The organism is Streptomyces abyssomicinicus, from assembly GCF_008974245.1.
GTDB lineage: Bacteria > Actinomycetota > Actinomycetes > Streptomycetales > Streptomycetaceae > Streptomyces > Streptomyces abyssomicinicus.
In genome coordinates this window covers 173014-230684 of sequence record NZ_BBZI01000014.1, presented here as the reverse complement: position 1 = coordinate 230684, position 57671 = coordinate 173014, and the positions used below count along the sequence as shown (strand labels likewise).

General features: G+C 73.8%; 47 protein-coding genes and 1 riboswitch (2 of these 48 only partly in view). Of the genes, 9 read left to right on the top strand and 38 right to left on the bottom strand.

Annotated features, from left to right (window positions below; genetic code table 11):
- The 9 genes from paaE to GBN72_RS31455 form a co-directional block, all read right to left on the bottom strand.
- On the bottom strand, positions 1–1104 hold the 5' portion of the coding sequence (gene paaE, locus GBN72_RS31495; protein ID WP_174887237.1) for a 1,2-phenylacetyl-CoA epoxidase subunit PaaE. The gene continues 15 nt to the left of window position 1, outside the view; 1104 of the gene's 1119 nt are visible here — the first part of the coding sequence; the start codon lies at positions 1102–1104; its stop codon lies off the left edge, out of view.
- Complete coding sequence (paaD, locus tag GBN72_RS31490) at positions 1104–1625, bottom strand: 1,2-phenylacetyl-CoA epoxidase subunit PaaD (RefSeq protein WP_151775377.1); 522 nt, start codon at positions 1623–1625, stop codon at positions 1104–1106. The genes paaE and paaD overlap by 1 nt, the downstream gene beginning before the upstream one ends.
- Entirely contained in the window at positions 1619–2449 is an 831-nt protein-coding gene (paaC, locus tag GBN72_RS31485; protein ID WP_151775376.1) for a 1,2-phenylacetyl-CoA epoxidase subunit PaaC, read from the bottom strand. The genes paaD and paaC overlap by 7 nt, the downstream gene beginning before the upstream one ends.
- A gap of 10 nt (positions 2450–2459) precedes the next feature.
- Complete coding sequence (gene paaB / locus GBN72_RS31480) at positions 2460–2753, bottom strand: 1,2-phenylacetyl-CoA epoxidase subunit PaaB (RefSeq protein ID WP_151775375.1); 294 nt, start codon at positions 2751–2753, stop codon at positions 2460–2462.
- Positions 2750–3736, bottom strand: a complete 987-nt coding sequence (gene paaA, locus GBN72_RS31475; RefSeq protein ID WP_151775374.1) for a 1,2-phenylacetyl-CoA epoxidase subunit PaaA — start codon at positions 3734–3736, stop codon at positions 2750–2752. The genes paaB and paaA overlap by 4 nt, the downstream gene beginning before the upstream one ends.
- 851 nt (positions 3737–4587) lie before the next feature.
- Positions 4588–5526 (bottom strand): 3-carboxyethylcatechol 2,3-dioxygenase, encoded by a 939-nt coding sequence (locus GBN72_RS31470; RefSeq protein ID WP_151775373.1) that lies wholly within the window; start codon positions 5524–5526, stop codon positions 4588–4590.
- Positions 5523–7232, bottom strand: coding sequence for a bifunctional 3-(3-hydroxy-phenyl)propionate/3-hydroxycinnamic acid hydroxylase MhpA (gene mhpA / locus GBN72_RS31465; RefSeq protein ID WP_151775372.1), 1710 nt, complete (start codon positions 7230–7232; stop codon positions 5523–5525). The genes GBN72_RS31470 and mhpA overlap by 4 nt, the downstream gene beginning before the upstream one ends.
- Before the next feature lie 11 nt (positions 7233–7243).
- Positions 7244–8107: an alpha/beta fold hydrolase gene (locus GBN72_RS31460; protein ID WP_151775371.1), complete on the bottom strand. Its 864-nt coding sequence runs from the start codon at positions 8105–8107 to the stop codon at positions 7244–7246.
- Between the two features lie 99 nt (positions 8108–8206).
- Complete coding sequence (locus tag GBN72_RS31455) at positions 8207–8887, bottom strand: IclR family transcriptional regulator (protein ID WP_151775370.1); 681 nt, start codon at positions 8885–8887, stop codon at positions 8207–8209.
- Positions 8888–8995: 108 nt separating this feature from the next.
- Here GBN72_RS31455 and GBN72_RS31450 point away from each other — a divergent pair, with 108 nt between their 5' ends.
- Entirely contained in the window at positions 8996–10411 is a 1416-nt protein-coding gene (locus GBN72_RS31450; protein ID WP_151775369.1) for an MFS transporter, read from the top strand.
- 73 nt (positions 10412–10484) lie between these two features.
- On the opposite strand, the gene GBN72_RS31445 is transcribed toward GBN72_RS31450, so the two are convergent.
- The 8 genes from GBN72_RS31445 to GBN72_RS31410 form a co-directional block, all read right to left on the bottom strand.
- Positions 10485–11153, bottom strand: coding sequence for a potassium-transporting ATPase subunit C (locus tag GBN72_RS31445; protein ID WP_151775368.1), 669 nt, complete (start codon positions 11151–11153; stop codon positions 10485–10487).
- Positions 11154–11191: 38 nt separating this feature from the next.
- Positions 11192–13297: a potassium-transporting ATPase subunit KdpB gene (kdpB, locus tag GBN72_RS31440; protein WP_151775411.1), complete on the bottom strand. Its 2106-nt coding sequence runs from the start codon at positions 13295–13297 to the stop codon at positions 11192–11194.
- A 29-nt stretch (positions 13298–13326) separates the two neighbouring features.
- A complete protein-coding gene (gene kdpA / locus GBN72_RS31435; RefSeq protein ID WP_151775367.1) occupies positions 13327–14991 on the bottom strand; it encodes a potassium-transporting ATPase subunit KdpA in 1665 nt (554 codons plus the stop codon).
- An 8-nt stretch (positions 14992–14999) separates the two neighbouring features.
- Positions 15000–15089 (bottom strand): K(+)-transporting ATPase subunit F, encoded by a 90-nt coding sequence (gene kdpF / locus GBN72_RS31430; protein WP_151775366.1) that lies wholly within the window; start codon positions 15087–15089, stop codon positions 15000–15002.
- Between the two features lie 319 nt (positions 15090–15408).
- Complete coding sequence (locus GBN72_RS31425) at positions 15409–17922, bottom strand: ATP-binding protein (protein ID WP_151775365.1); 2514 nt, start codon at positions 17920–17922, stop codon at positions 15409–15411.
- A gap of 47 nt (positions 17923–17969) precedes the next feature.
- Complete coding sequence (locus GBN72_RS31420) at positions 17970–18653, bottom strand: response regulator (protein WP_151775364.1); 684 nt, start codon at positions 18651–18653, stop codon at positions 17970–17972.
- 352 nt (positions 18654–19005) lie between these two features.
- Positions 19006–20340 (bottom strand): diaminopimelate decarboxylase, encoded by a 1335-nt coding sequence (gene lysA, locus GBN72_RS31415; protein WP_151775363.1) that lies wholly within the window; start codon positions 20338–20340, stop codon positions 19006–19008.
- A complete protein-coding gene (locus tag GBN72_RS31410; RefSeq protein ID WP_246213026.1) occupies positions 20337–20777 on the bottom strand; it encodes an SAV_915 family protein in 441 nt (146 codons plus the stop codon). Before GBN72_RS31410 ends, lysA begins: the two co-directional genes overlap by 4 nt.
- Positions 20778–21101: 324 nt before the next feature.
- Here GBN72_RS31410 and GBN72_RS31405 point away from each other — a divergent pair, with 324 nt between their 5' ends.
- Positions 21102–21671 carry a universal stress protein gene (locus tag GBN72_RS31405; RefSeq protein WP_151775362.1) on the top strand — a complete coding sequence of 190 codons (570 nt, stop codon included), beginning with the start codon at positions 21102–21104 and terminating at the stop codon, positions 21669–21671.
- A gap of 32 nt (positions 21672–21703) precedes the next feature.
- On the opposite strand, the gene GBN72_RS31400 is transcribed toward GBN72_RS31405, so the two are convergent.
- From GBN72_RS31400 to GBN72_RS31385, 4 genes are all read right to left on the bottom strand, one after another.
- The gene (locus GBN72_RS31400; RefSeq protein ID WP_151775361.1) at positions 21704–22498 is read right to left on the bottom strand and encodes an ABC transporter ATP-binding protein; all 795 of its coding nucleotides are present in this window, start codon (positions 22496–22498) and stop codon (positions 21704–21706) included.
- Complete coding sequence (locus GBN72_RS31395) at positions 22495–23514, bottom strand: FecCD family ABC transporter permease (protein ID WP_151775360.1); 1020 nt, start codon at positions 23512–23514, stop codon at positions 22495–22497. The genes GBN72_RS31400 and GBN72_RS31395 overlap by 4 nt, the downstream gene beginning before the upstream one ends.
- The gene (locus tag GBN72_RS31390; protein ID WP_151775359.1) at positions 23511–24575 is read right to left on the bottom strand and encodes an ABC transporter substrate-binding protein; all 1065 of its coding nucleotides are present in this window, start codon (positions 24573–24575) and stop codon (positions 23511–23513) included. Before GBN72_RS31390 ends, GBN72_RS31395 begins: the two co-directional genes overlap by 4 nt.
- Positions 24576–24635: 60 nt before the next feature.
- Positions 24636–24811, bottom strand: a riboswitch (cobalamin riboswitch).
- Positions 24812–24867: 56 nt separating this feature from the next.
- A complete protein-coding gene (locus tag GBN72_RS31385; protein WP_151775358.1) occupies positions 24868–25860 on the bottom strand; it encodes an Acg family FMN-binding oxidoreductase in 993 nt (330 codons plus the stop codon).
- Between the two features lie 271 nt (positions 25861–26131).
- On the opposite strand from GBN72_RS31385, the gene GBN72_RS31380 reads away from it, so the two are divergent.
- Positions 26132–26995 (top strand): universal stress protein, encoded by an 864-nt coding sequence (locus GBN72_RS31380; protein WP_151775357.1) that lies wholly within the window; start codon positions 26132–26134, stop codon positions 26993–26995.
- A 19-nt stretch (positions 26996–27014) separates the two neighbouring features.
- On the opposite strand, the gene GBN72_RS35695 is transcribed toward GBN72_RS31380, so the two are convergent.
- Together GBN72_RS35695 and GBN72_RS31365 are read right to left on the bottom strand one after the other, a co-directional pair.
- Complete coding sequence (locus tag GBN72_RS35695) at positions 27015–38894, bottom strand: non-ribosomal peptide synthetase/type I polyketide synthase (RefSeq protein ID WP_246213025.1); 11880 nt, start codon at positions 38892–38894, stop codon at positions 27015–27017.
- Complete coding sequence (locus GBN72_RS31365; protein ID WP_151775356.1) at positions 38833–40224, bottom strand: MFS transporter; 1392 nt, start codon at positions 40222–40224, stop codon at positions 38833–38835. The genes GBN72_RS35695 and GBN72_RS31365 overlap by 62 nt, the downstream gene beginning before the upstream one ends.
- 375 nt (positions 40225–40599) lie before the next feature.
- Here GBN72_RS31365 and GBN72_RS31360 point away from each other — a divergent pair, with 375 nt between their 5' ends.
- Together GBN72_RS31360 and GBN72_RS31355 are read left to right on the top strand one after the other, a co-directional pair.
- On the top strand, positions 40600–41181 hold the full coding sequence (locus GBN72_RS31360) for a sugar O-acetyltransferase (protein ID WP_151775355.1): 582 nt from the start codon (positions 40600–40602) through the stop codon (positions 41179–41181).
- Between the two features lie 10 nt (positions 41182–41191).
- On the top strand, positions 41192–41749 hold the full coding sequence (locus tag GBN72_RS31355) for a TetR/AcrR family transcriptional regulator (RefSeq protein WP_151775354.1): 558 nt from the start codon (positions 41192–41194) through the stop codon (positions 41747–41749).
- Positions 41750–41762: 13 nt separating this feature from the next.
- Here GBN72_RS31355 and GBN72_RS31350 read toward each other — a convergent pair whose 3' ends face one another.
- The 6 genes from GBN72_RS31350 to GBN72_RS31320 form a co-directional block, all read right to left on the bottom strand.
- Positions 41763–42746 (bottom strand): ABC transporter substrate-binding protein, encoded by a 984-nt coding sequence (locus GBN72_RS31350; RefSeq protein ID WP_151775353.1) that lies wholly within the window; start codon positions 42744–42746, stop codon positions 41763–41765.
- Positions 42747–42777: 31 nt separating this feature from the next.
- A complete protein-coding gene (locus tag GBN72_RS31345) occupies positions 42778–43551 on the bottom strand; it encodes an ABC transporter ATP-binding protein (RefSeq protein WP_151775352.1) in 774 nt (257 codons plus the stop codon).
- A gap of 1 nt (position 43552) precedes the next feature.
- Positions 43553–44545 carry a FecCD family ABC transporter permease gene (locus GBN72_RS31340; RefSeq protein WP_439959841.1) on the bottom strand — a complete coding sequence of 331 codons (993 nt, stop codon included), beginning with the start codon at positions 44543–44545 and terminating at the stop codon, positions 43553–43555.
- Positions 44546–44829: 284 nt separating this feature from the next.
- Positions 44830–46101 carry an MFS transporter gene (locus GBN72_RS31330; RefSeq protein ID WP_246213024.1) on the bottom strand — a complete coding sequence of 424 codons (1272 nt, stop codon included), beginning with the start codon at positions 46099–46101 and terminating at the stop codon, positions 44830–44832.
- Entirely contained in the window at positions 46098–46943 is an 846-nt protein-coding gene (locus GBN72_RS31325; protein ID WP_151775351.1) for a Rossmann-like domain-containing protein, read from the bottom strand. Before GBN72_RS31325 ends, GBN72_RS31330 begins: the two co-directional genes overlap by 4 nt.
- A gap of 73 nt (positions 46944–47016) precedes the next feature.
- Positions 47017–48018 (bottom strand): pyridoxal-phosphate dependent enzyme, encoded by a 1002-nt coding sequence (locus GBN72_RS31320; protein WP_151775350.1) that lies wholly within the window; start codon positions 48016–48018, stop codon positions 47017–47019.
- 228 nt (positions 48019–48246) lie between these two features.
- Here GBN72_RS31320 and GBN72_RS31315 point away from each other — a divergent pair, with 228 nt between their 5' ends.
- Positions 48247–49167, top strand: coding sequence for a GHMP family kinase ATP-binding protein (locus tag GBN72_RS31315; RefSeq protein WP_151775349.1), 921 nt, complete (start codon positions 48247–48249; stop codon positions 49165–49167).
- A gap of 125 nt (positions 49168–49292) precedes the next feature.
- Here GBN72_RS31315 and GBN72_RS31310 read toward each other — a convergent pair whose 3' ends face one another.
- Positions 49293–49721, bottom strand: a complete 429-nt coding sequence (locus GBN72_RS31310) for an SSI family serine proteinase inhibitor (RefSeq protein WP_151775348.1) — start codon at positions 49719–49721, stop codon at positions 49293–49295.
- A gap of 103 nt (positions 49722–49824) precedes the next feature.
- Between GBN72_RS31310 and GBN72_RS31305 the strand changes: the two genes are divergently transcribed.
- Positions 49825–50019 carry a hypothetical protein gene (locus GBN72_RS31305; RefSeq protein WP_151775347.1) on the top strand — a complete coding sequence of 65 codons (195 nt, stop codon included), beginning with the start codon at positions 49825–49827 and terminating at the stop codon, positions 50017–50019.
- A 65-nt stretch (positions 50020–50084) separates the two neighbouring features.
- On the top strand, positions 50085–50522 hold the full coding sequence (locus GBN72_RS31300; RefSeq protein WP_151775346.1) for a cytidine deaminase: 438 nt from the start codon (positions 50085–50087) through the stop codon (positions 50520–50522).
- A 125-nt stretch (positions 50523–50647) separates the two neighbouring features.
- Here GBN72_RS31300 and GBN72_RS31295 read toward each other — a convergent pair whose 3' ends face one another.
- Genes GBN72_RS31295 through GBN72_RS31275 form a run of 5 tightly spaced genes read right to left on the bottom strand, consistent with a single transcriptional unit; the run spans position 50648 to position 54519 of the window.
- Positions 50648–51472 (bottom strand): siderophore-interacting protein, encoded by an 825-nt coding sequence (locus tag GBN72_RS31295; RefSeq protein WP_151775345.1) that lies wholly within the window; start codon positions 51470–51472, stop codon positions 50648–50650.
- Positions 51473–51483: 11 nt separating this feature from the next.
- A complete protein-coding gene (locus GBN72_RS31290) occupies positions 51484–52290 on the bottom strand; it encodes an HpcH/HpaI aldolase family protein (protein ID WP_151775344.1) in 807 nt (268 codons plus the stop codon).
- A complete protein-coding gene (hpaH, locus tag GBN72_RS31285; RefSeq protein WP_151775343.1) occupies positions 52275–53060 on the bottom strand; it encodes a 2-oxo-hept-4-ene-1,7-dioate hydratase in 786 nt (261 codons plus the stop codon). The genes GBN72_RS31290 and hpaH overlap by 16 nt, the downstream gene beginning before the upstream one ends.
- Positions 53061–53062: 2 nt before the next feature.
- Complete coding sequence (locus GBN72_RS31280; protein ID WP_151775342.1) at positions 53063–53782, bottom strand: GntR family transcriptional regulator; 720 nt, start codon at positions 53780–53782, stop codon at positions 53063–53065.
- Positions 53779–54519 (bottom strand): RraA family protein, encoded by a 741-nt coding sequence (locus tag GBN72_RS31275; RefSeq protein WP_151775341.1) that lies wholly within the window; start codon positions 54517–54519, stop codon positions 53779–53781. The genes GBN72_RS31280 and GBN72_RS31275 overlap by 4 nt, the downstream gene beginning before the upstream one ends.
- A 50-nt stretch (positions 54520–54569) precedes the next feature.
- Here GBN72_RS31275 and GBN72_RS31270 point away from each other — a divergent pair, with 50 nt between their 5' ends.
- Positions 54570–55229 (top strand): GntR family transcriptional regulator, encoded by a 660-nt coding sequence (locus GBN72_RS31270; protein WP_151775340.1) that lies wholly within the window; start codon positions 54570–54572, stop codon positions 55227–55229.
- A 12-nt stretch (positions 55230–55241) separates the two neighbouring features.
- Here GBN72_RS31270 and GBN72_RS31265 read toward each other — a convergent pair whose 3' ends face one another.
- The 3 genes in view from GBN72_RS31265 to GBN72_RS31255 are tightly spaced (at most 23 nt apart) and all read right to left on the bottom strand, a layout consistent with a single transcriptional unit that may run on beyond the window.
- Positions 55242–56582, bottom strand: coding sequence for a DUF3500 domain-containing protein (locus GBN72_RS31265; RefSeq protein WP_151775339.1), 1341 nt, complete (start codon positions 56580–56582; stop codon positions 55242–55244).
- Positions 56583–56605: 23 nt separating this feature from the next.
- Complete coding sequence (locus GBN72_RS31260) at positions 56606–57652, bottom strand: amidohydrolase family protein (protein WP_151775338.1); 1047 nt, start codon at positions 57650–57652, stop codon at positions 56606–56608.
- A protein-coding gene (locus GBN72_RS31255) for a sugar ABC transporter ATP-binding protein (protein WP_246213023.1) crosses the window boundary here: on the bottom strand, positions 57649–57671 show its 3' end. It continues 1594 nt past the right edge of the window; 23 of the gene's 1617 nt are visible here — the last part of the coding sequence; its start codon lies beyond the right edge, outside the window; its stop codon occupies positions 57649–57651. Before GBN72_RS31255 ends, GBN72_RS31260 begins: the two co-directional genes overlap by 4 nt.

The following is a 57671-nucleotide window of genomic DNA, read 5'->3' as shown; positions in this document are numbered from 1 at the left end:
GACCGTCAGCGCCTCGGAGACCGGGTAGGTCTGACAGGTCAGCACGTATCCGGCCTCGATCTCCGCCGTCTCGAGCGCGTAGTTGCGCCGCATGTCCGCCTCGCCGGCCGAGCACAGCGCACGGCAGGTGCCGCAGACCCCGCCCTTGCAGGCGAAGGGCAGGTCGGGGCGCACGCGTGACGCCGCGTCGAGCAGGGTCTGCGCGCGGGACAGCGGGGAGGTGGTGGTGCGGCCGTCAAGGACGACCGTGACCTGGCTGACCGGCCCGTCGGGGTGCGCCTCCTCCCGGTGGACCGGGGGCGCCGGCTCGTCGCCGGCGAAGAACAGCTCCTGGTGGACCCGGTCGCCGGGCACGCCCAGACCGGCCAGCACCCGCTGGGCGTCACGGACCATGCCGTGCGGGCCGCACAGCCACCAGTGGTCGGCCCCGGACACGTCGACCAGGCCGTCGACGAGCGCCGCCAGCCGGCCTGCGTCCAGCCGTCCGGTCAGCAGTTCCGCCTCGCGGGGCTCACGGGAGAGCACGTGGGCGAGCTGGAAGCGGTCGGGGTGGAGGTCCTTCAGGTCGGCCAGCTCGTCGGCGAACATCACCGATCCGGTCCGGCGGTTGCCGTAGAACAGGGTGACGCGGGAGCGGTCGTCGGCGGCGAGGACCGACTCCGCGATGGACAGCATCGGGGTGATGCCGGAGCCGGCCGCGATCAGGACGTGGTGGCCGGGCGCGGACAGGTCCGGCGTGAAGTGGCCGGTGGGGGCCATGACCTCGACGACGTCGCCGGGCCGGACCTCCTCGACCAGCCAGGAGGAGAAGAGCCCGCCGGGCACCGTCCGCACACCGATCCGGGGCGCCGCGCCCACCGGGGAGCAGATCGAGTAGGAGCGCCGCTCGTCGCGTCCGTCCACCTGGCGGCGGAGGGTGAGCGACTGGCCGGGAGCGAAGGCGAACTCCTCGGCCAGCTCGTCGGGGACGTCGAAGCTCACCGCGGCCGCGTCCTCGCAGAGCCGGTCCACGGCGGTCACCCGCAGGGAGTGGAAGGCCGGGCGCCGCCGTACGCGCCGCCCGGGGGCGGGGGCCGCGCCGACCGGGGCCATCAGGTCTGCCATCAGATCTCCTTGAGGTACTCGAACGGCTCGCGGCAGGCGAGGCAGCGCCACAGCGCCTTGCAGGACGTGGCGCCGAACCGGGAGCTCTCCTCGGTGTCCGCCGAGCCGCAGCGGGGGCATGCCACCCGGTGCCGGGTCGGCGACAGGCTGAGCGGCACCGGTCCGGGCGCCCGGCGCGGGGCCGGGCCGGGCGGGGCGATGCCGTGCTCGGCCAGCTTGCGGCGCCCCTCGGGGGTGATCCAGTCGGTGGTCCACGGCGGGTCCAGCACCGTGCGGACCTCGACCCGCGCGAAGCCGGCGTCCTTCAGCCGGGCGGCCACGCCGGCCCGCATCTCGGCCATCGCCGGGCAGCCGGAGTAGGTGGGGGTGAGGTCGGCGACGACGGTTCCGTCGTCGCCGACCTCGACCCCGCGCAGCACGCCGAGGTCGGCCAGGGTCAGCATGGGCAGTTCCGGGTCGGGCACCTGCTCGGCGACGCGCCGGGCCCGCCGGGTCTCCGGCGCCACGGCGCCGGTCACCACGTCGCCTCCGGGTGGGCGCGCGCCACCGACTGCAGTTCCTGCAGCAGCGGGGCGAGGTGTTCGGTGTGCCGGCCCTCGCGGCCCGGCCCGGCGGCGGCCGGGGCGGTCGCCGGGAGTTCCAGACCCGCCGCGTCGAGGACCTGCCGCAGGTCGGCGAGGACCTCCGCGCGGGCGTCGAACGCGCCGAAGAGCTCCTCCAGGTACGGCGCCACCTGCTCGATCCCGGCCCGCATCCGGCGGTGCGACTCCTCGGTGCCGTCGCCCAGCCTGACGACCCACTCGGCCGCGTACCGGCGGTGGTACGTCAGCTCCTTGACGCCCTTGGCTGCGACGGCCCGCAGCACCGGGTCGGGCGACGCGGTGAGGCCGTCGAGGTGGTGCAGCCGCCAGCTGGAGAGCACCAGCAGCCTCGCCATGCTGAACGCGAAGTCCCCGTTGGGCAGTTCGGCCAGGGTGACGTTGCGGAACTCGCCGGGGTCGCGGAAGTACGCGTAGGCGTCCTCGCCGCGCCCCGTGCCGTCGGTCCGGCCGCAGCGCGCGTACAGCAGACGGGCCTGCCCGAGCAGGTCGAGGCCGATGTTGGCGAGCGCCACCTCCTCCTCCAGTTCGGGGGCGCGGGTCGTCCACTCGGCCAGGCGCTGCGCGCCCACCAGCGCGTCGTCGCCGAGCGCGGCGCACAGCGCGGCGAGTTCGGCGGCGTCGACGTCCTCGGGGACCGTGGTGTCCACGCCGTGCAGCGGGTCCTCGAAGCCGGTGCCGTAGGCCCACCGGGTGTCGTCCTCGTGCCCCTCGGCGAGGGTCATGTAGAGGTGGTCGTCACTCATGACCCTGCTCCTAGATGTGCGGGACGTCGTCGGGGATGTCGTAGAAGGTGGGGTGCCGGTACACCTTGTCCGCGCTGGGCGCGAAGAAGGGGTCCTTCTCGTCGCGGGTGGAGGCGGCGATGTGCTCGGAGCGCACCACCCATATCGACACCCCCTCGTTGCGCCGCGTGTACAGGTCACGGGCGTGGGTGAGGGCCATCCGGTCGTCCGCCGCGTGCAGCGAGCCGACGTGGACGTGGTTCAGTCCGCGCTTGCCGCGCACGAACACCTCGTACAGGGGCCACCCCTGCTGCTTGCCGGTCATGCCGCCGTTCCCTTCTCCGTGCGGGCCGCCTGCCTGGCCGCGTGTGCGGCGGCCGCTTCCCTGACCCAGGCGCCCTCCTCGTGGGCGGTGCGCCGCCTTTCCACCCGTTGCGCGTTGCAGGGGCCGTCGCCCTTGATGACGCGCATCAGCTCCGACCAGTCGGGGGTGCCGAAGTCGTGACGGCCGCTCTCCTCGTTCCGGCGCAGCTCGGGGTCGGGGAGGGTGACGCCGAGCTTCTCGGCCTGCGGGACGGTCATGTCCACGAAGCGCCGGCGCAGTTCGTCGTTGCTGTGGCGTTTGATCTTCCACGCCATGGAGGCGGCCGAGTTGGGCGAGTTGTCGTCCGGCGGGCCGAACATCATCAGCGACGGCCACCACCAGCGGTTCACCGCGTCCTGGACCATCTCCCGCTGGGCGTCGGTGCCGCTCATCATCGTCATCAGGAGTTCGTAGCCCTGCCGCTGGTGGAAGGACTCCTCCTTGCAGATCCGCACCATGGCCCGCGCGTAGGGCCCGTAACTGCTGCGGCACAGCGGCACCTGGTTGCAGATCGCCGCGCCGTCGACGAACCAGCCGATGACGCCGACGTCGGCGAAGGTCGGCGTGGGGTAGTTGAAGATCGACGAGTACTTCTGGCGCCCCTCGATCAGCCGCTCGGTCAGGTCGGCGCGGTCGGCGCCGAGGGTCTCGGCCGCCGAGTACAGGTACAGGCCGTGACCGGCCTCGTCCTGGACCTTCGCGAACAGGATGGCCTTGCGGCGCAGCGACGGGGCGCGGGTGATCCACTCGCCCTCCGGCTGCATGCCGATGATCTCCGAGTGGGCGTGCTGGGCGATCTGCCGGATCAGCGTGGACCGGTAGCCGTCCGGCATCCAGTCCCGCGGCTCGATCCGCTGGTCGCGCGCGATCGTCGCGTCGAAGTGCTCCTGCAGCGGGGGAAGAGCGCCGGGCGCGGCCGACGCGGTGGCCTGTTGTGCCGTCATCCGTTTCACCAATCCCAACCGACCGTTCGTTCGGCCCATGATATGACGGGCTTCCGGGGCAGGGGCAAGTGTGCGATCCGGTCAATTTCGGCGGAGCGCGTACGACGGCGGGGCCGGCTCTGCGGGGAGCCGCCGAGGGGAGCCGCTGCCCGGACCGGCGGCTGGAGCGGGTGTACGGCGTGCGCACAGGGCCACAGCAGCGGATCGCCCGCTCGCCGGCCTGCCGGCCGGGCGCCCTGCCGCACCGGCCGGGGCCCCTCACCCGCGGCCACCCCACGGGGTGCTCGCGTCCCGGGCCCCTCACGCGGTCGGCCCGCACCGGGCGACGCCCGGTGCGGGCCCGAGGGGCCGGGGCCGGGGCGCGCGGCCACCGCACGTCCTCGGCCGCGCCGAGGCCCGGCGTCACTCGGGGGCCTGGACGCGACGCGCGGCCGACGGCCCTCGACCCGGCCCGGCGCCGGACCGGGCGGTGCCGGCACACCCACCGCCGGAACCCTGGCGGCGGGCGGGGCGACGGCGGGCGGTCCGGCAGGGCGACCTGCCGCACCGGCCGGGAACCGGTCGCCGACGGCGGACCCGTCGGGCGCCCGCCCGCCCCGAGCGCCCCGCACGGGCGCCGGCCGGGCACGGCGCCGGACCGGGCGGTGCCGTGGCCCCCGGGTCAGGCGGGCCGGTCGGCCGCGGTAGCGCCACGGGGGCCCCGGGCGCCTCATGCGCGGGGGGCCACACCCACCGTGGCGGGTGTGGCCCCGGGCGCCTCGTGCGCGCGACGGCGCGACGGGGCCGGGCGGGGAGATGCCGACCGCCCGCCTCCGGGACCCCGGTGGCGGGCGGTGGGTGACGGGCGGTGGTCAGAGGGTCTTCGCGGTCATCACTCCGAACCCGGCGATGTACTCCCGGATCGGCCGGTAGTACCGCGTGCCGACCTCGTACGGGCCGGCCGCGCCGAGCGCGCCGAACGCCGCCACCCAGGTGCGGACCTCGTGCGCGGAGTTCCCGGCGGCCTCCGCCATCTCCGCGGGGACCATCGCGTCGACGGGGCCGAGGTCTCCGGAGGCGAGGGTCTCCATGAGCGCCCGGTCCCACTCGGGGTTGAGGTCGCGGATCGGGGAGGTGCCGGCCGCGAACGCCTTGCCCGCGTCGATGACGCGCTGCTGGCGCGCGTCGCGGGCCGCGGCGGTGGGGTGGCGCCCGTCGAGCAGCAGCTTGCGCGCCTGCTCGTCGGCGGTGGCCCACTGCGGTACCGGCGGGTCGTGGGAGAGGCCGCCGGAGCCGATCACCAGGACGCGTTCGTCGAGGGTCGCCAGGAACGATCCGACCGCCTCACCCAGCAGGCGGACCCGGCGCATCGAGGTGAACGGCTTCGCCACGCCGTTGACGAAGACCGGGATGGTGGGCACGGTGGCGATGCCGCCGAAGAGGATCTCCAGCGGCTGGACCGCTCCGTGGTCGAGCTCCATCCGGCGGGAGATCGCCACGTCGACGTCGTGGTCGATCACGTGCTGGGCGAGCCGCTCGGACAGCTCGGTCGGGACGTCGAGCGGCCCTTCGGCGGTGCCGTAGTCGCCGACGCCGAGGGCTTCGTAGCCGATGCAGAACGGCGGCATCAGGTCGTAGAAGAAGCCGTTGTAGTGGTCGGGGGCGAACGCGACCACCAGGGTCGGGTCGTAGTCCCGGACGAAGGAACGGGCCTGCTCGAAGGCGGCGTCGACCTCGGCCTTGACCTCCGCCGGCGGATCGTTGAACTCCAGCAGGGGCGAGTGGGACATGGTGACGAGGGCGAGGCTCATGCGGGAACTCCTTCGGCGAGCGCGCCGGCCCGCTTGAGGGCGGCGAGCGCCGTGGACGTCTGCTGGGTCAGGCACGCGGCGGCCACGAAGCGGTCGGGACGCAGGACGACGGTGCCGCAGGCGCGCACGTCGAACCAGTTCTTGAGCGCGCCGGACGGGTCGCCGACCACGGTGACCGGCGCCGGCGAGCCGGCGAACCGCTTCCGCGCCCACTCCCGCTGGGTCTCCGGCACGAACGAGACCAGTCGGATCCGGTGCCGCCGGACGAAATCGAGGTCCGCGGCGGTGAGGTGGGCCGTGGGGTCGCCGCCCCAGGACGCGAGGGTCCACCAGTCGCCGGTGACCTCGTCCAGCAGGACGTCCCGGGCCTCGTCGGTCGTGACGCGGGGCTGGATGAACTGGAGCCCCACGGGCGAGGCCGAGCCGGCCGAGTCGACGAACGGGAAGAGCTTCCCGTCCTTGAAGCTCGCCCGGGCCGTGCCGGGCGTCAGCGTCACCTGGTCGACGACCACGCCGGCGGCGTAGCGGGGCATCGGCTTGAAGCGCAGCTCGGTGAAGTAGGACTTCCACGTCGGCACGAGGTTGAGCGCCGAGGCCGTGCGGTCGCGCAGCCAGCCGCCGAGGGGCCGCATCTTCATCACGGTGCCGGCGGTCATGTTGACGTCGATCATGTCGGCGGCGTGCTTGCGGCGCTCCGTCGTGTACGTGTCGAGCAGGGCGTCGCCGGCGTCGCCGTTCAGGACCGCGGTGAGCTTCCAGGCGAGGTTGGTGGCGTCACGCACACCGGAGTTCCAGCCCTGGCCGAGCCACACCGGCATGAGGTGCGCGGCGTCCCCGGCCAGGAAGACGCGGCCCTTGCGGAAGGTGGCGGCGACCCGCCCGTGGTGGGTGAAGGTGCGCTGGTTGATGATCTTCAGCGCGGACGGGTCCGGGACGTGGCGCCTGAGCAGCGAGTCCATGAAGGCCCGGTCGTCGACCAGGTCCGTGGGCTCGTCGTCGTGGAGCATGAACTCCCAGCGGCGCACGCCCTGCGGCAGGCCGATGGACACGTAGGGGCGGCGGGGGTCCGCGCCCAGGTAGACCGACGGCGTGCCGATCGGGTCGTCGGCGACGTCCACCACGACCCACCGGGTCGACGGGGACTTGCCCTCGAACTCCACGCCCATCCACTTGCGGGTGAAGGAGCTGCCGCCCTCGCAGCCGACGGCGTACCGGCCCGTGACGGTGACGGTCTCCAGGACCGCGCCGTCGGCGTCGAGGCGCTCGGCGGTGACGGCGACGTGGTCGCCGCGGTCCTCCAGGCCGGTGACCCGGTGGCCGAAGCGCAGCTCGTGCCCGGCGAAGCGCCCGAGTCCGGCCGCCAGCTCCTTGTCGACGAGCGGCTGGATGAACCCGTGCTTGCGCGGGTGGCCGAACTCCTCGGTCGTGGGGTCGTTGGTGGCGAGCACCTGGCCGGTGCCGTTGACGAGCCGCACGACGTGGTGCGGGACGGTGAAGGGCTGGACCTGCTCCCACAGCCCGGCGGTGGTGAGGGTGCGGATGGCCTCGTCGTCGAGGCCGACGCCGCGCGGGTAGTCGATCAGCTCCTGCCGCGCCTCCAGGACGACGGCGCGGTGGCCGCGCACGCCGATGAGGTTGGCGAGGGTGAGCCCGACGGGTCCGGCTCCGATGACGACGACGTCGGTGTCAAGAGTGGGGGTGGACATGTGCGGCGGCCTCAGTTGTGCGAGAGGAAGTCCACGACGAGACGGTTGAACTCGTCGGCGTGCTCGATCATCGCCCAGTGCCCGCAGCGGTTGAGGAGCACGAGGCGGGAGTCGGGGATGTTGGCGGTCAGCCACAGGCTGACCTCGAAGTGCAGGACCCGGTCGTCCTTGCCGTGGATGATCAGGGCCGGCACCTGGATCTCCGGGATGCGGTCGCGGTCGACCCTGACCGGGATCGGCGCGCCGTGGGCGAGGCCCTCGACGTAGTTCGTCAGGTGCTCGGGGTGGGCCAGGGCGGCCCGCGAGCGGGCCTGGGTGAGCTCGGGCGTGGCGAACCGGGCCTTGTCGAAGGTCATGATCTCGACCAGCGCCGTCATGTTCTCCGGGCTGGGGTCGCGGTAGGCGCGGGCGATGACCTTCAGGCCCTCGCTGGGGCCGTCCCCGGCGGAGAACAGGTTCTTCACCGGACCGCGGCCCAGCGAGGCGCCCATGGTGACCAGGTGGCTGATGCGCTCGGGGTGCAGGGTGGCGAACCGGACCGCGGTGTGGGCGCCCATCGAGTTGCCGACCAGCGCCGCCTTCTCGATGCCGAGGGCGTCGAGGAAGGCGATCAGGTCGCTGTCGTGGTCCATGTCGACGGTCCTGACGGCGTCCGACTCGCCCCAGCCGGGCATGTCGGGGGCGAGGACGCGGAATCCGCCCCGGGCGACGGCCTCGATGTTCCCGGAGAAGTTCGACCAGCCGGTCGCCCCCGGCCCGGAGCCGTGCAGGAGCACGACCGGCGGCGCCGAGGCGTCACCGGCCTCGTAGTACCTCAGGTGCGTGCCCGACGGGAGGGTGATGTCGCGGGCCGCGGATTCCTGGGTCAGAGTCACAACGCCTCCTGTGCTCAATGTGCACGCCTTCACGCGTTATTTGCACGTCCTGGTGCGGCCATAGCACCACCGTCGGACCCGGAAGTCAATTTCCGGAGCTCAGGCGAGGCGTTCGGCCAGACGTGCCGATGCGGCGATCAGGGAGGCGGGCGCCTTCTGCGCGATCTCGGAGCGGTAGGTGATGAGATTCAGGCAGGCAGCGGGCAGTCCCGGCACCTCGACGGGCACGGCGACCCCGTGGGCGCCGGGCTCGACCTCCCCGAAGGTGGCGGCGTAGCCGCGCTCCCGCGCCCGGACGACGTCGGCCGCGTCCCCGGGAGCCGGCGGGCGGGCCGCCAGCAGGGCGACGCCCGCGGATCCCCGGCCGAGCGGGTGCCGGCTGCCGGTGCGGAAGGACAGCACCCAGCTCGCGGCCGGGGGCTCCATCACCAGGAGCGCCACGGCGTCGGCCCCCTCGGTCACCAGCAGCGAGATCGTGGCGCCCAGCTCGTCCGCGAGGTCGCGCATGACCGGCTCGGCCTCCGCCCGGAGGGTCGCGTGGATGCCACCGGCGAGCGCGGCCAGGCCGACGCCCGCCCGGTAACGGCCGTCGCCGCCACGCACCGCGAGGCGGAAGTCGGCCAGGGTGCTCAGCAGGCGGGAGGCGATCGAGCGGTGGACGTCGAGCCGCTCGGCGACCTCCTGGACCGTGAGCCCGTCACGTGCTGCGGTCACCAGCTCGAGCGCACGGAGGCCTCGGGCGAGGGTCTGGGCGCCGGCGGCGCGGGAGGTCTCAGCCATGCCCAGAGCCTAGAGGGCCCGCGGTCAACCCTTGACAGCGCGGCGGGGAAACACCAACCTTCCCTAAATGCACGAGGGAGTGCGTTATTTGCAAGCACGGGAGAGCTGATGGACCTCAGAGACGCGATCAGGAACAACGCCATGTCCCGCTACCAGTGGGTGGTCGTCTCGATCTGCATCCTGCTGACGATGGTCGACGGGTACGAGATCCTCATCACCTCGTACACGCTTCCGGCCCTGACCGAGCACTGGTCGCTGAGCACGGGGCAGCAGGGCCTGGTCGCCTCCCTCGGAACGCTCGGCATGGGTGTCGGCGCGGCGCTGCTGAGCCCGATCGCCGACCGGATCGGCCGCAGACGGCACATCGTCGGCTCGCTCGCGCTGATCGTGCTGGGCATGGTGCTCAGCGGCCTGGCGCCGTCCTTCGAGCTGTTCCTCGCCTTCCGCTTCTTCGCCGGGCTCTTCCTCGGCGCGATCGTGCCGAGTGTCAGCGTGCTGTGCGCGGAGTTCTCCAGCCGGCGCCGCCGTGGCGTCGTCATGGGCGTCTACGGCATCGGCCTGCCGCTCGGCGCGGCCGTCGGCGGTTTCCTCTCGGTGTGGCTGATCGACTCCTTCGGCTGGCGTGGCCCGTACTTCTTCGCCGCCGTGGTCACCACGCTGCTCCTCGCGCTCGCGGCCGCGGCACTGCCCGAGTCGGTCGGCCACCTGGTCGAGAAGCGCCCGGCCGGCGCGCTGCGTGACTACAACCGCATCGCCGCGAAGATCGGCGTCCCGGCCGCCGACGCGCTCCCCGCCGTCTCCGCGGCCGCCCGCAGGACGACGTTCGCGAGCGGCATGTGGCAGGGCGTCATGCTGCCGCGCACCCTCCTGCTGTGGGTGTCCTACGCCCTGGTGATCGGCGCCTTCTACTTCGCCAACGGCCTGACCGCGAAGCTGGTCACCCAGACCACCGGGGACCCCGACTTCGGCATCCGCGCCCAGGCGCTGGTCGCCGCCGGCGGCGTCGTCGGCGCCCTGCTCTTCGCCGCGGTCTCCCGCAAGATCCATCCGCGTCTGGTGACGGCTCTCATCGGTGTCGTCGGATTCGTGGTCTTCTTCGTCTTCGCCGCCTACTTCGACGACAGGACCGCGGTCCTCGTCCTCGCGGTCCTGATCGGTCTGGCGGTCAACGGCGGTGTCGCCGCGTACTACGCGATCAGCCCGTCGATCTACCCGCTCGCGATCCGCACCGCGGCCGTCGGCCTGATGATGGGCGTCGGCCGGATCGTCGCCTTCTTCGCGCCCAACATCGCGACCTACCTGGAGCAGCACGGCTTCACGCCCGAGGAGCTGTACCGCCTCTACGGCGTCGTCATGGTCGTCTCCGCCGTCACCGTCACGGCCCTGCACCTGACCTACCGGGGGCGCAACCGGGACGACGCCATGGACGCCGAGGACACCCAGGCCGGCGAGAACGCCGGGGACACCCGTGGCGAGGCGGTCACGGAGGCCGGTCCCGAGCGTCCCGCGGCACACGTCGGCTGACTCCCGCGCACCGCACCACGAGGGCCCGCGCCGATGTGCGCGGGCCCTCGTGGTGCGGTCACGGGTCAGTCGCTCACCGCTGCGCCGACAGCTCGCGCAGCGCGACGTTGAGTGCGAGGACGTTGACCCGCGGCTCGCCGAGGAACCCGAGGGTCCGTCCCTCGGTGTGGTCCTCGACCAGCCGCTCGACCCGGGCGACCGGCAGGCCGTTGCGCACGGCGACACGGCGGGTCTGGAGTTCCGCGTACGCCGGTGAGATGTGCGGGTCCAGGCCGGAGCCGGAGGAGGTGACCGCGTCCGCGGGCACGTCGGAGGGGTCGACCGCGTGGCCGGGTACGGAGTTGTCCTTCACCACCGCGGCCTTGGCGTCCTCCACCTGCCGCACCAGGTCCTCGTTCCCGGCCGACAGGTTGGTGGCGCCGGACAGCAGCAGCCGGTACTCGGTGTTGAGGGTGTTGGTTCCCAGGCCGTTGGCAGGGCGGCCCTGGAACCACCTGAGGTCGGGCTCGGGCGTCTCCTGGCCCTCCTCCGGCGGCAGCGTGTACGCCTGCCCGATCAGGGACGAGCCGACGACCCTGCCGTCCGCCTCGGTCTCGGAGCCGTTCGCCCGGCCGGGGAACAGTCCCTGGGCGACGCCGGTGACGGCCAGCGGGTAGACCACACCGGTCACCAGGGTGAGCGCCAGCAGGGCGCGCAGGCCCGCGCCGAACAGGCGGGCGCCGGTGGTCACGGAGTTCTTCATGGTGATCAGCACACTTTTCTAGGAGTCGCGGCCGGTGTTCAGAGCCCGGGGACGAGGGAGACGACCATGTCGATGATCTTGATGCCGACGAACGGCGCGATCAGGCCGCCCAGCCCGTAGACCCCGAGGTTGCGCCGCAGCAGCCGGTCGGCGCTCAGCGGCCGGTACCGCACGCCCTTGAGCGCGAGCGGCACCAGCGCGACGATGACCAGCGCGTTGAAGATCACGGCCGACAGGATCGCGGAGTCCGGCGAGGACAGCCGCATGATGTTGAGCGTGTCCAGCCCGGGATACACGGCGGCGAACAGGGCGGGGATGATGGCGAAGTACTTGGCGACGTCGTTGGCGACGGAGAACGTGGTCAGGGCTCCCCGGGTGATCAGGAGCTGCTTGCCGATCTCGACGATCTCGATGAGCTTGGTCGGGTCGGAGTCGAGGTCGACCATGTTGCCGGCCTCCTTGGCGGCCGACGTGCCGGTGTTCATGGCGACACCGACGTCGGCCTGGGCGAGGGCGGGGGCGTCGTTGGTGCCGTCGCCGGTCATCGCCACCAGCTTGCCGTCGGCCTGCTCCCGCTTGATGAGGGCCATCTTGTCCTCGGGGGTGGCCTCGGCGAGGTAGTCGTCGACGCCCGCCTCCTCCGCGATGGCCTTGGCGGTCAGCGGGTTGTCGCCCGTGATCATGACGGTGCGGATGCCCATGCGGCGCAGTTCCGCGAACCGCTCCCGCATGCCCTCCTTGACCACGTCCTTGAGGTGGATCACGCCCAGGACGCGGGCGCCCTCCTCGTCCTCCACCGCGACCAGCAGCGGGGTGCCGCCGGACCGGGCGATCAGGTCGGCGATCCGCTCGGCCTCGTCGGCGACCTCCACCCGGCCGCCCTGTTCGCGCACCCAGTCGAGCACCGCACCGGTGGCGCCCTTGCGGATCCGGCGCCCGTCCACGTCGACGCCGGACATCCGGGTCTGCGCGGTGAACCCGACCCACTCGGCCCCCGTCAGCTCGCCCCGGCTCCGCTCTCGCAGCCCGTACCTCTCCTTGGCCAGCACGACCACGGACCGCCCCTCGGGCGTCTCGTCGGCCAGCGAGGACAGCTGGGCGGCGTCCGCGAGGTCGTTCTCGGTGACGCCGCGCACCGGCACGAACTCGGCGGCCCGGCGGTTGCCGAGCGTGATGGTGCCGGTCTTGTCCAGCAGCAGGGTGGAGACGTCGCCGGCCGCCTCGACCGCCCGGCCGGACATGGCCAGGACGTTGCGCTGCACGAGCCGGTCCATGCCCGCGATGCCGATCGCGGAGAGCAGCGCCCCGATCGTGGTGGGGATGAGGCAGACCAGCAGGGCGACCAGGACCACCAGGGTCAGGCGCGTGCCCGCGTACTCCGCGAAGGGCGGCAGGGTGGCGCAGGCCAGCAGGAAGACGATGCTCAGCGACGCCAGCAGGATGTTCAGCGCGATCTCGTTGGGCGTCTTCTGCCGTGCGGCGCCCTCCACCAGTGCGATCATCCGGTCGATGAAGGTCTCGCCCGGTTTGGTGGTGATCCGCACGACGATCCGGTCGGAGAGCACCTTGGTGCCGCCGGTTACCGCCGAGCGGTCGCCGCCGGACTCGCGGATGACCGGGGCCGACTCACCGGTGATCGCCGACTCGTCGACGCTCGCCACGCCCTCGACGACGTCGCCGTCACCGGGGATGACGTCACCGGCCTCGCAGACGACGAGGTCGCCGATGCGCAGCGCCGTGCCCGGCACGCGCTCCTCCTCGCCGCCGGCGGCCACCCTGCGGGCCACCGTGTCGCTCTTCGCCTTGCGCAGGGTGTCGGCCTGGGCCTTGCCGCGGCCCTCGGCGACCGCCTCGGCCAGATTGGCGAAGATCACGGTCAGCCACAGCCAGGCGCTGATGGTCCAGCCGAACCAGTCACCCGGGTCGGTGAAGGAGAAGACGGTGGTGAGGACCGAGCCGGCCCACACCACGAACATCACGGGGGACTTGACCATCACCCGCGGATCGAGCTTGCGCAGGGCCTGCGGGAAGGACCTGACCATCAGCCGGGGGTCGAAGAGTCCCGCCGCGACACGGCCGTCGGCGGGCTTGTGCCCGGTGGGAAGGTCGCCGTGCGGCGCCCGGGTCCGGGTGCCTGTGGACATGGTGTCCTCTGATTCGTCGGTACGGAACGTCATCGCGCCAGCCCCTCGGCGAGCGGTCCCAGCGCCAGGGCCGGGAAGTAGGTGAGACCGGTGATGATCAGCGTGGCGCCCACCAGCAGGCCGCTGAAGAGCGGCTTGTCGGTGCGCAGGGTGCCGGCGGTGACCGGGACGGGCCGCTGCGCGGCGAGCGAGCCGGCCAGCGCGAGGACGAAGACCATCGGCAGGAACCGGCCGAGCAGCATCGCGATTCCGGTCGTGGTGTTGAACCAGTCGGTGTTGGCGTTCAGGCCCGCGAAGGCCGATCCGTTGTTGTTCGCCGCGGACGTGAAGGCGTAGAGGACCTCCGAGAAGCCGTGCGCGCCGGGGTTGAGCATCGAGTGCGGCGGCGTCGGCAGTGCCAGGGAGGCCGCGGTGAGGACGAGGACCAGGGCCGGCGTGACGAGGATGTAGCAGGCGGCGAGTTTCATCTCCCGCGCGCCGATCTTCTTGCGCAGGTACTCGGGCGTGCGGCCGACCATCAGACCGGCCAGGAAGACCGCGATGACCGCCATCACGAGCATGCCGTACAGGCCGGAGCCCACACCGCCGGGGGCGATCTCGCCCAGCATCATGCCGAGCAGGGTGATGCCGCCGCCCAGCCCGGTGTAGGAGGAGTGGAAGGAGTTCACCGCGCCGGTCGAGGTGAAGGTGGTCGCCACCGCGAAGACGGACGAGCCGCCGATGCCGAAGCGGACCTCCTTGCCCTCCATCGCCCCGCCCGCGGCCTGCAGCGCCGGGCCGTGGTGGGCGAACTCGGTCCACATCATCAGGGCGGTGAAGCCCAGCCAGATGACGGCCATGGTGGCGAGGATCGCGTAGCCCTGCCTGACCGATCCGGTCAGGACGCCGAAGGTGCGGGTCATCGCGAAGGGGATCAGCAGGATCAGGAAGACCTCGAAGAGGTTGGTGAGCGGCGTCGGGTTCTCGAAGGGGTGGGCGGCGTTGGCGTTGAAGTAGCCGCCTCCGTTGGTGCCCAGCTCCTTGATGGCCTCCTGCGAGGCGACCGCGCCGCCGTTCCACTGCTGCGGGGCGCCGGTGAACTGGCCGACCTCGTGGATGCCGGAGAAGTTCTGGATCACGCCGCAGGCGACCAGGACCACCGCGGCGACGGCCGCGACCGGCACCAGGATCCGGACGGTGCCGCGCACCAGGTCGGCCCAGAAGTTCCCCAGGTCACCGGTGCGGGACCTGGCGAAGCCGCGGACGAGCGCGACCGCGACGGCCATGCCCACGGCCGCCGAGACGAAGTTCTGCACGGCCAGGCCCGCGGTCTGCACCACGTGCCCCATGGTCTGCTCGCCGTAGTACGACTGCCAGTTGGTGTTGGTCACGAAGGACACGGCCGTGTTGAAGGACTGCGCGGGGGTGACCGAGGAGAAGCCGAGCGAACCGGGCAGGACGCCCTGCAGCCGCTGGAGGAGGTAGAGGAACAGGACGCCGGCCACCGAGAAGGCGAGGATGCCGCGCAGGTACGCGGACCAGGTCATCCCCGCGTCCGGATCGGCGCCGACCGCCTTGTAGATCCATCGCTCGGCCCGCAGGTGCGTCTTCGAGGAGTAGACCCGGGCCATGTGGTTGCCGAGCGGGACGTAGGCGAGCGCCAGCGCGCCGACGAGGGCGAGCAGCTGGAGCACGCCGGACAGGACAGGACTCATGGCTGGGCTCAGAACCTCTCGGGGAAGACGAGGGCGAGGACGAGGTAGCCCAGCAGGGCGACGGCCACGACCAGGCCGACTGCGTGCTCGACGGTCACAGCTTCGTCACCCCCTTGGCGACGAGGATCACGAGCGCGAACGCCGCGACGGTGGTGACGACGAAGGCCAGGTCGGCCATCGTGAGCTCCCGATGATGAGGTGCTGCGGAAAGGGACTGTCAGATCAGAACTCACTTCCGACCGCACCGGATCACCCTTTGACGCCCCCCATACGGAGATCACCCCGTTTTTGACGGCTCTCTAACAGTTTGTGACCTGGCCCACGCGTCCCGACGCACGTGTCCCGACGCACGTGTCCCGACGCACGTGTCGCGGTCCGCGTGTCGCGGCCCGCGTGTCGCGGCCCACGTGTCCCGGGCTACGCCGTCCCGTGCGCGGAGGCCTTCGGGAGGCTGAGGACCATGGTGAGACCGCCGCCCGGGGTGTCCTCGGCCCGCAGGGTGCCGTCCATGGCCTCGGTGAAGCCGCGGGCGACCGCCAGGCCCAGCCCGACGCCGTTGCCGCGGGGGGCGTCGCCGTGGCGTTGGAAGGGCTCGAAGATGCCTTCCTTGTCCTCCTCGGGGACGCCCGGCCCCCGGTCTACGACCCGGACCTCGACCCGGTCGCCCAGGACGCTCGCGCCGACCAGCACGGGGACGCCCGGCGGGCCGTACTTCACGGCGTTCTCCACGATGTTGGCGACCACGCGCTCCAGCAGCCCCTTGTCGACGAGCACCATCGGCAGCGACTCGGGGACGTCCAGTTCCACCTCGGCGTCCGGCACGCCGGCCAGCGCCATGGGGACAACCTCGTCCAGGTCGATGTCGCGGATCAGCGGCGTGACGGTGCCGGTCTGCAGGCGGGACATGTCCAGGAGGTTGCCGATGAGCTGGTCGAGACGGTCCGCGCCGTTCTCGATGCCGGCCAGCAGCTCCTCCTGGTCCTCCTGCGACCAGACCACGTCCGCCGAGCGCAGCGAGGTCACCGCCGCCTTGATGCCCGCGATCGGGGTCCGCAGGTCGTGGCTGACCGCGGCGAGCAGGGCGGTGCGGATCCGGTTGCCCTCGGCCAGGACCTTGGCCCGGTCCGCCTCCTCCCGCAGGCGGCGGCGGTCCAGGACCACGGCCGCCTGGGCCGCGAAGGCGGCCAGCACCCGGCGGTCCTCGGCGGGGAGCACCCGCCCGGTCAGGACGAGGGCCATGCGGTCGCCGACGGGCACGTCGACGTCCGCGTCCTCCGGTTCGACCGGCACGTCGGGTCCCACGCTGCCGGCCGGGACCCACGGGGCGTTCTCGTCCTCGCGTTCCAGGATGGCCGCCGACTGCATCCCGAAGGTCTCGCGGACCCGTTCCAGCAGGGCGTCCAGGCCGGTCTCCCCGCGCAGGACGCTGCCCGCGAGGAAGGACAGTATCTCCGCCTCCGCCCGCAGCCGGGCCGCCTGATGGGTGCGCCGGGCGGCCAGGTCGACGACGGAGGCCACCGAGACGGCCACCACGACGAACACCGCCAGGGCGAGGATGTTCGTCGGGTCGGCGATCGTCAGGCGGCTGACGGGTGGCGTGAAGTACCAGTTGAGCAGGAACGAACCGACGACGGCGGAGGCGAGGGCGGGCAGCAGGCCGCCGAGCAGCGCGGCGGCCACCGTGAGCGTCAGGTAGAGGAGCATGTCGTTGGCCAGGCCGAGCGAGACGTCGATGCCGGTCAGCAGGAACGTCAGGAGCAGCGGGCCGCCGATGCCCGCCAGCCAGCCCAGGACGATGCGGGTGCGGCCCAGCCGCGCGCCGCGCGCCACGGGCAGTCCGCGCCCCTTGCCCGCCTCGGCGTGGGTGATCAGGTGCACGTCCAGGTCGGGGCCGGACTCCCGGGCCACCGTCGCGCCGACCCCGGGGCCGAGGACGTACTGCCAGGTCTTGCGGCGGGAGACGCCGAGGAGGATCTGCGTCGCGTTCACCCCGCGGGCGAAGGCGAGCAGCGCGGCGGGGATGTCGTCGCCCACGACCTGGTGGAACGTGCCGCCCAGGTCCTCGACGAGCTTGCGCTGCACCGCCAGTTCCTTGGGCGAGGCGGAGGTCAGGCCGTCGCCGCGCAGCACGTACACCGCCAGCACCTCGCCGCCGGCGCCCTTCTCCGCGAGGCGTACCGCGCGGCGGATCAGGGTGGCGCCCTCGGGGCCGCCGGTGACGCCGACCACGATCCGCTCGCGGGAGCCCCAGATGGCCGAGACCTCGTGCTCGCTGCGGTAGGCGTTCAGGTACTCGTCGACCCGGTCGGCCACCCACAGCAGCGCCAGTTCGCGCAGGGCGGTCAGGTTGCCGGGCCGGAAGTAGTTCGACAGGGCCGCGTCGACCTTGTCGGGCTGGTAGACGTTGCCGTGCGCCATGCGGCGGCGCAGGGCCTGGGGGGACATGTCCACCAGCTCGATCTGGTCCGCCCGGCGGACCACCTCGTCGGGGACGGTCTCCTGCTGCCGTATCCCGGTGATCGACTCCACGACGTCGCCGAGCGACTCCAGGTGCTGGATGTTGACCGTCGAGACGACGTCGATGCCGGCCGCGAGCAGTTCCTCGATGTCCTGCCAGCGCTTGTCGTTGCGCGAGCCCGGCACGTTGGTGTGGGCGAGCTCGTCCACCAGGGCGACCTTGGGCCGGCGGGCGAGCACGGCGTCGAGGTCCATCTCGGTGAACCCGGCGCCGCGGTAGACGACGGTCCGGCGCTCGATCCGCTCCAGGCCGTGCAGCATCACCTGGGTGCGCGGACGGTCGTGGTGCTCCACCAGGGCCACCACGCAGTCGGTGCCGCGCTCCACGCGCCGGTGCGCCTCGGAGAGCATCGCGTAGGTCTTGCCCACGCCCGGCGCGGCGCCGAGGTAGATCCGGAGCTTGCCTCGTGCCATCGCGTGTCGTCTTCCGTCGTCCACGGGGGTTCCCGGGGTGCTGGTGTTCACGGTTCGAAGCGGTAACCCATGCCGGGCTCGGTGATCAGGTGCCGGGGCCGGGAGGGGTCCGCCTCCAGCTTGCGGCGCAGCTGGGCCATGTAGACCCTCAGGTAGTTGGTCCGGCTGCCGTGGTAGGCGCCCCACACCTCGTGGAGCAGCTGCTTCTGGGTGACGAGCCGGCCCGGGTTGGTGACCAGGATCTCCAGCAGGTGCCACTCGGTGGGGGTGAGCCGGATGTCCTGGCCGCCCCGGGTGGCCTTCTTGGCCAGCAGGTCGACGGTGAAGGCGTCGGTCTCCACGACCGCCGTCTCCGACGCCAGGGGCGCGGCCTCCTTGCGGCGGACGGCGGCGCGCAGCCGGGCCAGGAGCTCGTCCATGCTGAAGGGCTTGGTGATGTAGTCGTCCGCCCCGGCGTCCAGGGCGGCGACCTTCTCGCCCGACGCGTCGCGCGCCGACAGGACGAGGATCGGCACCCGGGTCCAGCCGCGCAGCGCCTCGATGACCTCCACGCCGTCCATGTCGGGCAGACCGAGGTCCAAGACGACCACGTCCGGCCACCGTGCGACGGCCAGCCGGATGCCGCTGGCCCCGTCCGCCGCCGCGTCCACCCGGTACTGGCGGGCCTGCAGATTGAGCACCAGGGCCCGTACGAGCTGCGGGTCGTCCTCGACCACCAGTACGCGGGTCATGTGTGGGAGCCTCCCCTGTCGTTCGGCGTGGCCGGACGGCTCCCGAGGGCGGGCGGGTACCGAACCGGACGACGAACAGCAAACGCCTGTAACCACCCCGATTCGACTCCTCTTGACACATCCCATACGACCTCGGTGGTGATCTTTACGCGTTGTTGGCGCCGCACCGGGGCGGCACGTCGGAGGGGCCGCGGCCGGGACGGCCGGTGACCGGCCGTGGGCCGGTCCGTCACCGGCCGGGTTCCCGTTGCCGGGCCGCCGAAAGCGGCACCCGCCGAAGGGCATGCCGGACGCCCGCCCCGGGCGTCGGGGGCGGGCGTCCGGCGTCCGGGGCGGGCGTCCTCCGGGCCCGCTACAGGCCCACGTCCCGGGCGCGGAGGTCCTCCATGGACTCACGGCGGACCAGCAGGCGGGCGCGCCCGTCCCGTACGGCGGCCACCGGGGGCCGGCCGACCAGGTTGTAGCCGGAGGACATGGAGAGGTGGTAGGCGCCCGCCACCGGGACGGCGAGCAGGTCGCCGGGGCGGACGTCGGCGGGCAGTTCGGCGTCGGCGGCCAGGACGTCGCCCGCCTCGCAGTGCCGGCCCACCACGGTGACCCGCACCGGGTCCGCGGCGCCGCGCCGGCCGATCAGGCGGGGTGCGTAGCGGACGCCGTACAGGGCCGGGCGGGGGTTGTCGCTCATCCCTCCGTCCACCGCCACGAACACCGTCCCGCCCGAGCGCTTCACGGCCAGCACGCGGTACAGGGCCACGCCGGCGGGGCCCACGACCGCCCGCCCCGGCTCGACGGCCAGCCGGGGGACGGGGAGCCCGGCCGAGGCGCAGGCGTCGGCGAGTTCGGCGCGCACCGCGCGGGACAGTGCCGTCAGGTCCAGGGCGTCCTCGCCCGGGCGGTAGGCGATGCCGTGGCCGCCGCCGAGGTCGAGTTCGGACAGGACCAGGCCGTGCTGCTCGCGCAGCCGGGCCATCAGGCCGACGACGCGGCGGACCGCCGCGACGTACGGTCTGACGCTCGTGATCTGGGAGCCCAGGTGGCAGTGCAGGCCGGTGAGCTCGAGCCGCGGCTGGCCGAGGACGCGGGTGACGGCGTGCTGGGCGTGGCCGTCGGCGATGGAGAGCCCGAACTTCTGGTCGTCCGTGCCGGTGCGCACCTTCTCGTGGCCCCCCGCGCTGATCCCGGGCACCACGCGCACCATGACCTTCTGGCGGCGGCCGGGCCCCACGGCGGCGGCCAGCCTGGCGATCTCCGAAGGGCTGTCGATGACGACGCGGCCGACCCCCAGGCGCAGGGCCGTCTCCAGGTCCCGCGGGGACTTGGCGTTGCCGTGCAGCACCATCCGCTCCGGCGGGAAGCCGGCGGCCACCGCGAACTCCAGCTCGCCGGCCGAGCAGACGTCCATCCCGAGGCCTTCCTCGTCCGCCCAGCGGACCATGGCCCGGCACAGGAACGCCTTCGCCGCGTAGAGGACCTCGGCGTCCGGGAACGTCGCACGGTAGGTGCGGCAGCGCTCGCGCACCTCCGCCTCGTCGAGGACGTAGACGGGGGTGCCGTAGCGGTCGGCCACCTCCGTGAGCGGTACGCCGCCCACCGCCAGGTCGCCGGGGCGCGACTCGGTGGCCGAGGCGGGCCACACCGACAGGTCGGCACCGGCCGCGGGGACGGCGGGTCCGTGCACGACGGTCATCGTCCGGTCCCCTTTCGGCCGAGGCGCTGGGCGGGGACGCCCGGGAGCGCGCTGCGGACCACGCCGGGGACCTTGTCCGCAACCGCGCCCGGAACCGCGCCCGGGACCGTGTCGGGGATGGTGTCGGGGACCGCCCGCCCGGCCGGCGCCGGGGCCGGGGCCGTGAACAGCGGATCGACCGTGACGGTGGTGAACCCGAGCGGTGCGGTCAGCGCGCGCAGCGCCGGCTCGGCGAGGCGGATCCACGCGTGGTCGTGTCCGAGCGTCGCCGCGAGCCTGCTTCCGGAGCTGAAGCCGACGGCCGTGCGGGCGCCGAGGGGGGTGCGGAACAGGCGGGCCGCACATCCGGAGGGGCCCGGCCGGACCGGGACGTACAGGGGCCCGGCCGGGAACCGTTCGGAGGGCTCGGGGTCTTCGTCGTGCAACTGTTCGTCCATGGGACACCTCCGGGAGGGGAGCTGGGCGCCCCGGTCGCGGGGAGGCGGACCGGGGCTCGTCATGGACGCTATGCCCGTCGCCACCCGGTACGGCGGGCTCCTGACGGGATGCTGACGCGAACCGGCCCGGCGTTGACGGGTTGCTGACGCGCCTGGTGGGCGGCGCCGCCGGGCGCCGTCAGAGGTGCGCCAAGACCGGCGGCCCGGCCTTTTCCGCACACGGTTCTCCGGAGTGGGATGGGAACCCGCGGCAGAACCGCCGCGGCAGGGTCTTCGACAGGACGTGCCGGTGGAACGTCACCGCCGGTGTGGGGAGGAGGAGAGATGTCCCGGACCGGTGTGCCCGTGGCCGCTCGTGTCGTCGTGGGGGTGAGCGGCTCGCCGGGCAGTCTCACCGCGTTGCGCCGGGCCGCCGAGGAGGCGGGGCGCCGTGGGGCCGAGCTGTGGCCGGTGCTGGCCTGGGAGCCGCCCGGTGCGGAGGCCGCCGCGCTCCGGTCGCCGGCCGCGACGCTCACGCTGACCGACGAGTGGGAACTGCTGGCGCGGGAGAGACTGGTCCGGGCCCTGCGCGACGTGTTCGGCGGCGCCGGCCTCGCGCTGCCCGGCCAGGCCCTGATCGCCCGCGGCTCCCCCGGGCGGACGCTGCTGCGGATCGCGTGCCGGGAGGCCGACCTCCTGGTGGTCGGCGCCGGACGACGCGGCCGGCTGCGCCGCGCGCTGTGGCCCTCGGTGAGCCGCCACTGCCTCGCCCGGGCCGCCTGCCCCGTCCTCGCGGTGCCGCCGTCCCCGCTGGAGTCGGAGCTGGCGGCCGTGCGCCGCCGCAACGCGTGGGGACTGCGGCTGGACACCGGGCAGGTGCGCAGGGAGCTCGACGACCTGGCGCCCGGGACCTGAAGGGCCGGTCCACGGCCCGGCGGCGGCGTCCGTCATCCCTCCCCCGCGGGACGGCCGTCCCGGTCCGCCGGGCGCAGGAAGCGGATCACCGGATGGCCGGGGCCGTGGGTGACCTCGGCGCGGACGCCGTGGACCCGCTCGATGAGGGCGGGGGTCAGGACCTCGGCGGGGGTGCCCTCGGTGACCGCGCGCCCCTCGCAGAGGACGAGCAGGCGGTCGCAGTACATCGCGGCGAGGTTCAGGTCGTGCAGGGCGATCACGGTGGTGACCGGCAGGCTCGCGACGAGGTCGAGCAGGTCGAGCTGGTGCTGGATGTCCAGGTGGTTGGTGGGTTCGTCGAGGAGGAGCTCACGGGGTTCCTGGGCGAGCGCGCGGGCGATCTGGGCGCGTTGGCGCTCGCCGCCGGAGAGGGTGTGCCAGGACTGGCCGGCCCGGCCGGTCAGTCCGACGCGTTCCAGCGCCCGGGCGACGGCGTGCGCGTCGGCCGCCGTGGCCGGCGTCCAGGCGCCGCGGTGCGGCACGCGGCCGAGGGCGACGACCTCCCGGACGGTCAGTTCGGTCTGCGTGTGCGCGTGCTGCTCGACGGTGGCCACGCGGCGGGCGGTGACCCGGCGGCCCACCGCGGTGAGCGGGCGGCCGTCCAGCGTGACGACTCCGGACGTGGGGGCGAGCACCCCGGCCAGCATCCGCAGCAGGGTCGACTTCCCCGAGCCGTTCGGGCCGAGCAGACCGACCGTCTCGCCGGGGCGCAGGGTGAGCGTGACGCCGTCCACGAGGACCTTGTCGCCGGCGCGCCGCACCACGCGGTCCGCGCGCAGGCCGGTCATGTCCTCCTCCGTCCGCGGTGGAGCACGGCCACGAAGGCCGGCACGCCGATCAGGGACGTCACCACGCCCACCGGGACCTCCCGTGGGTCGAGGAGCGTGCGGGCCGCGGTGTCCACCCACACCAGGAAAACGGCCCCGGTCAGCGCCACCGCCGGCAGCAGGCGGGCGTGGCCGGAGCCGGTGAGGAGGCGGGTGGCGTGCGGGAGGACCAGGCCGACGAAGCCGATCGCGCCGACGCAGCTGACCAGGGCGGCGGTGAGCAGCGCCGTCGCGGAGAGCAGGATCAGGCGGGTGCGGGCGACCCGGATCCCGAGGCCGGCGGCGGCCTCGTCCCCGAAGGCGAAGGCGTCCAGCGTGCGGGCGTGTCCGAGGCAGACGGCCAGGACGACGGCGAGCACGGCCGCGCAGAACAGCAGTTGCCCCCAGTCGGCGCCCGTCAGGGAACCCAGCAGCCAGAACAGCACGCCCCGGGTGGTCTCGGCGTCCGCGGAGGTCATCACGATGAACGAGGTCAGTGCGGAGAAGAGTTGCATGGCCGCCACCCCGGACAGCACCACCCGGTCGGTGCCGCCGCCGGAGGTGTGGCCGATCAGCAGCACCAGGGCGAAGGAGAGCAGCGCCCCGAGGAACGCGCCCGCCGACAGGGACACCACTCCCCCGCCCGCCCCCAGCACGACCACGGCGACCGCTCCGGTGGACGCGCCGGAGGACACACCGAGCACGAAGGGATCGGCCAGCGGGTTGCGCAGCAGCGACTGCATCACCGTCCCGCACACCGCGAGCCCGGCCCCGCAGACGGCGGCGAGCAGGGTGCGCGGCATCCGCAGGTTCCAGACGATGCCGTCCCGCAGCGGCGTCACGGTGGCCCCGTCCCCGCCGAGGCCGAGATGGGCGGCGACGGAGCCCCACACGTCCCCCGTGGAGATGTCGGCGGGCCCGAACGTCACGGCCACGGCGACCGAGGCGAGCAACGCGGCCAGTCCGGCGCCGGCCGACAACGGCGCGCGGAGCCTCATTCGGCGAGTCCGAAGGCGCGCAGGCCGGCGGCGACCTGTTCGATCCCCTCGACGGTGCGCAGGGAGGGGTTCATCGCCTGCCCGCTCACCAGGATGTACCGCCGGTCCCGCACGGCGGCCAGGTTGCGCGTGGCGGGGTTCGTCTCCAGGAAGCGGATCTTCGCCTCGGCGGACTCGGCGGTCTGGGACCGGCGGGTCAGGTCCCCGAGGACGATGACGTCCGGGTCGCGGTCGGCGACGGTCTCCCAGTTGATCTGCGGCCACTCGTCGTGGGTGTCGTCGAAGGCGTTCCGCGCGCCGACGGCGCGGGTGATGGCGCCCGGGGCGCCGCAGCAGCCGGCCAGGTAGGGGGACCGGGAGTCGGCGAACCAGTACATCAGGGAGACGTCGGAGGCGTTCAGCCCGTCGGTCGCCCCGCGCACCCGCTCCTTCATCTCCGCGACGAGTTTCTCGCCGCGCTCCTCGACGCCGAACACCCGGGCCAGGTCGCGCACTTCGCCGTACACCGTGTCCAGGGTGAGCGGCTCGCTCCTCGATCCGTCTCCCCCGCTGTCGTTGTCCTTGCCCGCGGAGCAGTCGGACGGCGAGACGTACGCGGGGACGCCCAGTCGCTCGAACTGCTCGCGGGTGGCGACGCCGCCCTGGCCGAGCGTGGAGACGAACGAGGCGGTGACGAAGTCGGGTTCGGCGTCCAGGACCTTCTCGAAGGAGGGACGGTCGTCCGCGAGCCGCTCCACTCCCGCCTCGGCCTCCTCCAGTCCCTTCATCACCGGGTCGGTCCAGGTGGCCGTGCCGGCCATGCGGTCGGCGAGGCCGAGGGCGAGCAGGATCTCGGTGGTGCCCTGGTTGAGGGAGACCGCCCGCCGCGGGGCGGAGGTCAGCGTGACCCGGTGGCCGCAGTTGTCGATGGTCACCGGGTAGCCGGCGGAGGCGCCGCTCGCCGGCCGCGCGCCGTCGCCGCCGGAGGGGCCGCAGGCGGCGAGCACCAGCGCCGACGTGAGGAGGAGCGCCGGGCGACGGAGGGAGGCCGGAGCACGGAACAGGGCATGGGTACGCAGCATGGGTATGCCTCGGGAGTCGGGGCTCGTACGCGGAGCCTGGCCTGTGGACGTCCTCCGTGCCGGGGCACGGAGGTGCCAGCAGGTCTTCGGACTCGGGTTCGTCCGGCCGGGGCGCCTTCCCGGTCTCCCAGTGGCGTCGTGCCCCGCCCGTCCCCCTCACCGCTGCGCGTCAGTTCCGGATTCGCACCGGATTCCCTGGCCTCGGGTGTGGCTCGACTGGCCCGGTGAGGCTATCAGTCCGGGGTGCGGCCGGTGCCCGCGGCCGGACGCGGGCACCGGCCGACGGCGCCCCTCACGGTTCGAGGTCGAGGATGTCGTCGACCGGGCGGCGCCGCGTCACGGCCCCGGTGGAGCCCTGGCCGTAGCCCAGGCGCAGCAGCATCTGCACGGCTCCGCCGCCGCGGACGGGGTCCCGCAGCAGCCAGCGCAGGGACTGGCGCTCCAGCGGCTGGGTCGTCAGGCCCGTCGCCACATGGACCGTGGTGGCCGCCAGCAGGACGCGCTCCAGTGCCTGGCCCGCGACGACCCACCGCGGCGGGTCGTCGTCGGCCGTGGAGAGGACGGCCAGCTGGGGCCGGCGTTCGAACCTGGCGGCGGACCTGTCCCGGCCGGCGCCGCGCCCGAAGTCGCGGGTGTGCCAGGCGGTGTCCTCGCTCGCCGGGCCGACGGCGGACCAGGGCACGCCGTCGTCGGCCGCCTCCGGCGCCGTCGCGCCGCGCAGCCAGCGGGCCTCGTCGGGGTCGCCGGCGTGCTCGGCGTAGGTCTCGGCCTCGGCGATGAGGTCGAGCAGGAAGCGGACGTGCCAGCCGCCGGGGAACAGCAGGCGCGCCCCCTCCGCCTCGGCCTCGCGGGCCAGGAGCTGCTTCAGTTCGTCGGGCAGGGGGTGGTCCTCGAAGGGCAGCCGGCTGGTGTGGCGGCGGGACAGGGCCGGGTACAGGCTCGCCAGGGCTCCGGTGGCCGCGGCGGTCCCGGCCGTGCCCGGGCGTATGCGGGCGACCAGCCGGGGGTCGTCCGCGTCGGGCAGCAGGGAGGTGTGCATGACCAGGCCGTTGTGGGCGGCCGCGACCCGGAGGTTGAGCAGGGCGGCTCCGCAGCCGAGGTACTGGGCCCGGTTGTCCGGGTCGGCGTACGTCATGTCGCGCGCGGCGTCGGACCTGAGGTCCAGTACGCCGGCGTTGCGGTGGTAGACGAAGCGCCAGGGCTGGGCGTTGTGCATGGAGGGGGCGGTGGCGGCGTCGCGGACGAGGCCGCGGACCGTCGGCGGGGAGATGTGCGGCATCGGCATGGTGGTCTCCTTGGGCTCCGGCGTCGGACGGCGGCGCGGCACTCCGGAGCCCACCGGCGCGCCCCGCTCCCCGAGAACGCCGTCGGCCTCCCGGGTTCCCCCTTCCGCGCGAGTGCCTCACCGGAGGCGGAGGCCCGGTTGCGGCGGCGCCCGTTCGTGAAACCCTTGAGGGGTCGTGGCCGACGGCGCCGGTACGCCGCCTGTCGTGCCCGTGGCCGGCCCGGGCCCGGTGCCCCGGAGAAGCGCCCGGGCACCCGATCGGGAGAGGATCATGACCGACACGACGGAACGTCCGGAGATCGTCGTCGGGGTCGACCCGGCCAGGAACTGGGGCCTCGCCGTGTCGTGGGCCGCCGACGCGGCCGAACGGCGCGGGTCGGCCCTGCGTCTGGCGGTCGCCGTGCCCCCGCCACGGGACACCCAGCACGTCGACGACACCCCCCGTTTCCAGGCGCGGGCGGTCGCGGGCAGGAACGCCCTGGAGGCCGCGGCGCTCCGGGCCCACGACCGTGCTCCCGGCGTCCCGGTCACCAGCGCGCTCCTGGAGGGGAACCCGGCGCAGGTGATGGCCCAGCTGTCGGCGGAGGCGGAGATGGTCGTGCTCGGCTCCCGCCACCTGAGCCGGACCGAGGAGTTCCTGAGCGCGGGTTCGCTCGTCGTCCCCGTCACCGCGCAGGCGCGGTGCCCGGTCGCCGTGGTGGGCGACACGGAGCACACCACGCAGGCCTCGCCCCAGCTGGTCGTCGGGGTGGACGGGAGCGAGGCCTCGCAGGCCGCGCTGGCCTTCGCCTTCGAGGAGGCGCACGTCCGCGGCTGCGGACTGCGGACCGTGGCCGTCTGGCAGCCGCCGGTCTTCACCAGGCGCCCCGACCACACGTCGCTGTTCCAGGCCGCGCGTCAGCGGCTCACCGAGGCCACCCTCGTGTTCGCGGAGCTGTACCCGGACGTGCCCGTGACCCACGAGGTCACCGAGGGCTCACCGGTCGAGGTACTGGCCGAGGCCGCCGAGCACGCCCTCGCCGTGGTCGTCGGGCGGCGGGGACGCGGCGGCTACACCGGCATGCGCGTGGGCTCCGTGGTGCGCGGGCTGCTGCACCGGGCCCACTGCCCGGTGGTGACCGTCCCCGCCCCGTGATCGGGCCTTCCGGCCGGGTTCAGGCTTCGTTCCGGGCTCCTCCGACGGTGTCCAGCGGGCGCTCGGGCGTCCGGGCCGCGATGTGCAGGAACTCGGTGAAGGTCCGCGCCCACCGCTCGATCGTGGTGCGGGTGAACAGGTCCGTGGAGTACTCGAACGTCACCGTGATGCCGTCGTCGGCCGGGACCAGGACGACGTAGAGCTCGTTGCGCGCCACCGCCTCCGTGGGCAGGTCGCGTACCGAGGCGGACACCGACGTCAGGCCGAGGGCGGGCGGCGGTGTGGTCACCACGGTGAAGAGCACCGTGGGGTACAGCTCCTCCCCGGTCCCCGGAGCGGCCAGCTCCACGATCTCCGTCAGCGGCAGGTCCTGGTGGTCCAGCGCCGAGAACAGCGCCGTGCCCAGCTGCCGCGCCAGGTCGGCGAAGGTGCGCGCCTCGCCGGTCCGGGCGCGCAGCGGCACCGCGTCGCCCAGCAGCCCGACGATCTCCGCCCGTTCGCGCCGCGTGCGGTTCGCGCTCGACGCGGCCACCACCACGTCGCCCCGCTCGCCGCACAGGTCGGCCAGCCAGGCCGCGAACGCGGCGGCCAGGACGGAGTAGGGGGTGGTGCCGAGGCGGGCCGCGGTGTCCGCGACGGCGCGGGGCGTGTCACCCGCGACCACCCAGGTGTGCGTCGCCCCCCGGCCGGACAGCGCCGCGGGGCGGGGCAGGTCGCGGGGCAGGGCGGGGCGCAGGGCCACCCCCTCCAGTTCGGCGCGCCAGAACCGTTCGGCCTTCGCCCTGCGCCGGCCGTCCGGCTCGTGCTCCGACCGCGCGAAGTCCGTGAACCGGGCCGCCGGTGCGGGCAGTCGTGCCGGGGCGCCGGCCCGCCGCGCGTTGTACAGCTCCTCCAGGTCACGCCGGATGATCCCCAGGGACCAGCCGTCGCAGACCGCGTGGTGGAAGACGGTGACCAGCACCCAGTGCTCCGTGCCGAGGCGTGCCAGGCGGAAGCGGAACAGCGGCGCGCGGTCCATCGCGAACGGCACCGACGCCTGTTCCCGGCACCACCGCTCGACGGCATCGTCACCGTCGGCCTCGTCACCGTGGGCGGCCCCGTCACCGACGCCCTTGTCACCGACGGCCTTGTCACCGTCGGCGGCCGGTGCGCGCAGGTCGGCGACCGTCAGCTCGACGGGCACCTCGGCCAGCACCTCGACGTGGTGTCCGCCGTCGTCCCGCCGCACGGCCCGGCTGCGCAGCGCCTGGTGACGGTCCACCAGGTCCTCCAGGGCCCTCTCCAGGACCCCGGGGTCGAGGTCGCCGCGCAGGTCGATGCGATGGGCGATGTTGTAGACGCTCGGGTCGTCCCGCTCGTGGTGGCGCCGCCACAGCCGGCGCAGGGTGGCGGGCAGGGGGACGGTGTCCACGACCCGGTCCGTGGACGCCGGCCGTTCGCCGCGGGCCGCGACGCCGCGGATGGTGGGGTCGCGGAAGAAGTCGGCCATGGTCAGCTCGACGTCCGCCTGCTCCGCCATCCGGTTCAGCAGGCGGATGGCGCTCAGGGAGTGGCCGCCGAGGTGGAAGAAGGAGGCGGTCACCGGTATCCGCGGGACGCCGAGCTCGTCGCACCACACCTCGTGCAGCGTCTTCTCCAGCGGGGTGGCCGGCGCGGAGTCCGGGTCCGTGGCGGCCTCCGTGGCCGCCTCGTCGCCGGACGCGGGGTCCGGCAGCGCGGCGCGGTCCAGTTTCCCGGAGGCGTTCACCGGCAGCCTGTCCAGCACCGCCCAGCGGCGGGGGACCAGGTGGTCCGGGAGCACCCGGGCCAGTGCCGCGCGCGGCCCGCGGACGCCGTCCGGCCCGGGTACCACGTAGGCGGTGAGTTCCATGTCGCCGTGCCGGTCCCGGTGGGCGATGACGGCCGCGTCGCGCACACCGGGCAGCATGGTGAGCGCGGCCCGCACCTCGCCGGGGTCGACCCGGTGGCCCCGGATCTTGACCTGGTCGTCGGTCCGGCCGCGGTACTGGAGGGTGCCGTCCGCCCGCCAGCGTCCGAGGTCACCCGTGCGGTACAGCGTCCCGCCCGCGCCGTCCGTGCCGTCCGCGAGGAACGCGGCCGCGGTCTCGTCCGGTCGCGCGTGGTAGCCGTGCGCCACCTGGACGCCTCCGACGTGGATCTCGCCGACGGCGCCGACGGGCGTCCGGCGCCCCGCGCCGTCCAGCAGCCGGATGCGCGTCCCCGGGAGCGGCGTGCCGATGGGCGGCCACTCCTCCCCGTCCGGCTCCACGGGGTGCGAGGTGACGACGACCGAGGTCTCGGTGGGCCCGTACTGGTTGTACAGCGCGCAGTCCGGGTGCGCGGCGAGGAAGCGGCGGAAGGAGCCGGTCAGCCGCAGCGGCTCACCCGCCGAGAACAGCTCGCGCAGGGACGGGAGCCGGGGGTCGGTCCCCATCAGGTACGTGAGCGGGGTGCAGGGCATGAACATCCGCTGCACCTCGTGACGCCGCACCGCCTCGGCCACGGCCGCGGGGTCGTGGCGCACGGCGTCGTCGATGAGGACGAGCGCGGCGCCCGACGCCAGGGTGGTGAAGATCTCCTGCACGCTGACGTCGAACGCGGGCGACGTCCACTGGAGGGTGCGCAGCGCGGGATGCCGCCGGAGGTGTCCCCGGACGAGGTTCGCCGGGCCGCGGTGGGGCACGACGACGCCCTTCGGGCGGCCGGTCGAGCCCGAGGTGTAGATGCAGTAGGCCGGGTCGTCGGGCCCGGCGCCGTCCGCCGGGGGCCCGCCCCGGCCCGCGGCATCGGCCCCGTAGGGCGCGGCGGCCCCTTCCGTCCTGTCGGTCCCTCCCGTCCTGTCGGTGCCTTCCGTCCCGCCGGGCTCGTCGGCCCCGGCGGTCTCGTCGGCCAGGTGGACGGGCAGCAGGTCCGCCAGCCCCGGGTGCGGGGCGAGGACCGCGTCGGAGGTCAGCAGCAGGACCGGGGCCCCGTCGTCGAGGAGCGCGGACAGCCGCGCCGTGGGCAGCGACGGGTCGAGGGGCAGGTACGCGGCGCCGGTCTTGAGCACGGCCAGCAGCGCGGTGATCAGTCCGGGGCCCCGGGACAGCAGCACCGCGACGCGCCGGCCGCGCGTCGCTCCCCGGGCGCGCAGCCGCCGGGCCAGCCGGTTCGCCCGTGCGTCCAGCTCTGCGTAGGACACCTGCCGCGGGCCGCCGACCAGGGCGACGGCGTCGGGCGTCCGCCGTGCCTGTTCCTCGAACAGGCCGTGCAGGGTGTCCTCGGCGGTCGGCGCCGGCTCGTCGAGGCGGCCCAGCCGGGCGAGGGTGGCGCGGTCGGAGCCGGTGACGGCGGTCAGGTCGGTGAGGGGGGCGCCGGGGTCGTCGAGGGCGCGGCGCAGCACCTGCTCGACGTACTCCACGAAGCGGCGCACGGTCGCCTCGTCGAAGAGGGCGGTGTCGTACTCGACCATGAACCGGACGCCGTCCGTGTGACGGGTGAGGTAGACGCTCAGGTCGAACGGGGCCCGGGCGCTGGGCACGTCGAGCAGGGTGGCCGTCAGCCGGGGCGGGTCGAAGTCGGCCCGGCCCTCGTTCTCGTACTCGACCATCACCTGGAACAGCGGGTTGCGGCCCGCGTCGCGCGGCGGGTTCAGCGCGCCGACGAGTTCGTCGAAGGGGACGCCGCGGTGGTCGTAGGCCGCCGTGCTGCTCTCCCGGACGCGGCCCAGGAGGGTCGGGAAGTCGGGGTCGCCGGTGAGGTCCAGACGCAGCGGCACGGTGTCGAGGAAGACCCCGACGTGGTCCTCGGCTCCGGCCGGACGGGCGGCCACCGCGGTGCCGACCACCAGGTCGCGCTGTCCCGCCATCCGGCCGAGCACCGCCGCGACGGCGCCGGTCAGGGCCATGAAGAGGGTCGCGCGGTGCCCGGCGGCGTACGCGCGCAGCCGGTCGACGAGGCCGGCCTCCAGGGCGTGGGTGAGGCTCGCGCCCACGCCGGACCTGACCGGCGGGCGGGGCCGGTCGGTGGGCAGCGAGAGGTCCGGGGCGTCCCGGAGCGTACGCCGCCAGAAGTCGAGTGACGCGGCGAGTTCGGCGGCGCCGGGCCGCTCCGCCGGACACGGTTCCGGCAGGGGCGCCGGCCCGGGCCCGTCCTGCGCCCGGGTGCGCGCCCGGTAGAAGGCGGCCAGGTCGCGGACGAGTACGGCGGTGGAGGAGGAGTCGAAGACGATGTGGTGCGCGAGCAGGAACAGCAGGTGCCGTTCCTCCGACAGGCGCAGCAGCCGTGCCGTGAGCAGGGGCCCGGCGGTCAGGTCGAGGCCGTGGCCGTGGCCGCCCGCGTTCTTCAGGGCCGCGCGCAGGGCCTCCTCCTCCGTCGCCCCGCCGTGGTCCTCGACCGGGCAGTCGAGCCCGGCGTCGTCACGCACCTCCTGGTACGGCACTCCGTCCCGGTCTCCGAACACCGTGCGCAGCGCCGGGTGCCGTTCGGCGACGCGGTCCAGCGCCCACCGCAGCGCGGCCACGTCGAGCGGCCCGTCGAGGCGGACGGCCTTGGGCTCGTGGTACATGGCGGTGCCGGGGTGCAGCTGTTCCAGGAACCAGATGCGGCGCTGCGCGGGCGTGAGCGGCATCCGCGTCGGTGCTTCGGGCGCCGCCCGCTCCCCCGCCTGCCCTCCACCGCCGCTCCCGCCGCTTCCGCCGGTTCCGCCGGTTCCGCCGGTTCCGCCGCTCGCCCCGGCCCGGAGGCGGTCGAGCACCGGCAGGGAGGCCAGGACCTTCTCCTTCGGCACGCCGAAGTCCACGAAGCAGGCGATCTCGTCCGCCCCGGCCTCCACGAGCGCGCGCACCGTCCCGGCGACCGTGTGCACGTCCCCGATCAGGGCGCGCGAGGCGCAGTAGCGCTCGTAGGCGCGTCCGAGCAGGAACTCCACGTCGCTCTCGGGGGTGTTCTCCAGGTCCACCGCGAAGCCGAGGCTGTTGGTCACCTGGTCGAAGAGGGAGAGCGAGGAGCGCAGGTAGGAGACGAAGGGGCGGTACGCCTCGGCCCGCGCACGCTCCGCGTCCTCCTCGAGGTAGGTGTGCACCAGCACCACGACGCGTCCCGCCGCCGGGTCGAGTCCGTGCTCGGCACGGGTGCGCCGGTACAGCGCGATGTTCTCGGCGAGCTGCTCGACGGTCTGCGCCATCAGGTTGGTGACCACCCCCAAGCCCTCGGCGGCTGCCCGCCGGTAGCTGTCCGGGTTGCCCACCACCGCGACGTACAGGGGCAGTTCACGCTGCACCGGGCTCGGGTGCAGCCGTATGTCGACGGGCTTGCCGTCGCCGGCCGTCATCGTCACCGGCCGCCCGGACCAGAGCTCCCGGACGGTGGCGAGCTGCTCGTACATCGCTTCGCGGTGCCTGCCGAAGTTCTGCGGGGCGAGGGCGAAGTCGGTGGCGTGCCAACCGCTGGCGAGACACAGACCGGCCCGGCCGTGGGAGATGTTGTCGACGACCGACCACTCCTCGGCGACCCGGACCGGGTGGTGCAGCGGCAGCACGACGGAGCCCGCGTGCAGCCGGATCCGGCGGGTGCGGGCCGCCAGCGCGGCGGCGAGCACGGAGGGGTTGGGGAAGAGCGCGCCGAAGGAGTTGAAGTGGCGCTCGGGGAACCACAGGGCGTGGAAGCCCTGCCGGTCGGCGAACTCCGCCGCCTCCATGATCAGCGCGTACTTGTCGTGGGCGGCGTCGTCGGGGTAGTCGCCGAAGAAGTAGAGGCTGAAGTCGCAGCCGGCGGGGGGCGCCGGGACGGACGCGGGCCCCGGAGCCGGCACCGCGCACGCGCCGTGCCGCGTGGCGCCCACGGGACCCGAAGCCTGGCCCTGCCCCGAGGCCGAGCCTTGGCCCGGAGCCGGGGCCAGTCCCGGAGCCGAAGCTTGCGCTTGGGCCGAGGCGGGAGCCGGGGCCGGAGCCGGCGCTTGGGCCGAGGCGGGAGCCGGGGCCGAGGCTTGGGCTTGGGCTTGGGCCGAGGCTCGGCCCGGAGCCCAGGCTTGGGCCGAGCCCTGGGCCGAGCCCGAGCCGAGAGCCGAGGCCGGTGCCCGGCCTGGGGCCAAGGCCAGGGCTGCGGCCGAATCCTGGCCCGGAGCCGAAGCTTGGCCCAGGGCCGAGGCCGGAGCCGGGGCCGAGGCTTGGGCTTGGGCCGAGGCTTGGCCCGGAGCCCAGGCTTGGGCCGAGCCCTGGGCCGAGCCCTGGGCCGAGCCCGAGCCGAGAGCCGCAACCGAGGCGGGCGCTGGGATGACGGCGGGCACCGGGCCGCCCGGAGCCAGGGCCTGGGCATGGATCGGGGCCGAGGCCCGAGCCGGAACCGAGGCGGGCGCCGGAACCGAGGCGGGCGCTGGGCCGCCCGGGGCCGGGGCTTGGGCACCAGTCGGGGCCGGGGTCGTCGTGGGGGCCGTCGCGGCGGGCTCGAAGCGTGCGGTCGGCGCCGTCGGCGCGTCCACGTTCCGGTGCGGGGCCAGGGCCGGTGCGGGGGCGGACGTCAGCAGGTCGAGCTGCCGTGTGAGCAGACCCCCCACCCGCTCGACGAGCTGCCCGGCGACCTCCAGCTGCTGCCCCAGCAGGGCGTGCAGCTCAGGGGTGGCCTCGGGCGCCCTAAGCGCCACGGGGCCGACCGCCTCCCGCGGCGCCTCCCCTCCCGCACCCGTCGGCCCGGCATCGGCCGCCCGCACGTCCACCTCCCCGGCGTCGGCCGACCCGGCATCCACCTCCGCGGCGTCCGCGGACCGGGCGTCCACCCCCGCGGCGGTCGCCGCCGGTTCCGCCCGCAGCCCCGCCAGGCGTACCGCGAGCCTCCGCGGGGTGTCCGCGGAGTCGAACAGCTCCCGCACCGGGACCCGCACGCCGTACCGCTGTTCCAGTTCCGCCGTCATGCCCATCAGCGCGAGCGAGTCCGCGCCCAGCTCGAAGAACGAGCTGTCGGGCGTGACCTCGGCCTCCCGCCTGCCAAGCTTCTCGGCCGTCAACCGCTGTACCGCGGTGAGCAGTTCGCCGGTCACGGCAGCCTCCTGGGAAACGTCGGTGCGGTCGGCGGAGGGCTCCGGCGCCCGGACCGCGTGGGGCACGTGGGGCACGTGGGGCGCGCCCGTCTCCGCGAACGCCACCCGGCGTCGCCGGAGCGGGTGCCCCGGCAGCGGCACCCGGCCGCCGCCGGGCGTGAGCGCGCGCCAGTCGAGGTCGGCCCCTCGGCCGTACAGCGAGCCGAGCGCGGTGAGCAGCCCCTCCACCTGGCCCGTCGCGCCGCCGTCCTCCCCCTGCCCGCGCAGCCAACGGCTGCCGGGTACGCAGTGCCGGCCCAGGCCGGTGAGGGTGGCCCCGGCGCCGATCTCCACGAAGTCCCCGCACCCCTGTTCCGCCGCCGTGGCCATGGCCAGGTCGAAGCGGACCGGCTCCCGCGCGTGACGGCAGAGGTGGTCCGCGTCGACGCTCCCTCCCGCGGGACGGAACGCGCCGTCGGCCGTGGTCACCAGCGCGGTGTCCAGCCTCCGGTACGCGACCTTCTCCGCGTGCCGCCGGAACTCGTCGAGCGCCGGTTCGACCGCGGCCGTGTGGAACGCGAGGCCGACGGAGAGTCTGCGCGATCGCAGCCCTTCCTGGCCGCACAGCCGCGCCGCCTCGTCCACGGCCCGGGGCGGGCCCGAGAGGACATGGGCGTGGGGGCCGTTGACCACGGCCACCGTGGTGCCGGTGGCCAGGGCGAGACGACGCGCGGTCCGGGCGTCGGCGCCGACCGCGAGCATGCCGCCGGGGGGACACGCCGTGTGCATCAGGTGCCCGCGCCACGCGGTGAGCCGCAGCCCGTCCTCCAGCGTGAGCGCGCCGGCCGCGTACAGCGCCGCGTACTCGCCGACGCTGTGGCCCAGCACCAGGGCGGGGCGGACACCGACGGCGCGCCACACGTCGGCGAGGGCCGCCTGGTGGGCGAACAGGGCCGCCTGGGCGGTCTCGGTGGGCCAGATCCCGCCCTCCGTGGACGGCTGCTCCAGCAGGAGCGGCAGCAGGTCGCCGCCGAACTCCTGGGCGTACGTCCGCGCACACGTCCGGAGCGTCCGCCGGGCGACCGGGAACGCGGCGTACAGCCCGCCCGCCATGCCGCGGCGGGCGCTGCCCTGCCCGGAGAAGGCGAAGGCCACCGGCCCGACCCGAGGCCCGGACCGCGGCGTCTCCTGCGACCGCCGTGCCTCCAGGGCGTGGGCCAGTTCCCCGGCCGTGCGGCCGACGACCGCGGTCCGGGCGGGGAGGTGGGGCCTGCCGAGGGACAGGGTGGCGGCCACGTCGCGGGCCGGGAGGTCCGGCCGCTCCCGAAGCCTGTCCCGGAGCCGGCCGGTGAGTTCGTCCAGGGCCGAGGCGTCGCGGGCCGACAGCGGTACGAGCACGGGCAGTTCGGTGCCGGGGCCGGAAGGGGACGCCGTGTCCTCCGCGCGCGGCGGGGCCTCCTCCAGCACGACGTGGGCGTTGGTGCCGCCGACGCCGAGCGCGCAGACCCCGGCGCGGCGCGGCGCACCGTCCGGCACCGACCACGGCCGCAGCTCGGTCGCCAGCCGCAACGGGCCCCCCTCCAGCCGCAGTTCCGGATTGGGCCGGGTCAGGTGCGGCGTCGGCACCAGGGTGCGGTGACGCAGCATGAGCACCGTCTTGATGAGGCCGGCCATTCCCGCGCAGGAGTCGGTGTGCCCGATGTTCGGCTTCACCGAGCCGACCGCGCAGAAGCCGGGACGTCGGGTCGCCTCCCCGAACACCCTGCCCAGCGCCGCGAGTTCCACCGGATCACCGAGCCGGGTGCCGGTGCCGTGCGCCTCCACGTACGAGATCGTCTCCGCCGGCACACCCGCCCGGCGCAGGGCCTGGCGCACCACTCCCGCCTGCCCCGCGACTCCCGGAGCGGTGAAGCCGACCTTTCCCGCCCCGTCGTTGTTGACCGCGGAACCGAGGATCACCGCGTGGACGGTGTCGCCGTCGGCCAGCGCGCGGTCGAGCCGCTTGAGCAGCACCGCGGCCACACCGTTGCCGCCCACGGTGCCGTCGGCGTCGGCGTCGAAGGCGCGGCAGCGGCCGGTGGGCGACAGGATCGAGCCGGGGTGGCTGCGGTAGCCGGTCTCCTGCGGCAGGTGCACGGCGGCGGCGCCCGCGAGCGCCAGGTCCGCCTCGCCGCCGAGCAGGGCCTGCACCGCGAGGTGCACGGCGACCAGCGACGTGGAACAGGCGGTCTGCACGCCGATGGCCGGTCCGGTGAGCCCGAGACGGTAGGCGACGCGCGTGGCGAGGAAGTCGGGCTGCCGCCCGATGGACGCCTGCATGCCGACGGCGGGGTCCGTCCCGTCGCTCGACCCGTGCGCGGCACCGCTCGCGGGCGGCTGCTGGTGGTCGTAGAGGTTCATGCCGGAGCCCGCGAACACGCCGATGTGCGTGTCCGGTTCGGCTGCCGCGTAGCCGCCCTGCTCCAGCGCCTCGTGGCAGACCTCCAGGAACAGGCGGTGCGCCGGGTGGGTGAGTCCGGCCTCCTTGGGGCTCATCCCGAAGAAGTCCGCGTCGAACTCCTCGACCCCGTCGAGGATCCCGGCGACGGGCACCCGGTCGGGGGCGCCGCGCTCCTCCGGAGTGAGGCCCGCCGCCGCGAGTTCCTCCTCACCGAACACCCGGACGCTGTCCACCCCGTCGCTCAGGTTGGCCCAGAACCGCTCCGGGGTGTCCGCGCCGGGCAGACGGAGCGCCAGCCCGACGACGGCGACCCGCCGGTCCTCGCCCACCGGTGCGGCGGTTTCCGGCGCGCCGGCACCCGGGGCGGCGGCACCCGGCGCCTCCGCGGACGCCCCGCCCTCCACCGCGGCGTGGGCGGGCGCCGGCTGCCCACGCGTGCCGGGGCGGGCACCGGACAGGTGCGTGGCGAGGGAGCGGGCGGTGGGGTGCTCGAAGAACGCGGTGTGGGCGATCGGTGTCCCGAGCCGTTCCTCCAGCCGGGCCCGCAGGCGGACCAGGAGCACGGAGGTCAGACCGGTCTCGTAGAACGGCGCGTCGACGTCCACCGCGTGGCCCAGCACGGCGGCGAGTTCCTCCCGCACCGCCTCCGTCACCGTCTCCGCGGCCCCCTCCGTGGCCGTCGCCGCCTCCGCAGCCGTCACCGCCTCCGGGTACGCCCGCGCGGCCGGCTCCGGCGCGGAGGGCACGGCCGGTGTGCCGGAGCCGCCGCTCGTGAAGCGGTCGCGGAGTTCCGCGCGGCGCACCTTCCCCGCCGGCGTCCTCGGGAACTCCTCCACCTGCACGGGCACGACGTGGGCGGCGGTGAGCCTGAGCCGCGTGAAGAGCGCGGCCCTCACCTCCCGTGCGATGCGCGCGTCCTCCGCGGGGCCGCGGCTGACGAAGAACAGGGCCAGCTCCTCGGTGCCCCGGTCCGTGCGGGGGATGCCGCAGGCGGCCACCTCGCCCTGCCGGACGCCCGCGACGGCGGTGGCCGCCTCCTCGACCTCGTGGCAGTAGACGTTGTGGCCGTTGAGGATGATCAGGTCCTTCCGCCGGCCGGTGATGACGACCTGCTCACCGTCGAGGAACGCCAGATCGCCGGTGTCCAGCCAGTCCGGACCGGCGGGGAAGGCCGCCGCGTCGGCCTGCGGGTCCTCCACGTAACCGGGGGTCAGGCGTGCGGGCGAGTGGACCTGGAGCCGGCCGATCCGTCCGGGCGGCATCAGGCCGCCGCCGTCGTCGACGATCCGCAGGGTCACACCGTGGGCGGGGGAACCGGAGGCCACGAAGGTGACGCAGTCCTCCTCGGGGGTCCGCTCGTCGGCCCGCGTCAGCTCGCCGCCGAGACTGCTCTTGAGCAGGCGGTGCACGGTGCCGGGCCGGTCGAGCCGGCCGTAGGTGACCGCCGTGACCGTCTCGGCCATGCCCCACGCGGGGACGATGTGCTCCTCCCGGACCCCGTACCGGGCCGTCGCGTCGAGGAAGCGGCGCAGCACCGGCAGCGCGATCCGCTCGCCCCCGCAGAGCAGGGTCCTGAGGCCGCTCAGGTCCCACCGCCCTTCCTCCCGCCGCTCGGCGAGCGCGTCCGCGACGAGCTGGTAGGCGAAGGTCGGCGCCCAGCCGTGCCGCGCCCGGTGCCGGTCGAGGAGGTCGAGCCAGCGCAGGGGGTCGCCCAGGACCAGGTCGGTCGGTGCGTGGACGTTCGTGCAGCCGGTGAAGACGGGGAGCACGTGGTGGAGCAGGAAGGCCCCGCTGTGGTCGAGCGGCAGCCAGTTCACCGTGGTGTCGTCCGGACGCACGTCAAGGATCCGCCGGGTGCTCGCCGCGAAGTCCGCCAGGCCCGCGTGGGTCAGCCGTGCCGCCTTGGGCACGCCGGTGCTGCCGGAGGAGAGCATCAGCAGGGCGGTGTCCGAGGGGTCGGGGTCGACGAAGCCGTCCGCGGGCGGCGCGTCCAGGTGGTCGTGCACGAGACCCACGCGCAGGGCGGGGGCGGCCTGGGCCAGCGCCGCGCCGCCGACGGCGTCGCTCAGTACCAGCGGGCGGTCCAGCAACCGGTCGACGTGCAGCAGGCGTTCGAGGGCCGGAGATCCGGGCAGCGGGGGCTCGGCGACGGCCACCGGCCGGGCGCCGCCCAGCACGCAGGCCCAGAACGCGGGGAAGAACTCCGCCGACGGCAGTCCGCACAGGACCACCGCGTCACCCGGGCGGACCCCCCGCTCGCGCAGCCCGGTGAGTGACCGGCGTGCCGCGTCCAGCAGTTCGGGGTACGACCGGGAGGTCGTCGTGCCGTCCGCGGCGACGGTCCGGACGGCCCCGCCCGAACCGGACCGCGCGGCCCGCAGCAGTGCCTGCACCGCGTCCCGTGGATCACTCTCGGTGCGGGCCGGCTCGGGACCCCGGCAGACCGCTTGCCCCGGTACGCGTTCCATGCGAGTCCTCTTCCTCTGCGTCTCCTCCGGCCGCGGTCGGCCGCGAACCGGTCGCACCATGCCTTCTGACGGCGGCGCCCAGCAGCACCAGCGCCCCGCACACCGCCACGCCGTGGAAGACGGCCACGACGGCCAGGGCGGGCAGGGTCTCCAGAGCCGCCGCGGCGGCCACCATGCCCAGCGCGAACCCCGACTGCTCCGCCACCGCGGACATGCCGAACAGCCGCCCCCGCTCCCGGTCGGGCACCGCCTGCAGCCGCGAGGTGTAGACGATCTCGGTCCAGCCGTCCGCGAACCCGGCCGACGCGGCCGCCGCCACCAGCGCGATCGCGGGCAGCCCGAGGAAGGCCGCCACGAACGAGAGCGACATCGCACAGGTACCGAGGGCGAACGACCGTTCCCCCCACGCCCCTTCGCCCTGCCGGCGCCTGAGCACCAGGTGGGCGAGGACTGTTCCCACCGCCCACGCCGTCCAGAACTGGGCCATGACCACCGCGGGTTCGGCCGGACGCGTGGCGTGCGCCACCACGGGGAGCGCGACGTTGTGGGAGGAGGACGCCAGGGCGTCGATCCCTCGCAGCAGGACCATCCCTAGCAGCAGGAGCGGCACACCCGCCACCACGCCCTTCAGCCGCCCGCCGTCCGCCCCGCCGGGCGGGGACACGGCCTTCCGTCCGGCGCCGGGCCCCGCGGACGGCTGGTCGGGGTCGGCGGAAACCTGCTCGGGGCCGGTGGACGGCTGCTTCTCGGAGTCGGCGGACGGCTGCTTCTCGACGTCGGTGGACGGTCGCAGCACCAGCAGCGCCGCGGCGGACACCAGGAAGCTGAGGCCGTTGAGCGCGAACGCGAGCGCGTAACCGCCGTACCCGATCACGGGGGCCGCGGAGGCGAATCCGAGGACGGTGCCCAGGGACCGTCCCGTCACCAGCACCCCGTTGGCCCGGGCGCGGTTCTCCTCGCCGACCATGACCGGAATCGCACTGCGCAGGGAGACGGTGAAGAACGTGTTCCCCGCCCCCAGCACCACGACCGCCCCCGCGAGCAGCCACAGCGGCGTGTCCTCGGCCCACAGGGCCATCACGCCCATGACGAGGCCCTGGGCGGCGTCGGCACCGATCATCACCGTCCGGCGAGTGGCGCGCGTGGAGAGCGCCCCGGCGAGCAGCCCCGCCGCGAATCCGGACGCCAGCCGTAACGCCGCGACGGCGCCGACCCCGAACGCCGTGCCGGTGACCTCGTAGGAGAAGAGGCTCAGCGCGATCAGGTTCAGATAGTTGCCGTAGGCGGACGCCGCGTACGCGGCCGCGACCGCCCGGAAGCGGCGGTTCACACCTCTCACCACGCCCCCCGCCGGTCGACCGAGCACCCAGTGTCACGATGGCGACCGATCGTAGCCAGCACGGCCCACCGGCGTCCCTCTCCCGTAACGGCCATACCGCCTTGCCCTTCGGCGTACGCGGTCTGCCTCTTCCGGCGGACCGGCGCGCTCACCAGCGGCTTGCCCCGCGCCGGCGCCGGGCGGGCGCCGGCGGGGCGCCTGCCGGGTCAGGTCCTCCGGGCTCGCGTCTCGTGCTGTTCTCCCACACCCCTCAAGGGTTTGCCCACCATCCCTCGGCCCACCGGCCCTCACGGCCGCACGCACACGCACCGCCTCTCTCCGGCACGGCATGTACGTTCGTACACTCCGCAAGGTACGCTCGTACACATGCCCACGGACTACTTCGCGGACGACCCGCGCACCAACCTCGAACGCATGGAGGCGGGCGACCTCTACATCGCCGACGACCCCGAGATCGGCCGCCGGCAGCAGCGGGCCGTCGGCCTGGCCGCCCGCTACCAGGCCGCCTACGCCGAGGACGCCGCCGCGGCCCAGCCGGTCCTGGCCGAGCTGCTGGGCGCGCTCGGCGAGGAGGCGCACGTCCGCCCGCCGCTGTACGTCGACTACGGCTCCAACATCGCCATCGGCGCCCGGACCTTCGTCAACTACAACCTCACCGCCCTGGACGTCGCCGCCATCACCATCGGCGAGGACTGCCAGATCGGCCCGAACGTCCAGCTCCTCACCCCCACCCACCCGGTGGAGCCGCAGCCCCGCCGCGACAAGCTGGAGGCCGCGAAGCCGATCACCATCGGCGACAACGTCTGGCTCGGCGGCGGAGTGATCGTCTGCCCGGGCGTGAGCATCGGCGACGACTCCGTCATCGGTGCCGGCTCGGTCGTCACCAAGGACGTCCCCGCCGGTGTCGTCGCCGTCGGCAACCCCGCCCGCGTGGTGCGGAGCCTGTAGGTCCTCCGCCATGGCCACCGGACACGCCGACCCGCGACGCCGCACGCGCATCCTCGACGCGGCCCTCGACCTCATCGCGGACGAGGGCATCGCGCGGGTCTCCCACCGGCGGATCGCCGCCCGCGCGGGCGTCCCGCTGGGCTCGATGACCTACCACTTCGACGGGATGGACGAGCTGCTGCGCGAGGCGTTCAGCCGGTTCACGCACCACATCGCCGCGGTCTTCGACGCCCACCTCAGCACCCCGGCCGACCCCGTCCAGGCCCGGGAGGCCGTGGCCGACCTCATCCACACCCTGTCCGAGGGAAGCCGGCGGGACCTCGTCCTCACCCAGGAGCTGTACACCCTCGCCGCCCGCCGGCCCGCCTACCGGGAACTCACCCAGGCGTGGATGGCCCGCAGCCGCGTCCACCTCGAGAAGCACTTCGACCCGGAGACCGCCCGCCAGCTCGACGCCCTGATCGAGGGCCTGACGCTCCACCGCGCCCTGGCCACCGATCCCCACGGCCGCGCCCTCACGCTGGAGGCCATCACCCGCATCACCGGCACCGGCCGCCGCGACCTCTGACCGGGCCGGCCGCTCAGTCCTCGAGCCCTCGCAGGTAGGCCGCGAACTTCTCCAGACCGTCGATGTTGCGCGGCCCGCTGATCCCTTCGTTGTAGTCGAGGACGAAGAAGTTGTTCGCCCTGACCGCCGGAAGGTCCCTGGTGCGGGCCGACTTCCTCAGGAAGTCGATCTTCTCCTCTGCGGGCCGGTCGCCGTAGTCGAGGATGATCACGACCTCGGGCCGGCCCTCGGCCACGGCCTCCCAGCCGACCTGGGTCCACCGCTGGTCGAGATCGTCGAAGATGTTGCGGGCGCCGGCGCTCCTGATGATGTCGTTGGGCGGGACCTGGTTGCCCGCTGTGAAGGGCTGGTCGGTGCCGGAGTCGTAGAGGAAGACCGGCAGCGGATCGCCCTCCGGCGCCGCCGCCTCGACGGCCGCGACCCGCTTCCTGAGCCCGTCCACGACCTCGCCCGCCTTCTCGGGCACCCGGAAGATCCGGCCGAGCCGGTCGAGATCGGTGTAGAGGGCCTCGAACGGGGTGACCTTCTCCGGGAAGCCCGGGTAGTTGTAACAGCTCTCCGTGTGCATGAAGCTCTGGACGCCGAGTTCGTCGAGTATCTCGGGGGTGATGCCCCGCTCGTCCTTGAAGCCCGAGTTCCAGCCGGCGACCACGAGGTCGGCCTCGGCCTCCACGACGATCTCCTTGTTGAGGAGGTCGTCGCCGAGCATCTTCACCTCGGCGTACTCCGAGGCCCATGGGGACTCGCTCACCGGCGGGTTGGCGGGAGGCATCACGTACCCGTGCACACGGTCCGTCAGGCCCAGACTGAACAGTTTGTCGGCGCTTCCGCCCTCGTAGGCGACGGCACGCTCGGGAACCGTGTAGCCGACGGGCTCCCCGCACCGCTTCACCACGACCTCGCCGGAGGTTCGTGCGGCGGACCCGACCTCGGCACCGCAACCGGTGACCAGCAGGGTCAGGACGAGGAAGGAGGCCGACGCCGTCGTGTTGCGCATGAGGTTGACATGCCTTTCGTGGAGGGGTGGTTCACCGTGAGGAGTCGAGCGAGTACAACAACTGCGGGGCTCCCGTCAGGGGATGCGGGACGACACCGGCCGTGACGCCGAAGACCTTGGCGACCAGCTCGGCGGTGAGCACGTCCCCGGGCGTGCCCGCGGCCACCAGGCGTCCCCGGGAGAGCACGCCGATCCGGTCGCAGGCCGCGGCGGCGAGGTTGAGGTCGTGGAGGACGATCAGGACGGTGGGCCCGGAACGCCGCAGCAGGGAGAGCAGCTCGATCTGGTGGCGGACGTCGAGGTGGTTGGTCGGCTCGTCGAGCACCAGGATCCTCGGCTCCTGGGCCAACGTCCGCGCCAGCAGCACTCGTTGGCGTTCCCCGCCCGACAAGGTGAGGACACCGCGCCGGGCGAGGTGGCGGATGCCGAGCCGCTCCATCACCTCGTGGCACAGTTCCCTGTCCCGGTGCCCCAGCGCCTGGCCGCCGCGCAGGTGGGGAGCCCGGCCGAGGGCGACGACCTCCTCGACCGTGAAGTCGAGGCCGACCGAACCGTCCTGGGTCATCGCGGCGACGAGCTGGGCGCCGCGGCGCGGTGTCAGCCGGGCGAGGTCGTCCTCCCCGAGCCGCACCGTGCCGCGGGTGGGCCGCAGAGCACGGTAGACGCAGCGCAGGGCGGTGGACTTCCCGCTTCCGTTGGGCCCGACCAGGCCGACGACCTGGCCGCTCGGCACCTCCAGCGAGAGGTCGTGTACCAGGCCGCGCCCGTCGGACACCACGGTGAGTCCGTCGAGGACGAGGCGCATCTCACCGGCCTCCGAACATGTAGGCCCTGCGGCGCAGCAGAGCGACGAAGACGGGCACGCCCACGAGCGCGGTGATGGCGCCGAGCGGCAGTTCACGCGGGGCCACCAGGGTCCGGGAGGCCAGGTCGGCCCACACCATGAAGACCGCCCCGATCAGCGGGGCGACGGCCAGCACCCGCGCGTGGGTGGCGCCGGCGAGCATGCGCACCAGGTGCGGCATGACCAGTCCGACGAAGGCGATGGCTCCGCTCACGGCGACCATCACGCCCGTCAGCAGCGAGACGAGGCCGAGCAGCACCTTGCGGTGGCGGTCGGGATCGACACCGAGGCTGACGGCGGTCTCGTCGCCGAGGGCCAGCACGTCCAGGGCCCGCCCCTGCCGGTGCAGGAGCACCATGGTGAGCGCCAGCACCGCGGCGACGACCGGAAGGGCTTCCCAGGAGGCGGCTCCGAAGCTGCCCATGGTCCAGTACAGGACCATGCCGGTCGCCTCGGTGTCCGACGCGAAGTAGATGATCACGCTCATCACGGCCTGGAAGCCGAGGGACAGGGCGACGCCGGTCAGGACCAGACGCAGCGGCGAGACCGCTCCCCGGGTGGCGGAGGCCGCGTACACCAGGACCGAGGCGGCGAGCGCCCCGGCGAAGGCTCCCGCCGACACCGCGTGCGCACCCAGCGAGGCCAGCGCCCCGGTGACGGTGACGCCGACGGCTCCGACCGAGGCGCCCGAGGAGACGCCGAGGACGAAGGGGTCGGCGAGCGGGTTGCGCACCAGGGCCTGGATGGCCACCCCGACCGCGCTCAGCCCCGCGCCGACCAGCGCCGCCAGCAGGACGCGCGGGGCGCGGATCTCCCAGACGATCCGGTAGGCGGTGGCGTCGTCCGCGTCGACCCGGCCGCCGGTCAGAGCGGCCCACAGATACCCGGCGGTCTCGTCCGGGGCGACGACCGCGGGGCCGAGGCCGATGGCCACCACGACCGAGACGAGGAGCACGGCCGCCGACGCGGCGCACAGCAGGACGAGCCGCCGGCGGCGGGCCGGCGCCGCCTTCCCGTCACCTGCCGGGACGCCCGGCGCGGCGCCGTCCCCGTCGCGGGGCGGTCCGGCGGCGGCCCGGGTCGCGGAGTCGAGGGGTGGGGGTGGGGTCGGAGTTGGGGATGGGGATGGGGATGGAGGCGGGGATGGGGTTGGAGGCGGAAAGGGATGATTCGGGGGCATGCCTACGGGACCTTCCACTCGGTTCACTCGGTCGGGCTGATGCGGCGGGGGCACGGCGGTCACGCCGTTTCGGGCGCGTCGCCCTTCCCGCCCGGGTGCGCGCGGAGCACGAGGAGTGCCGCCCCCAGGGCGACGACGACGAGGGAGCCGAAGGCCACGGCCATGCCGGGATATCCGGCCAGGCCGAGGCCCACCCCGCCGAGCGCCGCGCCGGCGAACACGCCGAGGCTCTGCCCGGCCGCGTTGAGGCTCAGGGCCGCACCGCGCAGCGGACCGCAGCCGCGGACCAGGAGGCTCACCGCGCACGCCGCCACGACCGCGTGACTGGCGGCGTGCAGGGACGTCATCACCAGCGCCATCGGCAGCCAGGTGGTGAAGTAGAAGCCGGCCACCGACACCAGGGCCGCCGCCAGCCCGGCCACCAGCAGCCGTTCGGTACTGAGCCCGGGCCTGGCGGCATTGGTGATCCGCCCGGTGAGGAGGTTGCTCACGAAGAACGACGCGCCGCTGAGCGTCCAGACGAACGCGAAGAGACCGGGGCCGAGCCGGAAGCGGTCGTCGTAGTAGACCGCCAGGTAGGAGAGGTAGCCCATGAACACCGCGGTGCGGAGCACGGACACGAGCAGCAGCGGCAGAACGCCACGGCGCGTGGCCAGCGCCCGGAACGACGTCAGGTAACGCGGCCGCGGTCCGTCGCCGGCGGGAGCGACCGCCCCGTCACGGCCCTGCCGGTAGAGGACGAGCGCCGGCAGGGCGCAGAGCACGGTGACGGCGAGGAGGTCGCCCTCCCATCCCCACAGGAGCGCGGGCAGGGCGATGACGGGGGCGGCGAGCATGGCGGTCATCGACTGCGTCGCGGTGACGAGGGTCGCCGCCCGCCCGGCCGCCCGGCCGTCGAAACGGTCGGCGGCGGCAGCGGTGAGGGCCGGGTTCAGCACGGCGGTGGCGGCGCCGGCCAGCAGGCAGAACGCGGCGAGCAGGACGAGGTCTCCGCTCGCGCCCAGGGCGGAGGACAGGCCCAGCGCGGCGAGTCCGCCGGCCGCCGCCCACTCCCTGCGCACCCGGTCCATGAAGGGGGCCAGCCCCGTCCCGACCAGCAGGGCGGCGATGCCTCCCAGGCCGCGCAGACCGCCCATGGCCGCCACGCCGGTGTCCGCCTCGCGGGCGATCGGCACCAGGTAGGTGCTGAAGACGGTGAACGGCAGAAGGCTGACCATCGAGGCCAGGAGTACCGGCCACAGGGTCCGGGACATCCGCAGATCGCCCGGCAGGGGCTCCCCGTCTCCGGCGGCACCGCCGTGGGCCACGGTCCGCCGGGGGTCCACGCTCACCCGCCCGTCCCGCCGGCGCCCACCCGCGCGACGGCGCGGTAGCGGTACATGACGGTCGGGTCGGCGCTGAACTGCGAGAAGGGGAACGGTTCGGCGTTCAGCGCGGTGACGCCCGCGCCGAGGAAGGCACGGGCCACGGCGCTTCCGGTCTGCGCGTACACGATCAGCGGGACCCCCCGCTCGCGGCAGTGCTGCAGGATGAGTCCGAACGTGCCGTTGCTCAGTGTCATTCCGGTGGCGACGACGGCGTCCGCCTCCTGGAGCACCTCGGTCATGTCGTCGGTGACCGGCTCGCCCCACTGGGTGGTGCGCAGGTTCAGGTCACAGGGCAGGCAGACGCCTCCCCGGTCGCGTATCGCGGCGACCAGCGGGTTGACCACGCCGATGAGGGCCACCTTGGCGCCCGGCGCGATGTCCAGGCACTCCGCGATCGCGGCGTCGCGGGCCCGGGCCCGGACGTCGGGGGAGCCCGGCGGCAGCGTCACCCGCTCGGCCTCGGCGGCCTCCCGGTGCGGTCGCACCCGGGAGAGGTAGGCGTCGAGGGCGGCGACCCGGACGGGCGCCGACTCGTGGCGGAGCAGCGTGTCCAGGGTGTGGCCCGACGCGTCCTGGCAGAACTCGGGGCCGAGTTCGCCGGCCTCGAAGGAGCAGGCCCCGAAGGAGTGTCCGACCCGGAGCACCAGGTAGTGGTTGTGGTAGGTGACCTCGCCGCCGGCCAGGCGGGTGGTGTGGTACAGCCAGAAGGCGCTGGTGACGGACAGTCCGCCCGGCTCGGGGCCGTGGTCGCCCGCCAGTACGTCGTCGGTCAGTTCCGCGACGGTGCGCGGCTCGGGGTGTCGCATCTCGGCACTTTCGGTGAGGGGTGGTGTCGCGGAGGCGGCAGCGGCAGCGGCGACAGCGACGTCGGCGTCGGCGTCAGTCACGGGTCGCTCGCGGGAGGGGCCAGGCACCGGTCGACCAGGGGAGCCGCAGCTCGTCGGGCGAGGCGACCTCGTGCGGCTTCAGCAGCTCGACGTCCTCGGCGTCGGCGTACCGCGCGAAGGCGCTCTCGGCATAGCGGTGGCCGGTGTCGGCGGCGATGAAGAGGTACCCGCAGGAGGGATCCCGCCGGCGCTCCCACTGCGCGGCCAGGTAGGCGGCCCCCGAGGAGAGCCCCGCGAAGATGCCGGTGGAGCGCAGGAGGCCGACGGCGCCCGACCGGGCGTGGCCGAAGTCCACCCAGTGGACGCGGTCGTACAGGTCGTGCCGGACGTTGCGGAACTCGATGGCGCTGCCGATGCCCGCGATGATCATGTCCGGGTCCGCGACCTTCTCCGACCCGAAGGTGACGCTCCCGAAGGGCTGCACGCCGACGAGGGACACGTCTCTGCCGGCCTCGCGCAGATAGGTGGCGAGCGCGCCGGTCGAGGCCCCGGAACCCACGCCGCCCACCACGGTCAGCGGCCCGTCGGGCATCTCGTGGCCGACGGTCTCGGCGACCTCGCGGTAGCCGTGGTAGTGGATGCTGTCGTGGTACTGCCGCATCCAGTGGTGGGAGGGGTTCTCCGCGAGGATCTCGGCGACGCGGCGGACCCTGGCCTCCTGGTCCAGCCGCAGGTCCTTCGACGGCCGCACCTGTTCCAGCGTGACGCCCAGGATGTCGAGCTGGACCCGCAGCGTCCGGTCGACGGTCGTCGAGCCGACGATGTGGCACTTCATCCCGTACCGGTGACAGGCCAGCGCCAGGGCGTGCGCGTAGATGCCGCTCGAGCTGTCGACCAGTGTGTCACCGGGCTCCACCTGGCCGGTCTCGAGGAGGTGGCGGACCGCCCCGAGAGCCGAGTAGACCTTCATCGTCTCGAACCGGAGACAGGCCAGACCCACCTCCAGCGCGATCAGATCGGGTTCCTTCACTGCCTCTGCTATGTGTTCGTGCACGTCCGTCTCCCCGTCAAGTGGGCTGCTCCCAGGCCCCGTTCGCACCGGAACGCACCGGTACGGGCCGGGCGGCCCGAGCCGCGAGCATCACACTGAATGAAAATGATTGTCAAGACGGATAACGTCGCCTAGCCTCGGCGGTGACCTTCCCGCTCCGGGCCGCCGACGCGGCGGCGGACGGGGCACCCGCCGGAGAGGAATCCCGTGACGCCACGTCGGACGGCAGCCGTGCGAGGACTTCGGCCACCACGGCCGGGGGCGCCGTCCACGGGGACGGGAACCGCGTTCGGGACGTTCGGTGAACTGCTGCAGGGCGCACTGCCCGAGGAGGACGGGGACTTCCTGGTGACACTCCCCGTGGCCCTCTGGAGCATGGCCACCTTCCGTCCGGACCCGCAGGCCACGGACGTGACGGTCCGCCCCGCCGGCAAGTCGAAGGCGCTCCGGCTCGCCCGGATGGTCCTGGCGGAGTCGTCACCGTCCATCGGCGGACTGCTGACCGTCCACAGCATGATTCCCGAGGGCAAGGGACTGGCCAGTTCGTCCGCGGACCTGGTCGCGACGGCACGGGCGGTGGGCCGGGCCGTGAAAAGCCCGATGCCTCCGGCCCGGATGGAGCGGCTGCTGGCGCGCATCGAACCCACCGACGGCGTGCTCTACCCGGCGATCGTCGCCTTCCACCACCGCACCGTCCGACTGCGGTCGGTCCTCGGATCCCTCCCCGCCATGGGGATCGTGGGGATCGACGAGGGAGGCTCGGTCGACACCGTCGCCTTCAACCGGCTGCCCAAACCCTTCACCCTCGCGGACCGGCACCGCTACGCCCTCCTGCTGTCCCGCCTCACGGCGGCCGTCCGCCGTCACGACCTGGCGGAGGTCGGCAGGGTGTCCACGCTGAGCGCCCGGATGAACCAGGAGCTGCGCCCCAAGGCGTCGCTGCGGCCCATGCGGGAGATCTGCCGGGAGGTCGGCGGGCTGGGGGTCGCCGTCGGGCACAGCGGCACCACAGTGGGAGTTCTGCTGGACGCGACGGACCCCTCGTATCCCCACCGCGCAGCGGCGGCGGCACGCGCCTGCGCCGACCTGGGGTACCCCGTCACCGTGCACAGGACCCTCACCTTCCCCGCCGCCTCCCGGGCCACGGCCTGAGCCCCGAGGACCACACCCGAGTGCTCGTCACCCGCCGGGGCACCGGACGGCGCATGGGTGCCAGGGCCGGCGCCCGCCCCGGCCGGCGGAGAAGTGCGGGCCGGGCCGGGCGGCCCGGCCCCGGGTCAGAAGCGGAAGACGTAGTTGCTGGCGGTGGAGGCCACGCAGTCGCTGGAGTACGTCCTGGTGAAGTCGACCGGCTGGAGGCGCCAGGTACCGGTCACGGTGACGGTGACGGGCATCCAGACGGGCGGGCAGGCGATGCCCGTGGCGTGCGGGAGCTTGTCGAACTGCCCCCCGACGGCGGCGAGTTTCGTGCAGGCGTCCTCGGCCGTGGGGTGGCTCCCTCCGGTCGGTTCGCACAGGAGGGTGACCTGTTCGACGGCGGGGCCGCTCCAGCTCGTGCCGGTCTTGGTGATGACGAGGTTCGTCGGCGACGCGGCGCCGGCCGAGGCCCCGGACGGCACGGAGGCAGGGGCGGCGGCCGCCGGGAGGACGGACGCGGCGGTCGCCGCGAGCACCGCGGCCGACAGAACTCCGAGTCTCTTCTTCATGTTCCTCCGCTCACTCCTCCGGGTGTTCCCTCAACATCGCGCAGCGGACGCCACCCGACAAGGTGGTACATCGGCCACCCTCCGGCCCGTCCGCGGCACCCGGATGCTCCTCACCCACCGGTTCCACAACCGTCCCGACGTCCCGCTGAGTCGCGCGGAGTTCGCCGACGGCGCCTGGGTGATCACCGCCCAGGAGAAGCTGCGCCTGCCCGAGCCGGCGGGCATGCGCTGCGTCCAGGGCCGCGACGGCGTCCTCTGGCTCCGCGGCGGCGACACCTGGACACGGGTCGACGTCTGAGCCACCACGGCTCGACCGCCCGGTCCCCCGCCGGGCGATGCGCCCGAAGGGCCTACTGTGCGCCCATGGAACGGAATCAGCTGTTGGACGCGACGATCGCGGCCTGCCGGAACCTCATAGAGACCCGCTTCCCCGACGACCCCTCACGGGGCGCGGCCGCGGTGCTGCTGGACGACGGGACGATCCTCACGGGCACGAGTCCCGACTTCGCGAACTCCAGTGTCGAGCTGTGCCACGAGGCCGAGCCCTACTGCGCCGCCTTCCGGCTGGACCGCGCGGTGGTCGCCTCGCTCTGTCTGCACCGGACGGAGGAGGGACGTTTCCTGGTGCTGAGCCCTTGCGGGGTCTGCCGGGAGCGTCTGGCCGGCCACGGCCCCGACGTCCTGGTCGCGGTCCCCGGCGCCTCGGACCCCACCACCGTGCGCTGGGTGACGTTGCGGGAGGCGTTGCCCCACTACTGGGCATCGATCTTCCCCGAGGACACCCCGGAGTGGGCCTCGTAGGCGGCCGGCAGCACGTGTCGGCGGACACCGCACTGCCGGCTCCAGGCTCCACCGGTCGTTGCCGTCCCACAGCCGGCGGGCGAGGCCGGCCGGCGTCGCCCGCCGGCCGGCGACGGGCACATCCGTCAGTCCTCGCCGAAGTCGTGGTCGGGGTGGTCGGCCTCGCCCACGCGCCAGTAGCCACGCGTGGTCACCTGCGGGCGCGGCAGCATCCGGTCGTCGAGGAGGTACGACCGGGCCGTGCGGACCGCCGACGCCTCGCAGGCGATCCAGACGTGCGTGTCGTCCCCGAGGCCGGCCCGGCGGAGCGCGTCGACGAGGGCGGCGCCCGGCTCGCCCGCCCGGTCGTGCCAGGTCACCTCGACACCGGCTGGTGCCGGCAGGCCGATGCGGTCCTCGGCGCCCTCGGCCTCCAGGTGCACCTGCCCGGTGACGTCGTCCGGCAGCGCTTCCAGCAGCGTGGCGATCGCGGGCAGGGCGCTCTCGTCGCCGCCGATCCACCAGGAGGCCGCCGCCGGGTCGACGGAGAAGCGGCCGCCCGGACCGCCGATGGCGGCGCGGCAGCCGGGCTCGGCCCGCGCGGCCCACCGCGCTGCGGGGCCGTCGCCGTGCAGGACGAACCAGACCTCGAGGGTGCCGGCCCCGGCGTCGAAGCGCCGGGGTGTGTACGTCCGCATCGTCGGCCGGCCATCGGGCCATTCGAGGCGGCCGTCCGGGCCGGCCACCGGCCGCGCGACGTTGCCCTCGCTGTCGGGCAGGAAGAGCTTGATGTGCGCCGTGGGGGCGGGCTCGGCGAAGCCGGCGAGGGACTCGCCGGCGAACACCACCGCCACCGTGCGAGGGGTCAGCGGCCTGACGTCGACGACCTCGACCTGGCGCGGCGGTGGACGTCGCGGGCCGCCGGGGCGGCCTCCGCGTCGGGGACGGTCGGAGTTCGGGGGGAGGGACAAGGGGTGCTCCTTCACTTGCCGGCGCCGCCCGGGACGGGCGCGCCGATGAACCGCTCGGCCAGGCCCTCGGAGCCTCGGGCGAGCATGGCGACGTCGGCGCCGACGAGGACGAACGACGCGCCGTCCTCGAGGTAGGCCGACGCGACGGCCGGGTCGAAGGCGTTGACGCCGACGGGCTTGCCGGCGCCGCGGACGGCCTCGAAGGCGCGCCGGACCGCGGCCACCACATCCGGGTGGGTCTGCCGGCCGAGCAGGCCCATCGACGCGGCGAGGTCGGACGGCCCGACGAAGACGCCGTCGACCCCGTCGACCGCGGCGATCCCGGCGGCGTTCTCCACGCCGGTGACCGACTCGATCTGGACGAAGAGCGAGACGTGCTCGTCGGCTTCGGCGAGGTAGTCGTCGACCCTGTTCCAGCGGGCCGACCGCGCAAGCGCCGACCCGACCCCGCGGATACCGCGCGGCGGGTAACGCACCGCCCGCACGGCTGCGTCGGCCTGCTCCGCGGTGTCGATCATCGGTATCAGGATGTTCTGGGCGCCGAGGTCGAGGATCTGCTTGATCATGACCGGCAGCAGGCCCGGCGCACGGACGAGCGGGCTGACCGGGTGGGCGGCGACCGCCTGGAGCTGCGCGAGCACCGACCCGAGCTGGTTGGGCCCGTGCTCCATGTCGATCAGCAGCCAGTCGAGGCCGCTGCCCGCGCAGATCTCGGCGACGAGCGGGCTGCCGCTGCACACCCACATGCCGACCAGGGGGCGGTCCGACGCGGCGAGCGCCGAGCGGAAGGTCGTGGGGAGGTTCACCGGAAGCTGCACGAGATCGTTCCCATCGTTGCGTAGTCGCAGAGCACCGAGTCGCCGCGCGACACCCACATCGGGCGGGTGAAGGACCCGGCCAGGACCAGCTCGCCGGCGGCCAGGCCGGTGCCGTGCTGGTGGAGCTTGTTGGCGAGCCACGCGACGCCCGTGGCCGGGTGGTTGAGCACGCCGGCGGCGACACCGGTCTCCTCGATCGTCTCGTTGCGGTAGAGCAGCGCGGAGATCCAGCGCAGGTCCACGGCCTCGGGGGCGACCGGGTTGCCGCCGAGCACCAGGCCGCCGTACGCGGCGTTGTCGGAGATGGTGTCGACGATGGTGCGGCCTTCGAGCTCGAGGTGCGAGTTGAGGATCTCCAGCGCCGGGACGACGTACTCCGTCGCGCGGAGGACGTCGAAGACCGTGCAGTGGGGGCCCTCCAACGGCGCCTTGAGCAGAAAGGCCAGCTCCACCTCGATCCGCACGTTGGAGAAGTCGTCGAACGGCACGACCGCGCCGTTCTCCCATACGGTGTCGTCGAACATCACGCCGTAGTCCGGCTCGGTGATGCCCGTCGCCGCCTGCATCGCCTTGGACGTCAGGCCGATCTTCCGGCCGACGAGGCGGCGGCCGGCCGCGATCCGCCGGTCACGCCAGAGAGCCTGGATCGCGTAGGCGTCCTCGACCGTCGCCTCGGGGTGCCGGGCCGTGATGCGTGGCAGCACGGCGCGTTCGGCGTGTGCGCGCTCGAGCTCCGCGGCGAGGTCGGCGAGGGTCTGGTCCGCAAGCATGGTCAGGCTCCTTGGTCCGCGCGGTCGGCGCGCTCGGTGCGGAAGGCGTCGAGGGAGCGGGTGCGGTGCCGGCGCACGGCCTTCTCGATCTGGTCGAAGGTCCCGCCCCCCTCGATGAGGTCGATCAGGTCGTCGTGCTCGCACACGGACTCCTGGGGCCGGCGGGGGACGAGCCCGAAGATCGAGTCGCGCATGTGGCCCAGCCGGGACCACTCCACCTCGACGGCCTCGAGCAGCCGGGGGTTGGGGCACGGGGAATAGAGGATGTGGTGGAACTCCTGGTTGAGCGTGCTGAAGAGCCGCGGGTCGAAGTCGGTGAACCCGCCGCGCATCACCGCGTTGAGCTCCCGGGCGCGCGCCAGGTCCCGCCGGGTGAGATGCGGCGTCGCGAGCGCCGTCGCCGCGCTCTCGAGCACGGTGATGACCTCCATCGCGTGGATGTAGCGGTCCGGGTCGACCATGGCCACGCTCGCGCCCACGTTGCGCTCCAAGGTCACCAGGCCCTCGGCCGTGAGGCGGTTGATCGCCTCGCGGACCGGCACCGCGCTCATGCCGAGCTGAGTGGCCAGCGTCGACAGGACGAGGCGGTAGCCGGGACCGAAGGACCCCGAGGTGATCCGCTCACGGATCCACTCGTAGGCGGCCTGCGACTTGCTCGTGGCCCGCGACGCGCCCGTGGCCCGCGACGCGCTCGCGGCACGCGCGGACCCGGCCCGGGTCACGGGGCGGCCCGCACGGTGTCCGACCGGGCGGCGCGGTCGGCCTCGTACCTCGCCCGCCACTCGGCGTTCATCGGGAAGAGGCCCTGGACGGGGTGTCCGGCGGCGACCTGCCGGGCGATCCAGCCGTCCTCCTCCTCCTGGGCGATCGCGGCGTCGGCGATCTCCTCCGCGATCCCGGGCGGGATCACGATGACGCCGTCGGCGTCGCCGACGAGGATGTCGCCGGGCTGCACGGTGGCTCCGCCGCACGCGATGGTGAGGCCGGCGTCCCAGGGGATGTGCTTGCGGCCGAGTACGGCGGGGTGCGGGCCGGCCGTGAAGACGGGGATGCCGACGGCGGCGACGGCCTCGGTGTCGCGCACGCCGCCGTCGGTCACGACGGCGGCGGCGCCCCGTGCGTGGGCACGGATCGCCAGGACGTCGCCGAGCGTGGCCGCCCCCTTCTCGCCGCGGGCCTCGATGACGAGGACCTCACCCTCCTCCACGGCGTCGAAGGTGCGCTTCTGCGCGTTGTGGCCGCCGCCGTGGCGCGCGAAGAGGTCCTCGCGGAAGGGGACGAAGCGCAGCGTGCGGGCCGTGCCGACGAACTTCTGCCCCGCCACCAGGGGTTGCACGCCGTCGATGAAGACGCCCTCGAGTCCCTTGCGGCGCAGCTGGGCCGAGAGCCCGGCGACGGGCGCCGACGAGAGCTTCTCCCGCAGCGCCGGGGTCAGGGGGGAGTCGGGTGTGGTGTTCAAAGGAGAGCTCGCTCCGACATCGTGTAGGGAATTGTGGTTGGATTTGTGTCATGGCGAGCAAGACCGAGCAGGCGTTCCTGATCCTCAAGGAGCGGATCATGGACGGCACCTACGGCCCCGGGCATCGCCTGGTCATCGACCAGCTGGTGCGCGAGCACGGCATCAGCTCGGTGCCCTGGCGCGAGTCGCTGCGCCGGCTCCAGGCCGAGGGCTGGGTGGACATCGTGCCCAACGTCGGCGCACTGGTGGCGACGTTCGACACCGACGCCTGGCAGCGCGGCCTGCACATCGTGGCGCGCCTCGGCGGTTACGCGACGGCGCTGTCGGCGCCCCACCTGACCGAGGCGGACCTGACGGCGGCCCACACGCTCGACCGGCAGATGAAGGAGGCGCTCGCCGCCTTCGACCCGGCCCGCTTCGGCCGGCTCAACCGCGAGTTCCACCAGCTGCTCGCGTGCCGCTGCCCCGACCGCCGCCTCGTCGACATGGTCGACAACGAGTGGGCCCGGCTCGAGATCGTCCGCAGGTCGGCCTTCTGGTACGCCCCCGGCCGCGCCCAGGCGGCCATCGCCGAGCACGAGGGCATCCTTCAGCTGATCGAGTCCGGCTCGTCGGCCGAGGCGATCGAGGCGGCCGCGAAGCAGCACGAGATCAACACCATCGAGGCGGTTACGCAGTACGAGGCCACCCTGCCGGACCGTCGGTTCTGAACGGGGCACGGATCACTCGCCCCGCTCGCGCCACCGGGCGATGAGCGCCTTGGCGTAGTCGTTGCCGTTGGGGTGGCGCAGCGTCGTGTGGACGTGGAACCGCGCGGGCAGCTTGTTGGTCAGCCACACCCCGGCGTGGTCGTCGAACTCGGCGATCAGCACCGGGCTGTGCACGCGGAAGTAGAACGGCTGCGAGCCGTCCGTCGCGCCGTACCAGGAGAACCACGTCTCGTGGACGTGCGCGTCGTACTCCGCCAGCGCGAGTGCGCGCTGTCCCTCGACCAGCAGGTCCAGGAAGTCGGCGACGACGCGGCGGAGCAGGTCGCGCTGCGGGCCGTCGAGTTCGCCCGCCGGAATCCCCTCGTACGGGACCACCCGGTTGTCGCGGAACGCGCCCGCGACGTGCCGCTCGTCGGCGGGGTGCAGGCGCCCCTTGGGCATCGCCGGGTCCAGGACGGACCCGAAGACGACGGCCCGGGCGCGCTGAGCCTTTGTCAGGGAGCCGGCCAGCTCCAGGGCGATCCGCTCACGCGCCGCGAACAGCGGCGCGCGGGGGCCGTCCTCGGCGTCGGCGAGCGCGGGCTCGGCTCCGAGGAAGACCGGCGCGATGACGTGCCGGCCCCCCACGGAGACGAAGTTGACGGCCACGTGGTGGCCGAAGAGCTGCCAGCCCCACGGTTCGCCCCGCGCGCCCGCCGCGGGGTCGCCGAAGAGGGAGAACCAGTAGCTGTGCCGGTTCATGACCGTGGGCAGGCCGACCAGCTCGCCGAGGTGGCCGTTGAGCTCCATCGCGCCCGAGACCTGGGTGTACCCCTCGGCGCTCAGCGAGGCGCGGAGGACGTCGTGGATCGCCGACCTCTTGTCGTCGGTGAGCACCTCCATCCTCAGTCCCACCCGGTAGACCATGAACTCGGGGTTGCTCCACGCCCGCCACTGCGGTGCGTCGACGTCGTAACGCACCGCGTCGAGCTCTCCGGGGGTGAGCATCGCGAGGAAGCGGCCGGCCGCCTCGGCGGGCTCGCTCGCGGAGTGCGACGGCGCGGGGCCCGACGGCCCGGTGCCCGGCAGGGCGTAGAGCCCTTCGCGCACCGTGCCGTCGGAGGTGATCCCGACGAACGGCTCCCGGTAGAGACCGTCCCAGTGGGCGAGGAGGTCGCGCAGGAAGGGCGCCTGGTAGCGGTCCTGGGCGAACTCCTCGTAGGTCATCCCGCGGACCTGGGCGAGCCTGGGGTCGTCGAGGTCGGGCAGGAAGGTGCGGTAGCTCTCGTCGGTGAGCTCGACCGCCTCGTCACGGCCCGCGGTGCGGGCGGTGGTGAAGAAGCCGTCGATGTCCTCGTCAGGTCGGGTGCTCATGGTCTCGCTCCGCTCGGTGCGGGTCAGATCGGGAGGTCGAACATCTTCTTGGCGTTGCCGTACAGCACGGCCTCGCGGTCGGCGTCGCTGATGTCGAGCTCGTTCTTGACGAAGTCGACGCCCTGGCTCATCCAGGAGCGGAAGACGGGGAACGAGGAGCCGAACATGTAGTGGTCGGCGCCGTTGATCTGCAGGGCCGCCTCGATCTGGATCTTTCCCCACGAGTGGGGGTGGGTCAGGTCGAAGAAGATGTTGTTCTCGAGGTACTGCTTGATCTTGTCGCCACCGCTCGTCGACAGGCGCTGCATCGCCTCGCCGGCCTTGGGGGCGTGCGGGGTGAGCAGGGCCGTGGCCGCGAACCAGTTGCCGCCGAGCATGGTGTGGATGAACTTCAGGTCGGGGAACTCGTCGAACATGCCGCTGAAGAGTTCGCGGCCGACCGCGATGCCCTGGTCGATGATGCGGCCGTACTCACGGCGGAAGTTCTGGTAGTCGATGACCGACTTCCACTCCACCGGGAGCGGCGTGTGGTGGACGATGACCGGGACCTTCTTGTCGTTGAGCACCTTGAGGTAGGGCTTGAAGGCCTCGTCGTCGAGGTAGAGCTGGCCGTAGTGACAGGCCAGTTGGACGCCCACGGCGCCGTTGTCGAGGCAGCGCTCGAGCTCGTACACGTTCTCCTTGCCGCCCCACGGCGGGACGCAGGCGGTGGAGAAGAGGCGGCCTTCGGACTCCGCGACGATCTTGGCGGCGTTGTCGTTGACCGCCCTGCACGTCTCGAGGCCCAGCCACTCCTGCCAGACCGGGACGCGCATGACGCCGTAGTCGACGCCGGCCTCGTCCATCGCCTTCAGCTTGGCCTCGGTCGAGTAATCGCCCTCGACGTAGTTGAGGTTGGGGTAGCCCTTCGGCTTCTCCAGCACAAGCTGCTTCTTGCCGTCCTCCATGGTGATGACGCTGGCGATCTCCCCGAAGCCGCGGGGGGCGCTGTCGAGGAAGCCGTTGAGGATCTTCTCGTTGGTGAAGAGGTCCTCGGGCAGGTGGTGGATGTTGATGTCGACGACGGTCATGACGCTCCTCGCGTGGTGC

Coding starts and splice junctions, on each gene's coding strand:
- paaC (WP_151775376.1), bottom strand. CDS start 2,449: ATGAGTGACGACCACCTCTACATGACCCTCGCCGAGGGGCACGAGGAC.
- paaB (WP_151775375.1), bottom strand. CDS start 2,753: ATGACCGGCAAGCAGCAGGGGTGGCCCCTGTACGAGGTGTTCGTGCGC.
- paaA (WP_151775374.1), bottom strand. CDS start 3,736: ATGACGGCACAACAGGCCACCGCGTCGGCCGCGCCCGGCGCTCTTCCC.
- GBN72_RS31470 (WP_151775373.1), bottom strand. CDS start 5,526: ATGAGCCTCGCCCTCGTCACCATGTCCCACTCGCCCCTGCTGGAGTTC.
- mhpA (WP_151775372.1), bottom strand. CDS start 7,232: ATGTCCACCCCCACTCTTGACACCGACGTCGTCGTCATCGGAGCCGGA.
- GBN72_RS31455 (WP_151775370.1), bottom strand. CDS start 8,887: ATGGCTGAGACCTCCCGCGCCGCCGGCGCCCAGACCCTCGCCCGAGGC.
- GBN72_RS31450 (WP_151775369.1), top strand. CDS start 8,996: ATGGACCTCAGAGACGCGATCAGGAACAACGCCATGTCCCGCTACCAG.
- GBN72_RS31445 (WP_151775368.1), bottom strand. CDS start 11,153: ATGAAGAACTCCGTGACCACCGGCGCCCGCCTGTTCGGCGCGGGCCTG.
- kdpB (WP_151775411.1), bottom strand. CDS start 13,297: ATGTCCACAGGCACCCGGACCCGGGCGCCGCACGGCGACCTTCCCACC.
- kdpA (WP_151775367.1), bottom strand. CDS start 14,991: ATGAGTCCTGTCCTGTCCGGCGTGCTCCAGCTGCTCGCCCTCGTCGGC.
- GBN72_RS31425 (WP_151775365.1), bottom strand. CDS start 17,922: ATGGCACGAGGCAAGCTCCGGATCTACCTCGGCGCCGCGCCGGGCGTG.
- GBN72_RS31420 (WP_151775364.1), bottom strand. CDS start 18,653: ATGACCCGCGTACTGGTGGTCGAGGACGACCCGCAGCTCGTACGGGCC.
- lysA (WP_151775363.1), bottom strand. CDS start 20,340: ATGACCGTCGTGCACGGACCCGCCGTCCCCGCGGCCGGTGCCGACCTG.
- GBN72_RS31410 (WP_246213026.1), bottom strand. CDS start 20,777: ATGGACGAACAGTTGCACGACGAAGACCCCGAGCCCTCCGAACGGTTC.
- GBN72_RS31405 (WP_151775362.1), top strand. CDS start 21,102: ATGTCCCGGACCGGTGTGCCCGTGGCCGCTCGTGTCGTCGTGGGGGTG.
- GBN72_RS31400 (WP_151775361.1), bottom strand. CDS start 22,498: ATGACCGGCCTGCGCGCGGACCGCGTGGTGCGGCGCGCCGGCGACAAG.
- GBN72_RS31395 (WP_151775360.1), bottom strand. CDS start 23,514: ATGAGGCTCCGCGCGCCGTTGTCGGCCGGCGCCGGACTGGCCGCGTTG.
- GBN72_RS31390 (WP_151775359.1), bottom strand. CDS start 24,575: ATGCTGCGTACCCATGCCCTGTTCCGTGCTCCGGCCTCCCTCCGTCGC.
- GBN72_RS31385 (WP_151775358.1), bottom strand. CDS start 25,860: ATGCCGATGCCGCACATCTCCCCGCCGACGGTCCGCGGCCTCGTCCGC.
- GBN72_RS31380 (WP_151775357.1), top strand. CDS start 26,132: ATGACCGACACGACGGAACGTCCGGAGATCGTCGTCGGGGTCGACCCG.
- GBN72_RS35695 (WP_246213025.1), bottom strand. CDS start 38,894: ATGGAACGCGTACCGGGGCAAGCGGTCTGCCGGGGTCCCGAGCCGGCC.
- GBN72_RS31360 (WP_151775355.1), top strand. CDS start 40,600: ATGCCCACGGACTACTTCGCGGACGACCCGCGCACCAACCTCGAACGC.
- GBN72_RS31355 (WP_151775354.1), top strand. CDS start 41,192: ATGGCCACCGGACACGCCGACCCGCGACGCCGCACGCGCATCCTCGAC.
- GBN72_RS31350 (WP_151775353.1), bottom strand. CDS start 42,746: ATGCGCAACACGACGGCGTCGGCCTCCTTCCTCGTCCTGACCCTGCTG.
- GBN72_RS31345 (WP_151775352.1), bottom strand. CDS start 43,551: ATGCGCCTCGTCCTCGACGGACTCACCGTGGTGTCCGACGGGCGCGGC.
- GBN72_RS31325 (WP_151775351.1), bottom strand. CDS start 46,943: ATGCGACACCCCGAGCCGCGCACCGTCGCGGAACTGACCGACGACGTA.
- GBN72_RS31310 (WP_151775348.1), bottom strand. CDS start 49,721: ATGAAGAAGAGACTCGGAGTTCTGTCGGCCGCGGTGCTCGCGGCGACC.
- GBN72_RS31305 (WP_151775347.1), top strand. CDS start 49,825: ATGCTCCTCACCCACCGGTTCCACAACCGTCCCGACGTCCCGCTGAGT.
- GBN72_RS31300 (WP_151775346.1), top strand. CDS start 50,085: ATGGAACGGAATCAGCTGTTGGACGCGACGATCGCGGCCTGCCGGAAC.
- hpaH (WP_151775343.1), bottom strand. CDS start 53,060: ATGCTTGCGGACCAGACCCTCGCCGACCTCGCCGCGGAGCTCGAGCGC.
- GBN72_RS31270 (WP_151775340.1), top strand. CDS start 54,570: ATGGCGAGCAAGACCGAGCAGGCGTTCCTGATCCTCAAGGAGCGGATC.
- GBN72_RS31265 (WP_151775339.1), bottom strand. CDS start 56,582: ATGAGCACCCGACCTGACGAGGACATCGACGGCTTCTTCACCACCGCC.
- GBN72_RS31260 (WP_151775338.1), bottom strand. CDS start 57,652: ATGACCGTCGTCGACATCAACATCCACCACCTGCCCGAGGACCTCTTC.